This is a genomic window from Vibrio sp. Vf1514 (genome assembly GCF_052076135.1).
Taxonomy (GTDB): Bacteria; Pseudomonadota; Gammaproteobacteria; order Enterobacterales; family Vibrionaceae; genus Vibrio; species Vibrio furnissii.
Window position 1 is genome coordinate 173,015 of sequence record NZ_CP197267.1, and the last position, 57,671, is coordinate 230,685.

Below are 57,671 nucleotides of genomic sequence, written 5' to 3' on the forward strand. Positions count from 1 at the left end.
ACGTGTACAGATTACTGAAATCGCCAGCGGTGTTTTCCTCAATGTAATAGGTGATCATACGCGACAGCGCCGCGCGCAAATCGGTCACACCTTCTTGCGCGCTGAACGGGGTGCTGAGTAAGTCCAGTCCACCGGCCGATTTCGACGTATCGGGCACAAAGCCTTGCGTCGGGAACACCAGATACGCAGCAATGGCCTCATCTTGAATCACCGCAGAGAGCACAAAGCGGCTGTCCTGATAATACTTGATCACATCGCCCGCGCCAGAGCGTTTGATGTAAACCGGCGCGCCGAGATGTTCATCCAACACGCTGGCCGAGGCGCGCACATAAACCGAGTTCAGTTTGTCCTGCGAGGGAATATCCGTGAACTGCGCCAGAGAAAAATCATAGATTTTTTCCAGCGCATCAGTGCTGTCGTTAAAGCTGCCCAGCGCAATGGCAACCAAAGACACCAGCGCAATCAATCGTCCCCATTGCTCTTTGAGCGAACGAGGTGGCGCTGCGGGTTCTAAAGTGTGTTCGATGTCTGACATGATTATTCTTTCAACTCTTCCAATTTGTCTTTCACCCGATCGGTGCCGTCACTGACGGCTTGTTCAATCTGGTCGAGGGCGTCCTGACCGAGCCAGTCGGTGATGGTGTCTTTGTATTGAACGCCGATGTACACGCCAACGACGATCAACAACAGCGGAATTAAACGCAACATATTGATGCTCACTGTGTGGTTTCAGGCTGATAAAGCGCCAAACGTGATGACACTTTTTTCAGGTAAGTTTTGGTTTCATCGTACGGCAGGTTGTTCATCAGCGTCTGATACACTTGGTCGGGCGTGAGCTGATTGATTTCACCGGCTGCTTTACGAATATTGGTCGAACGGTCGGCATTGAACGCTCGTGCCACATTCCCCGCGCCGGTATTGTAGGCGGCGATGGTGCAGTACAAACGGCTTTGCTTATCTTCAATACGTTTCAGGTACTTACTTTGCAAAATATGCAGGTAAGCCGTACCGGTTTCGACGTTGACGGGCGGCTGGTAGAGCTCAGACTCCTTCATTGGCGCGTCAATTTTTCTCATCTGACGGTTCACGTCATGTCCAGCGGTCGTCGGGACGATCTGCATCAAACCAAACGCAGGTACATAAGATTTCGCTTCCGGACGAAAGGCCGATTCACTGTGCATGATGGCCATCACCAGCGCTGGATCCACCGACCATTTCTCGCTTTCTTCTAGGGCGAGCGGTTGGTAGTGGCTGGCACGTTTTGCCAAGCTGTTGTTGGGCAGGCTGATCTTGTAGCTGATGACTTTTTTCGGTGCGGCGGCCGTGTGTGTGGTTGCTTTTTCGGCCGCAGGCGTTGTCACGGGCGCTGTCACAGTCGCCGCCGGTTGGTCGCTGCTGGTGGACGATGCCACCGGTTGCGCCGCTTGATGCTCGTCGGATGGCGCGGTGGTTCCAGGCACCTTGGCCACGACCGGTTCGACAGGTGCTGGTTTTGCCTTGGACGGTACGACAGCCGGGGTGGGTTCCGCTTGGCGCTCGGTGACAGTCGCGACTTCGTTGCTGGCTGGCGTCTGGTCGACGGGCTGCGCTGCGTGGATTGGGTCTGCCGGCAGCGGTTCGGGAATGCCCAATGCTTTGCGCTGTTGACGGTATTGATTGCTGATTAGCTCAATGCGCTGTTTTGCTTCATCGATCAGCGCCATTTTTTTCTGGTAGGCCCGTTGATAAATAAAGTCATCCGGCGCGCCAGTATCGGCGGCGATCAAGCGCTCGGCCTGAATGTCGTATTCATTCATCTGCGCGCGCGTTTGGGCCAGCACGAAGTCTTTTTCTTGGTTTTCTTGCTCGCGTGAATAATTCACGGCGTGCTCGGAGACTTGTGCTTGGTTAAGGTCGGCGACCGTGCCTTCAGGCAGGTTGAGCTGCTGGGCGGCCAACTGCTGCGCGGTGGCATTGCTGACGGAGGCATCCACCAACACCGACACCGTAGCCGTGTTGTTTTCATAATCGACTACTTGTCTCACCGAATCATCCGCGCTGTATTGCACGTCGGTGGTTTGGTCGGAGATTTGCGCGCTGCCCCATTGATTAATTAAGGCTTGGCGCTGTTGATCTAATTCGCGGGTGTAGTTTTCTCGCCATGCTTCGTACTCGTCGAAGCGTCGATTCACGTAGTCGTGAAATTCTTGTTTGATTTCTTCTGGAGAACGTTTGGCGTTGGCCGTGGCTTGATCCAGCTCGGCAAAGGCATCGTGTGTGGCGGCAAAGCTGGTGCAATAGAAAGAGGAGAGAGAAAGGGCAATGAGCGTTTTTTTGAGTCTGCGCATGAACAATTCCTAGCCGAAATAAAGGCAGGGCAATCGGTAGCCCTGCCTTGTCTGAGTTACATGGATTTCAGTGAGTTCAGCGCGTTAGTCAAGTCTTCCGCAGCTTTCTCGTTGTTGAATTGATTCCATAATTTCGCGTCTTTAGATGCGGCATCCACAACTTGATCGACGTTGGCTTGGAATGTGGCTTTGTCCATGCCCACCAGGACGTACAGGCCGCCCGTTGGGCTCACTTGGCTGACGATCAGTTTGCTGTTCGACAGGCTGCGGGTAACCACGTTTTTGGTGACGTTTTCGAATGTTTCCACCACGTTTTCAACGGCGACGTCATTGGTGGTGTTGACCGAGCTTTGAACCGCTTGTTTAAACAGGTTGTTGACGTCGGTTTGGAATTGCGCGGCCAATTGCACACGTGCTTCGTTGATCGCCACTTTACGCATCACGCCCATGCCAGCGGCACTTTTCTTGGCATAGCCCATTGCGCCAGCTTCCAGATCAGTTGGCATTACATCACAGATCCACGCTGGAGCTTCGGTCGTTGGGGCATCCGGGAAAGTACACTGCGCAAATTGCTGCGCCTGTTCAACGGTTTGTGTGCTGTTACAAGCGGCCAGAGAGAGCGCCATCACGCTCATCAGGAGTGTTTTTTTCATCGGTTATAGTCCCATACTTTTCATTGTGGTTTGCGCGTGGCATTCGAGGTCGAGCAGGCTGTTACAATCTTTAGGCACGATTTTCGCCGCATCGCCTTTGCGCAGCTTGAGTGAGGTTTCCTCATCAATGCCGACCCAAGAGTACTTGGCCTTGATGCCGTGGGTTGGAATGTTGACCACGGTGCCTTCACCCACGGCGAATGTTTCTAGCTCGCCTTCGCTGTTTTTGAGGATCTTGGAAAAGGCGATGGTGTCGTTGGGTTTCACGTTTTTCTCAGAACCAATCGCAATCTTGGCCATGATGCCCGCCTCACATTGACGAACTTCAAGCACGGGCGCGCTGGCGGCCATCATCTTTTTCAGATCGGAACTGTATTCCACGGCTTCTGCGGCGGCTTTACTGGCCAAGCCTTGGTATCCGGCATTTGAGATTGGGCAGCTTGAATTGCGTGTTTCGGTGGATGACGAGTCGTCGCCTTTAATTTCGATGCGTTTCACCAGCGCCATGTCTGGCAGAGAGACAATTTTCACAATCGCCGTCACATCCACTTCGTAACGACAGCTGGCTGGAACGTGAATGGTTTCGCCTTTTTTGTTTTTGTAGCTGCGCGCTTCATCAAAAGATTTTGAGAAATCGGTGCTGGTGATTTCAGTCAACACAGCGTAGTCGGCAATCGGCACACCTTTGGTGTTGTAGCGACCACTTTGCTCCGCCAATTTGATTTCTTTTTTCAGCTTGTTAGCCAGTTTACGATCCACCAGTTGCGTGCCGGTTTCAATCACTTGGCTTTCTAGCGCGTTACGAATGACCGATTGCATTTTCTTTTGCGCACTGTCTTTGAAGTCCATGTCGACAGGTAACACGATCACTTTTCGGTCTTCGCTGGACTTGGCTGGCACTTCGGCGTTCGCCAAGTTCACGGCCATATCCGGTGTACAGATGGCGTCTGGGCCAGTCGAAATACAGCCGGAGAGCATCAAAGACACACCCAGCGCCACTGCGGTTTGTTTTAACATAATAGACAACTCCATATTGTTTTTTTATTTAATTCCGAGGGCGTTCCATAGCCCTTGAGCGTCGACGATTTCCGCGAAATGACGCTCGGCTCCCTCCTTGGACAGGGAGTAATTGGACACAGAATTCCCGCTAGAAATAATTTCGTTACTCGCGAGGATATTTCCTTTTCGACCTTGGAGTTTGAGGGTCGTAATTTGAGTTGAGATATAGGCTTCCCCCACCGTGCTTTGCCGTAACTCTGAGGTCAACTTAAGTGTGTGTGTGGCGGCCGCGGTGCGTTTGAAGGTGGTTTTCAAACGTTCATGAGAGAATTTATCGGCCAGCAGTTCAGCGCTTTTCTTGTTTTTGGCTGAAGCGGCAAAGCGAATCACGATCGTCGACTGAACTTCGGCAATGGTGCTGAGCAGCGTATCAACGGCTGGTGCCTTAGGTATGAGGTCCTGATCGAGCGCACGCAGCATGGCTTGGCGCACGGCAACTGCATTGCCTTCCGAGGTGCGCTGGCGGTTATTCAACCACCACACCAGCGGGTCTTGATGTTGGCGTTGGTCGAGTTGACGCTGAGCGTTGCGGTTGCTTTGCTCAATATCGGATTGTAATTGGCGGATGATGGTGTCGCGGCTGACTTTGGCCTGAACGTAGTAGGCGATGTCGTTATGTTCGACTTGTGGGTACTCAATCCCGGTGAACGTGATCGTCGATGTTTTGCTATTGATTTTGTTATCCACAAGCGAGCTGGTGGACGAAAGCTCATTTCGACTTTGATAGACATCGCGTGATGCGAACGATGAATCAATTTGGGTCCAAAGTTGGGCGTTGATTTGGCTGAGCGCAGCTTGTTTGGCCTGATCTAAACTGCGTCCTTCACCGACAGCAGTGATGTATTCCGGTTGATTGGTTGGCGGCGTGCTGTACCAATCGGGTGGTGTGGTTGACTGACAAGCCCATAAAGCCACACTGCATAAGGCGATGATGACTTTGTTATTTATTGATAGCATGGTGTTATTTGATAAGCGCAACTAAACGTAAGTATGAATTTGCATACTATATAGTTATCTATTTAAGATAAATGCGTTTTTTGGGAGAAGATCACATTTATATGAAGGTGATCAGATTTTTGAATGCTTATGCATCCGTGTAAATTACATTTTGCTTAATTAATGTGCGTTTTGACATGCCTCGCAATGTAGGCGACCACGTCTTGTTCAAACCAAGGATTCTTCTTGAGCCACAATGTGTTACGTGGCGATGGGTGGGGGAGCGGCAGGTAATGCGGTGCCCAGCGTTGCCATTGACGCACGGTTTCGGTCAGGGTGGCGGGTTTGTCTTTCAGATAATAGTTTTGTGCATATTGACCGATCAGCAGTGTCATTTGGATGTTCGGCAACTGGGCCAAGACGGATTGATGCCACAGCGGCGCGCACTCTCGACGCGGCGGCAGATCGCCACTTTTGCCTTTGCCCGGATAACACAGCCCCATCGGCATGATGGCGATTTGTTTGGGGTCGTAAAAGGTCTCTTTGTCGATGTCGAGCCAGCGCCGCAAGCGATCGCCGCTCGGATCGTTCCACGGTATCGAGCTTTGGTGCACGCGAATCCCGGGAGCCTGACCAATGATCAAAATCCGCGCCGCTTCGTCCGCTTGAATCACGGGATTGGCACCCAAGGGCAGGGCCGGTTCACACACACGGCACTGGCGAATGTCGCGCAGCAGATCGTGAAGCATCAGTACCCCTTGCTAAAATCAATGCGATGGTTGAGCTGAAAGCCGTCGCGCCACAGTGCGTAGTTGGCAGCGAATATGTCCACCACTTGCTGCGGAAAGCTTAGCGCAGCAATGTGCGGTGTGACGGTGATGGCTGGGTGTGCCCAAAACGGATGTGTGTCGCTGAGTGGCTCGTTGGCAAATACATCCAAAAAGGCATGTTGAATATGGCCCGCTTCAATCAGTGGAATCAGTTCGTCTTCGACCAAGGTTTTGCCGCGGCCGACGTTAAACAGCAGGGCTTGCTGACAGTGACTCAAGGTGGTCTTGCCCAGTAATCCCAGCGTACTTGGCGTATTGGGCAAGGTGTTGACCACGATATTTGCCTGAGCAAGTGCCGCAGGCAACTCATTGATGTGATACGTCTGGCTGAACGCGCCGTGCTTGGGCGGAATGCCAGAGCTGTTGACGCCAATCACCGTGAAGCCAAACGCCGTCGCCACGTTCGCCAAATGAGCACCGATGGAGCCTGTGCCGAGAATCGTCATCACTTGGCCGTTCAAGGATTGATATTGGTGTGGCTGCCACTGCAGGTGGTGTTGCTGCTGTTGATAGCGCGTGAAATGGCGATAGTGACTGATGGTGTAACCGAGCACGTATTCGGCAATCTGTTGGCCAAAAATACCTTTGACGTTGGTCAGTTCATAATCTTGTCGCAAGCCAGGGGCGATCAGTGCATCAACCCCGGCATAGGCCGATTGCAGCCATTCCAAGCGAGGAAACTCATCCAAGCATTGCGCCGCCAGCGGAGGCGCGGCCAGTAGCAAGGTGGCTTGGCTGCGATCGTCGGTGATTGCAAGCTCAGGCAGGTGCAGGGCTTCAATGGCTTCGCGATAGCAGGCGTTGTGCTCCGTTAAAATGTACAGCTGATGAGTGAAATTGTTCATAGATGCGCCTTTTTTCCCCGCTGGTTATCCAGTACACTTCCGCTGTCTTTTTCCGCAACGAATTGAGTGACCATGTTACAGACATCAAATGGGTTACAGAACCCTTTGCAACTTCGCCTTGAGAAGTTTGAACCTTGGCAACAGATTACCTTTATGGCGTGTCTATGTGAACGCATGTATCCGAATTACGCCATGTTCTGTGAACATACCCAATTCGCTGAGCCACGCAGTTACCGTGAAATTCTCGACAGCATTTGGGAATTGATGACGGTGAAAAACGCCAAGATTAACTTTGAGCGTCAATTGGAAAAACTGGAAGAGCTGATCCCGACCTCAGATGAGTTTGACTTGTACGCGGTTTATCCGGCGATTGATGCGTGTGAAGCGCTCGCGACAGCGCTGCATGGCCTGTTGGATCGCGATGATTTGTACGAATCGATGCAGAAAGTCAGCCAGATTTCGGTACAAACCGTCGCGCAATTGGAAGAAGCGCAAACCGGTGAAACCATCACCAATGACAATCAGAAAGAGAACGAAGCCGTGTGCGAAGAGTGGGATGTGCAATGGGCCATCTACCGACCACTGCGTGAAGCGATTGAGCGCGATATCGACTTGATCAAAGATTTGCGTCAAGAGCTACGTGACGACTGCATCAGCAACATTGGTGTGTCACTGTAATTGATGGATGCGGGTGGGAGCACGCCTCCTGCCTGCGACGACCTGCCTGTTTTTCCCCTCTCGGCCTGCCCGCGGCCAATATTGTTATAAATTGTTAGCTGCCACAGCACGATACCCCATAATGCGTTAGGATGCGTATCACGTAGTCCAAAATGCAGGAGTAAAGGATGTTGCAGTCTTTGGAGACTTGGCTGGGCCAGTTTGGCATCGAAATGTCTCAGTTTATGAAGTTGTCAGAAGCGTTAGGTTTGATCGTGCTGATCGCGGTGGCGGTGCACATTGTGCTCCATCGAGGCGTGGTCGCGTGGCTGAAACGCCGCGCAGAAAAATCCGATGCGGTTTGGCGTCACGCGCTGTTTGCGGGCAAATTGTTTAGCCGCATCGCACTGGTGATTCAGGGTCTCTTGATTGGTGTGCAAACCAACCTATGGCTGGCACCGGAGAGCGTGATTCGCGATTGGATTCTGACGCTGGTGGCACTGTGGATTGTGCTGTTTGCGTTGCTCGCCTTGTATTCGCTGCTGGATGTGGCGGACACACTGCTCTCGCGCACGCCATTGGGCCGCAACATGCCGATTCGCGGCATTGTACAGAGCTTGAAAATCGTCTTCTTTGTCATCGCGGCGCTGCTGACCACGTCGATTTTAGTGGGTAAATCGCCGGTGATTCTGCTCAGCGGACTTGGCGCACTGACCGCGGTCATCATGTTGGTGTTTAAAGATCCCATCCTTGGGTTGGTGGCTGGGATTCAGTTGTCAGCCAATAAAATGCTCAGCGTGGGCGATTGGTTGGAAATGCCCAAATATGGCGCCGATGGTGATGTGATTGACATCAGTTTGACCACCGTGAAAGTACAAAACTGGGACAAAACCATCACCACGATTCCAACTTACGCGCTGATTTCCGATTCGTTTAAGAACTGGAAAGGCATGCAAGACTCTGGCGGCCGCCGCATCAAACGCAGTGTGTTGATTGATGCCACCAGTGTGCACTTTTTATCGCAGCAGGATATTGAGTATTTGACGCGCGCGAAACTGTTGGAGCCGTACATCAAAACCAAGTTGGAAGAGATCACGCAGCACAACCACAGTCAGCAGTTTGATGAGGAATGCTTAATCAATGGGCGTCGCCTGACTAATTTGGGCAGCTTCCGCGCTTATCTGGAACGCTACCTGCGTGCACATCCTGATATTCATCAAGGCATGACGTTGATGGTGCGACAGTTAGCGCCGACGCATGAAGGCATTTCATTGGAGTTGTACTGTTTTACCAACACCACCGCATGGGTGGATTATGAGCGCATTCAGTCGGACATTTTTGATCATCTGTATGCGGTGTTGCCGGACTTTGGGCTACGGGCGGCGCAAGCGCCAACCGGGCATGATTTCCGCCATTTGCACGTCACGTCGTAAATACAACAACGCCCCTTATTTTTCGGGGCGTTTTTTTGGCAGCGGGTTATTTGCGGCTATCGAGCGGCGCGTCCTCTTCTTCGTCGCGGCTTTCAATCACGCCGTGCTCGCGTTTCCAGCTTTCCCAGCGTTCGGTCGCGAGCTTTTGCATGTCGGTGGTGCGGTCCGCTTCGTCGATGATCTCTTCGCCAAGCAGATGTTCAAACACATCTTCTAGCGTCAACAATCCTTGCACGGTGCCGTATTCATCCACCACTAAGGACAGCTGCAGGCGGTTTTTCATCATCTGAGCAAAAGCTTTGGGGAGCGTTTGGGTGTTGAGCAACACGTGAATCGGGCGCATCACCATGCCCAGTTGTTTGTCACCAAAGCCGCTTTGTTGCAACTTAAATAGTTCAAGGCGATGGACAAAGCCGATGATGTCGTCGATGTCTTCGCTGTACACCAGCGGGCGCGAGAACGGTGTGTCGCTGTGCTGGGAAAGAAATTCGTTGATAGTTAACGCGGCATTGACGCGAAACAGCACGGTACGCGGCGTCATCACTTGCGTGACTGGCACATCGCTGATGCTCAGCAGGTTGTTGAGAATCTTCGATTCTCCTTCTGCCAGTTCTCCGCTTTCGTTGGCGAGCAGCGCCATGGCCGACAGTTCATCACGCATGCGTGGCACTTCAATGTTGCGCGCCAAGCGTTTGGTGATTTGCTGCGAAAACCAGACAAACGGCGTCAGACACCACACCATCCAATCGAGGATCACCGCACTGGCTGGTGCCAGTTGGCGCCAGTATGCCGCGCCAATGGTTTTGGGCACAATTTCAGATAGCACCAGAATGCCCAGCGTCAACACGGCTGAGAACACGCCGAGCCATTGGCTGCCAAAGACGACGGCGGCTTGTGCGCCTGCGCTCGCCGCACCAATGGTGTGGGCGATGGTATTTAAGGTGAGGATCGACGCCAGTGGGCGGTCAATGTCGCCTTTGAGTCGAGCCAGTTTTTCAGCGGACGGATGCGCTTGTTGGCGCAACTGCGCCAGATAGCTGGGCGTTAGGCTGAGTAAAACGGCTTCAAGCACAGAACAAATAAACGATACGCTAATCGCCACAGTGACGTATATCGTAAGCAAAAGCATGCGGGTTCCTTAATGGTTATACCTATCATGACCCCCGAATGGGGATGTGTGACATTCGGGGGAGGAGCGTGGTCGTGTTTGCAAAACTGCCACGCTGATGGCTGCATTTTAACAGCAAAAAAACGTGCTGTTGATGTTAAGTGTCCGTATTGATTGTGACGTTTCTTAATTCCGAAACACCTTGATACATCAGGCGTAGCGGGGCTTCGCCAACAATCTGGGATGCCATTTTGCGTGATAATTCCGTCAGGCGCTTGGCCCAATCCGTAACAAATTGTGAGTTATTACTCATATTATGGTTAAAAGTACGTCAGAGAGGCACAAGTTACGCGACAAACCTTTGCCAGACGGGGCATTTATGCTTTAGAGTGAACTGAATTCGATAACCTATGAGAAGGGAAACCTAATGAACAAGACCCAATTAATCGACTTTATCGCAGAGAAAGCAGACCTATCTAAAGCTCAGGCTAAAGCTGCTCTTGAAGCTACTCTTGGCGCGGTTGAAGGCGCACTGAAAGAGGGTGACCAAGTTCAACTAATTGGTTTTGGTACATTCAAAGTAAATCACCGTGCAGCGCGTACAGGTCGTAACCCAAAAACTGGCGAAGAGATCAAAATCGCAGCAGCAAACGTACCTGCATTCGTTGCTGGTAAAGCACTGAAAGATTCAGTGAAGTAATTGATGTAACGCCGAGATGTCTGTCTCGGCGTTTTTCCCTCTATGAAAAAAATTCTGTTTCCTTTATTGGCATTGGGCGTACTGGCCGGATGCTCCTCTTCTCTCCCAACACCTAACCTCGAACAAATCAATGACTACACCGGGGGACAAAGTATGGGGGACGCGACCAGTTTCTATTGGTATACCGAACGTCAAAACCAACCCAGCAGTGCGGCAGATTATGTGTCGTCTGAGCGTTTTGGTTGGTACACGTCCAGTTATCGTTGGGATGAAGGCCAAGTGCGTGAAGTTGTGCGCGAAGGCGTTCAACCGAAAAACAAGGTCTTGGTACCTTATCGTGTGCAACTGCGTTTCAACAAAGACGGTGAAGCGGTGTATCAGCAATACCGTGTCGACGGGAAAGTGTTGCCCCTCAACCAAGATCAGTTATCGCACTATCAGCAGCAGGCAAATGCACTCGCCGAGATGACCAAATCTCAGGATGCACAAGGGTTGGAATTGATCCAAGGTGTGTGGGATGGTGAGGTGTTTGAAACCTGTACCGGGCGAGAATATCGCCGGATTGAATTTAATCAGACACTGCCCAATTTTGTGGTCAACCGACTGTCATCGCTCGACAGCTATGTCGCGTTTCTGGGCAAAATCCGCAACGACAAAGTGTATGTCGAAGAGCTGCTGATGCTGGCGGATGATAACCACGACTGCGTGCGGCGTCCGAATCTGATTAGCGATTAATCGCGTGCTCATTTGAGCAGACACCCCGAATAGAAAAAAGGCGCCTTACGGCGCCTTTTTGCGAATCAACGATGGACGTTATTGGTTTTCCTGCTCGCGAGCAATCGCGCGGTAACCGATGTCGTTGCGGTGGAACATGCCATGCCAGCTGATCTGTTTTGCCAGTTCGTACGCACGTTGCTGCGCTTCTGACACGGTATTGCCGAGCGCGGTCGCACACAGCACGCGGCCGCCGTTTGTGACGACGTGGCCATCTTTGTCGGTGGTGCCCGCGTGGAACACTTTCTGACCTTCCACTTCCGTGGTTGGCAGGCCGGAAATGATGTCGCCTTTGGCGTAATCACCCGGGTAGCCACCCGCAGCCAGCACGATACCGATGGACGCGCGTGGATCCCATTTCGATTCCACTTGGTCCAGTTTGCCATCAATCGCTGCCAGACATAGTTCCACCAGATCAGATTGCATGCGCATCATGATCGGCTGGGTTTCTGGGTCACCAAAGCGGCAGTTGTATTCAATCACTTTAGGCGCGCCGGTGCTGTCGATCATCAGGCCGGCATACAAGAAACCTGTGTATGGATTGCCTTCGGCCGCCATGCCACGCACGGTTGGGTAAATCACTTCCTGCATCACGCGATCGTGGATGGCTTGGGTCACGACAGGTGCTGGTGAGTAAGCGCCCATGCCGCCGGTGTTCGGGCCAGTATCTTGGTCGCCGACACGTTTGTGGTCTTGGCTGGTGGCCATTGGCAGCACGTTTTCGCCATCGACCATCACGATGAAGCTGGCTTCTTCGCCATCGAGGAACTCTTCGACCACAACACGGCTGCCTGCATCACCAAACGCGTTGCCCGCCAGCATGTCTTTGATAGCGTCTTCCGCTTCTTCTAGCGTCATGGCGACAATCACGCCTTTGCCCGCAGCGAGGCCGTCGGCTTTGACGACGATCGGCGCACCTTGTTCACGCACATACGCCAGCGCTGGCTCAATTTCAGTGAAGTTGGCATAAGCGGCGGTTGGAATGTTATGGCGCGCCAGAAAATCTTTGGTGAACGCTTTTGAGCCTTCTAATTGCGCGGCAGCTTGCGTTGGGCCAAAGATTGGCAGACCAGCTGCGCGGAATGCATCGACCACGCCAATGACCAGCGGCGCTTCAGGGCCAACGATCGTCAGCTCAATCGCGTTGTTCTGTGCAAAGGCAACCAGGCCCGCGACATCTTCAACTGCGATATCGACGTTTTGCAGCTTCGCTTCCAGCGCGGTGCCCGCGTTCCCCGGAGCGATAAATACGGTTTCAACCGCAGGGTTTTGCGCGACTTTCCAGCCTAGCGCGTGCTCGCGACCGCCAGAACCAATAATTAAAACTCGCATAAATGAATTCCTTAATTTTAAATTCGGATCTTTGCATCATGGGGAGCGCGACCACGCTGGCTGGCTCCCCTGTGACGGCTCGAAGCTTTAGTGACGGAAGTGACGCATGCCGGTGAAGATCATCGCCATGCCGTGCTCGTCCGCAGCGGCAATGACTTCTTCATCACGCATGGAACCACCCGGTTGAATCACGCATTTAATGCCCGCTTCTGCGGCGGCATCGATACCATCGCGGAATGGGAAGAACGCATCGGATGCCATCACGCTGCCAGCCACTTCCAGACCTTCGTCGGCCGCTTTAATACCCGCAATTTTCGCGGAGTAGACACGGCTCATTTGGCCTGCGCCAACACCGATGGTCATGTCGCCTTTGGCGTACACAATCGCGTTTGATTTGACGTATTTCGCGACTTTCCAGCAGAACAGCGCATCTTTCAGCTCTTCTTCGGTCGGTTGACGTTGAGAAACCACTTTCAGGTCGCTCAGTGTCACCATGCCTTGATCGCGGTCTTGAACCAGCAGGCCACCATTGACGCGTTTCACATCAAAACCAGTGGTCTTGCTGTGCCATTCGCCACATTCCAGCAGGCGCACGTTTTTCTTCGCAGCCACTACGTCAATCGCTTCAGCAGAGACGCTTGGGGCGATGATCACTTCAACAAACTGGCGTTCGACAATGGCTGTGGCCGTTGCTGCATCGAGTTCGCGGTTAAACGCGATGATGCCGCCGAATGCGGAGGTTGGATCGGTTTGGTAGGCGCGGTTGTACGCTTCCAGAATGTCGCCGCCCAGTGCCACACCACACGGGTTGGCGTGTTTGACGATCACACATGCTGGTTCAGCGAACTCTTTGACACATTCCAGCGCCGCATCGGTATCGGCGATGTTGTTGTAAGACAGGGCTTTCCCCTGAATCTGACGTGCGGTAGACACCGACGCTTCTTCTGGGTTTGCTTCGACGTAGAACGCGGCATCTTGATGGCTGTTTTCGCCGTAACGCATGTCTTGTTTCTTGATGAACTGTTGGTTGAAGGTGCGTGGGAATTTGGATGCCTCATCGCCTTCTTTGTTCTCGCCGTAGCTCGGAACCATGGTGCCGAAGTAGTTGGCAATCATGCCGTCGTAAGCCGCGGTGTGTTCAAACGCAGCAATGGCGAGGTCAAAACGCGTGTCCAGCGTCAGTGATTTTTCGTTTGCATCCATTTCGGCGATCACGCGGTCGTAATCGTTCGCGTTCACGATGATGGTCACATCTTTGTGGTTTTTCGCCGCAGAGCGCACCATGGTTGGGCCGCCGATATCGATGTTTTCCACCGCGTCAGCCAGTGTGCAGTTCGGGTTCGCTACAGTTTGCGCGAATGGGTAAAGGTTCACTACCACCATGTCGATTGGGTTAATGGCGTGCGTGTTCATGACCTCGTCGTCCTGACCACGACGGCCAAGAATGCCACCATGAACTTTCGGGTGCAGCGTTTTCACGCGCCCGTCCATCATTTCTGGGAAACCGGTGTAGTCAGAGACTTCAGTTACTGCAATGCCTTGCTCGGCAAGTAGGCGAGCGGTACCACCAGTAGACAGGATGTCGACACCGCGCTCAGAGAGCGCTTTTGCAAACTCAACAATGCCAGTTTTATCTGATACGCTGATGAGTGCACGGCGAATTGGACGAGCGTTATTCATGCTTCCATTTTCCTTAAATTCACGGAGTTAATGACGAAAGATGTTTGCCAAAATTGTTCATGAGGGATAGCGCTGCATCACCCCTTGGTCAGTTTTGGTAAAGACCTTTTTCTCCAAGAGTTCGGATGGCGCGTATTCTAACCAATTTATTACAAAAGATCTCGCGCAATCGTTTGGCGTTGGGAAAATAATAGCTAAAAACAGGTTTTTCAAGCGAAAAAAGTAACCAAAGAGTAAATAGGTACAGTTATGTTTCAGATAGGTGAATTGGCGAAACGGTGTGGAGTTTCCACCGATACGCTGCGTTTTTACGAGAAAAATGCGCTGATCTCGCCAGCCGGTCGCAGCGATTCGGGTTACCGATTGTATGATGAAGAGAATCAGAAACAGGTAAGTTTTATCCTCAAAGCCAAAGAGCTGGGGTTGAGTCTGGAAGAAATTAAGGAACTCCTTGAGATTCGGTTGGAAGCGACCGAGCACAGCTGCGCTGAGGTCAAATCTATTACCTCGGCCAAGCTGATGTTGATCGATGAGAAAATTGCCGACTTGATGCGCATTCGCAGCGCCCTGAAAAAAATCAATGACGCCTGCTGCGGCCATCGGGATGACGACGCCAGCCATTGCTCCATTTTGGCGGCGCTGGAAAGCTTATAGGCCGAGCCAAGCCGCGCCACGGATGCCGCTGCTGTCGCCATATTTCGCTTGTGCAAAGCGTACCTGCGCAGTATCCGAAAACACGTAGCGGGCTGTGGCGTCTGGTAAATCGCGATATAACTGGCGCACGTTGGATAAGCCGCCGCCCAAGACGATGACATCGGGATCAAGGATGTTGACTAGCGCGGCAAAGCTGCGCGCCATGTGATCAATGAGCTGATGATAGCAGTCGACGGCCGCCGGTTGTGCTTGTTCATACGCTTGAATGATTTGTTCTGCGCTCAGGGTTTGGCCGGTTTTTAACTGGTAGCTGTGTTGTAACCCTGTTCCGGAAATATAACTTTCAATGCAATTATGGCGTCCGCAATAACATGCGCGAGCTGGGCCGTCTTGCGGCTCATGGTATCCCGGCAACGGATTGTGTCCCCACTCCCCACACACGGCGTTGGGGCCAACCAGCAACTGCTGGTGAATGACGAGACCACCACCACATCCAGTACCGAGGATGGCGCCAAACACCACGGGGGCATCTTTGCCCGCACCATCGATGGCTTCAGACAAAGCAAAACAGTTGGCATCATTGGCCAAGTTCACCGCTCTACCGAGTTGACTGGTTAAGTCGTGTTGTAGATCGCGTCCGTTTAAAAATGCGCAATTGGCATTTTTGATGAGGCCGGTGGCCGGGCTGATCGCTCCGGGCAACCCCAGCCCAATGGCGTCGGCTTGACCATGGTGTTGCTCGGCAAGGTTGACGAGCTCTAGGATCGCAGTGACGAAATCTTCGTAGCGTTTCGGGGTTGAAATTCGATGATTCCAAATCAAGTCACCGGATGAGCTGAGTACGCAGATTTCTGTTTTTGTGCCGCCGATGTCAAAACCAATTCTCATCTTTCATCCTTCTCTGAACAGACGGCCAAATCAGGCCGCCTTCGTTCGTGTCTACAGGGACTACCATGGGCATGTGGCGGTGATCAGTTATAAGCGCGCGCCACGCGACCAGCCGAGCTGAGCTGGTAATGAGCAGTATAAGCCGGAATAAACACGGATTGCCCTTTGTGAATGGTGACTTCGATACCTTCGTCACTGATGAGCGTGGCATCGCTATCAATTGGGAAAATAATTTCGGCACTGTTCATGGTGACGTCGCTTTGTTGTGGCGCGGTGTATAACGCGAACTTGAAATCGTCGACTGGGACGGGGAACAGCAAGGCGCCATCTTGCTCGATAGGTTCCAGCAGCAGTGCGTTGGCTGGTTTTTCCGCAAAGCGAGTGCACTTTGTCAATTCCTCGACGTCCATGTGTTTCGGGGTGAGGCCTGCTCTCAGTACGTTGTCTGAGTTCGCCATAATTTCTAGTCCAGTGCCTTTTAAATAGGCATGTGGTGTCCGTGCGTCCAAGTACATTGCTTCACCCGGTTGCAAGGTCAGCACGTTGAGCATCAGTGGTGCAAATAAGCCAATGTCATTTGGGTACTGCGTTGCCAATTCAAGGATTAAAGCGAAGACGTCTTGAGATTGATGCGACTGCGCATACACAAGCAGCGCGGCGACGGCTTGTTGTTTGAGGTCTCCGGTCAAAGAGAGCAACTGGGTGAAGAATTGCTGCAGGCCTTGTTCAGTCTGCTGGTGGCGCAGTGCATCGATCAAAGGTTGGATCGGAGCGATATTCAGCGGCTCGAAGTGCGCCACAATCGCTGGGATGCCACGGAAGCCATTCATGGCTTGATACGCGGTGAGGGCGTAAACCAGTTCGGGTTTATGGTTTGGGTCTTTGTAATTACGATGCGCGGCAGCGCGGTCGAGGCCCGCTGCGTTTTCTGCGGCATAACCCGCTTGGGCTTCTTCTTTGCTGGGATGCACTTGAATCGACAGTGCTTGAGCTGCGGCCAGCACTTTAAACAGATAAGGCAGTTCGCCAAACTGAGCTGCGGTTTGTTGGGATAAAAAACGTGCTTTGTCTTGCGCGATGAGTTCGCTCAGCAAGCAAGGTTGACCGTTCAGTTCAACTTCGGAACATCCATTTGGGTGTGCCCCCATCCAAATTTCAGCCTGCGGTTGTTGCTCAGGATTGGCAATGCCAAATAACTGACTGATGGAGTCAATGCTTCCCCAAGCGTAGTTTTGGATTTGGTTCTTCATGACAAAGAACGGCGTCGTGATGGTATTCATTCTTGATCCCCGAAAAATTACATCGCCTTGATGGCAAAAAACTCCTGCGACAAGCAGGAGTACAACAAAACCTAACAATTAGGAGCATGATTGTTGTCAAACTCCGTCCGAATCGTCGGACGGAGGAGGGTGAATTGTGCAGTTAAGCGGCGACGTGTTGCTGTTTCGCCTGACGCATCTTCTTCAATGTCACACACAATAGCGCAGTGACCACTGAACCTGCAATCATACACACAATTGCAAGCAAGGGTTTGTTCATCGCTCCGAGCAGAGCCACAACGGGTCCGCCATGTGCCACGCTGTTGGTGATGCCAAAGGAGAATGCCATCACGGCCGCCACCATGGAACCCACCACGTTTGCAGGAATCACAGACATTGGATCTTGCGCCGCAAATGGAATGGCGCCTTCAGAAATGCCCACCAAGCCCATGGCGCCCGCCGCTTTACCTGCTTCAATTTCTGACGCTTCAAACAGGTTCAGTTTGCGGCCAAGAATGGTGGCAAGGCCCATGCCTAGTGGTGCCACGGGAATGGCACACGCCATTGCACCCATAAATTGAGTTTGACCGCTGGCAATCATACCGACCGAGAACAAGAAAGCGACTTTATTGAAGGGGCCGCCCATATCAAAGCCGGCCATCCCACCAAGCACAATCCCCAGTAGCACCAAGTTACCTGAACTCATCGAAGTCAGCAGTGCGGTCATGTTATCCATCAAACTGGCAATCGGTGCTCCGATGACAAAGATAAACAAGCTCGAAATGAACAGTGAACCGACAATCGGTGCGATCATGATAGGCACCAATGGTTGGATAAATTTATGGTAGTGAATGCTGGTGAGCCATTTGACAAAGTAACCGACTAACAACCCGGCGATGATGGCACCGATAAAGCCTGTCCCCGCATCGGCGCCGTAGAATGACCCGTTGTTAGCAATCCAGCCGCCAATTAATCCTGGAGTGAGCGCAGGCCGATCAGCAATCGCATATGCAATGTAGCCTGCCAGAATTGGAATCATCAGCGTGAACGCGACCACACCGACATCCAGCACTTTATTCCACATGCTGCCTGGAGGAATTGCCATACCGGCTTCCGTCGGTTGTCCGCCAATCGCCAGTGCCAAGGCAATCAATAGACCGCCCGTCACAACAAACGGAATCATGTGTGAGACGCCATTCATCAAGTAGCGATATAGATCAGAACGGGTCTGCGAAGCTTTTCCTTTCGCGTCGGCACTCGCTTGTGTGCGAGCATCCGGTTGATAGATCGGTGCTTGCAGCGCTCGTTGAATCAGGCCTTTTGCGTCACGGATCGGTTCTTTCACCCCTGTTTCAATCAGTCGTTTACCGGCAAATCGTGCCATGTCCACTTGTTTGTCACTGGTGACCATAATGGCGGCCGCTTCGGCAATCTCTGCTGCGCTTGGGGAGTTTTTTACTCCGATTGAGCCATTGGTTTCGACTTTGATGCGATACCCCAGCTCTGCCGCGCCTTTTTCTAGTGCTTCCGCCGCCAGGTATGTATGCGCAACTCCCGTTGGGCAACCTGTTACGCCGATCAAAAAGCCGTTTTCACCACGACTTTCTGTGCGAGTTTCTGATTGGGCCAGCAGTAATTCCAGCGCTTGGTGTTCGTTTTGTGCGGCAAGAAATTGGGCAATAAAGCCCTCTTCGATGAGTTTGGAAGAGAGTTCGGCCAACACTTCGATATGATGATTCGCGCCGCCGTCAGGTGACGCAATCATGAAAAATAATTGAGATGGCAACCCATCTTCTGCGCCGTATTCGATCCCGTTGCGGCTGATACCGATGACCACGGCTGGTGCTTTCACCGCGCGACTCTTCGCGTGTGGAATGGCCACGCCGTCTTCAAAGCCGGTATTGCCTAATTCTTCACGTGCATAAATGTCTGCCAAAAATTGTTGTTTGTCGTGAAGGCGGCCTTCCTGATCCAATACATCAACCAGTTCAGACAGCACGCCGTCTTTGTCCTGTGCACTTAGATTGAGCCGAATTAATCGCTCATTAATCAGTTCGGTGATCATTGTCGTTCCCTTGGTGTCTTGTTTTCTAATGCTTTCATTGTGAGCATGATGGCTAGTAGGGGGTAGTGTACAAACAATGCATTTACTGGATTATTGTAACCTCTATACTTAAACGTGATCTTGCTCTCTTTTGATGGATTCGGATTTACATCTAGAATTTTAAGTAAAATAACAATAAAAACATGTTGTTATGTTTATATTGGTGGCTGTTTTCTTGATGGCTTCATCTGGTTCTATGTGGTGATAATCCATAGAATTGGACTATTGGTGCGTAGTTTGGAGGCGTGATGAGCCAAGTTTTTACTCACATTATTGAAGCGTTAGTGGATGAACGAGACCGTTGCCATCGGATTTGGTTTGCGGGTGACAAGCATACGCCCCCACCGTTCAGTTATCAGGTCAACTTCCCTCGTTTAGAGCTCGTACTTAAAGGGTGCTATCGCAATCAAATGGAGGATGACGAGCACGGTGTACAGACGATTGACATCATGGCGGGGGATGCATTGTACATTCCACCGAACTGCTGGAATAAGCCAGATTGGGAGGGAGATTGCTCGGTACTGAGCTTGTTGTTTGGCCGTCGTCAATTGGGGTTTAGTTTTGTCGCCAAGCGAAAAGGTGAGGTCGGGTTTTACGACGTGCAAAAGCACAGTATTCAAACGCGTACGGGGTATGCGATCGACAACATTCTGGAGAGCTTGAGTGCGTTGGCGCGTGAACCGCGCAAAACACCAATGGATGAGCACCTGCTGTGTGCGCTGCTTAACTACACATTGATGATCTTGGAACAACCCACACAGTCCTCAAAAAAACGCAGTGAAGATTTGTATCAAGGGATCTGTATTTACATTCAGGAGAATTTTCATCGTGCGATTACGCGCGATAGCATTGCGCACCGCTTCAACATTTCTGCGAATCATTTATCGCGTCTGTTTCGTCAACAGGGGCATATGACGCTGGCGGATTACATTACTTGGGTCAGGATGGAGCGAGCCAAGTTTATGCTGAAAAAATATCGTTTTCGATTGGCTGAAGTGGCCACACGTTGCGGGTTTCAGGATGTGAATTATTTCTTTCGCGTGTTTAAGCAGCGCACGGGGATGACGCCGTCCCAGTACCGAGTTCAGGTGCAGTAGGGCGGTTTAGCTCGGTTGATAATGCGCCATGACGTGCAACACGATACTCTCAATGGTCTCCTCTCGCCGAGCCGACCGTAATAGATGTGTGCTGGTATCGGCAATGAACCAGCGTGTCAGCCGAGTGACGGCAATCAGCCATTCCCGATGCAACGCGGCGGGTAGAAGAACTGCGCATACCAAATGAACGGGCTCATGAGCCGATTGCCAATCCAGCCCCTCGTCCAGTGAAAATACAATGAAACAGGGGCGCTGGATGTGCTCGCTGACCACATGGGGGAGTGCGATGCCACCTGCCATGGCCGTTGAAGAGATGCATTCACGCGCCAGTAATTGTGTCAGTAGGTCGGATGTAGCATTTGGGTTTGCGAGCGCCGCAATGTGTGTTAGCGCTGAGCGCTTGTCTGGCAGGTTTTGCGAGCGCTGATAGTGCCAGTCGTAAACAAAAGGCAGTTGAAACGCGGGATGTTCAGTCAACAGGCGCTTCGCGTGATGATTGGGTTTATGTGAGGTGGAGACTAACGTCGCGTGTTCTCGCAAATATTCAGTGAATACGATACAAGCGAGTTCGGCGTCGAGCCCTTCGATGGCAAGCTGACAGAGATCGTGCCGACAGCTACCTAAACTCATGATACGCAGTGATTCGTTGAGAGTCGCTTGCTTACCCCGAGTAATATTGTAGAGCACAAAAAGGGAATGAAAATAGTCGGTTAGCTGCTTGAGTTCTTGCAATTGCCAACCTGCGAGGCCATCGTGCTCAAGGACGAAGGTGATGCGTGATGTGATCATCAGTCAGATAAGCATTGGTCGAGGACTTGATGCACATTGACCAGAACCGCTTCAATGCTGAAGGTGAAGGTTTTATAGCCGCGAAAGCGCTCTTTTTCTTCGATGTCGATGTCAGACACAATCAGACGAATGTCGGCTGACAGGATGTCAGCTCCCGTTAATGCGTTCTCGATTCCCATCGCGCCTTGTGTTTCCACCTGAATGCTGATGTTGCGCTTGTGCGCTTCTTTTCTGAGCACATCTGCAGCCATGTAGGTGTGGGCGATACCTGTTGGGCAGGCCGTGACAGCGACGATTTTCACTCTAAATGTTCCTTATTGATGTCGGCGATGATCAGAATTGGGCTCGTTGAGCGTACGCACGTACTATAACATTAAGCCTTCGTTGGCTGAACGGACTTACATCAACAAGAGGGCCGAAGCCCTCGATTGATTTTGGAATGGGGTTACACCTTAAACGTTGAGAAGCTGTGGATCAGCTGCTGGCCGTTTTCCATCAAGAGCTCGCTGGCGGCGGCAACTTGTTGGGCTTGTGCGGCGGATTGGGTGCTGTGATCGGCAATCTGCGTCAGGTTGCGACTGATTTCATCGGTCGCGAGTGATTGTTGGTTACTCGCCTCTGCAATGTGCTGGTTGAGGGTCAAAATCGTGCTGACCTGCTGATCAATCGCATTGAGCACCTGCTGCGCTAAGTCGGCCTGCTCTTGCGTGGCTTTGGATTGCTGCTGTGTTTGTTCCATCGATGCGCTGACATCGCGAGTGCGTTGCTGCAGGCTGGCAATGATCTGTTCGATTTCATTGGTGCTGCTTTGCGTGCGCGTCGCGAGTGTGCGTACTTCATCGGCGACCACGGCAAAGCCGCGTCCTTGCTCTCCGGCGCGCGCGGCTTCAATCGCAGCATTGAGTGCCAGTAAGTTGGTTTGCTCAGCGACGCCACGAATCACTTCTAAAACTGCGCCGACATCTTCGGTTTCTTTGGCCAGCGCTTGCGTGTCGCGATCGGTTTTACTCAATAGCTCCGACAGTGAGCTCATGTAGCCCGATGCTGTGGCGATGACATTGCTGCCTTCCTGACCTTTGGTGCTGGCGGTGTGCGCGGCGACGGCAGCTTCCTGCGCCGCATTGGCCACTTCTTGGTTACTGGCGTGCAATTGGTTCATGGCTGAGGCGACGGTATCGACCGATTGTTGCTGCTCCATGGCTTTGCCGGAGGCGCTTTGTGCCACTTGGGTCAGCTCTTGCGCGCTGCCCGTGACGCTTTCGGTGATTGGTGCGATGTCCTGCACGATGTGGCGAATCTTGCCAGTAAACTGGTTGAAGGCGCGTGCGATGCGCGACAGTTCGTCATTGCCGCTGGTATCGAGCTGGCGCGTAAGGTCACCTTCGCCTTTGGCAATGTCTTCCATCGCATATAGGGTGGCCAGACAGGGTTTTGTGATGCTGCGACCGATGGTGTAGGCGAGGGCTAACATCACCGCAATCGCGATCGCCAGTTGTAGCAACACGGTTTGCAGGCGTGTTGCGACCAGCGCCTGCACATCATCAATGTACACGCCCGAGCCGACGATCCATCCCCAAGGCTTGAACAGTTTGACGTAGGAGACTTTCTCGACCGCTTCTTGTGCGCCCGGTTTCGGCCATAAGTAATAGACCACGCCTTCACCTTGGTCTCGTGCACGATGGGCCATCTCGACAAATAATGCCTTGCCGTTCGGATCTTTAACTTCCGACAGGGCTTTGCCGTCGAGCTGTGGCTTAAATGGGTGCATGACCATGGTGGGCGTCAGATCGTGAATCCAAAAGTAGTCTTCGTCGCCGTAGCGGGCGGCGGCGATGGCTTGTTTGGCTTGCTGCTGGGCTTGCTGCTCGGTAAGTGCGCCGCTGGTTTGTTGCTGATAAAAGTAATTGAGCAAAGAGGTGGTGCTTTCAACCAGATGACGGGTTTGATTTTGTTTGGCCAGCATCAGGTCATCCTGATAGTCCTGAACCAATAACGTGAGGGGGATCAGCAGAAGCAATGTGATGGTGCCGCCGAGTAAATAGAGGCGGGCACGAATGCTCATCTGACGCAGACTAGAAAAATTCATAAGCATCACTCCTTGTAATGCGGGCTGTTGAACAGAGGCGATATTGTTTTGATGAATTGTGAATCGCACTTGGCACTGTAACAAATGCAGGAAATGAGCGTAAATGCGACGAAGGACGAATCCTCAATAACTTGCAACTGAGCTCTAGTTTTCAACGAAATTGTGGGGTGTTTGCAGTCAAAGGCGTGCGGTTTTCGGGCAATAAAAAACCGAGCCTCAGCTCGGTTTTTTCAAAAAGGGTCAGAACGAATTAGTTCATGCCGTATTTTTTCAGTTTTTTGCGAAGAGTACCGCGGTTGATACCCATCATGGTTGCTGCGCGAGTTTGGTTACCGCGAGTGTACTGCATGATGGTGTCTAGTAGTGGTTGTTCAACTTCAGCGAGAACTAATTCGTATAGTTCTGTCACTTCCTGACCGTTCAGTTGTGCCAAGTAGTTTTTAAGAGACGCTTTAACTGAATCACGTAGTGGTTTTTGCGTGATTTGATCTTGTGAAGTTACGGTAGTTACTGTTAAAGCTTCTGAAGTCAGATTTTGTTCGAACATATTCGGTCTAGCTCTTCTCTTAATTATGATGCAACGTTATCAAAATAACCTTCTAATGCTTCGAGTTGCAGCGGGGCTGCCTCTATGGCATTGAAGGTACGGCGAAACTCACTCGCCTGTTCATGTTCTTTGAGATACCACCCAACGTGCTTGCGCACGATGCGAGGGCCTAAATACGCTCCATAAAATTGATGCAGAGCGTTCACATGACCAAGCAGGATGTCTTTCACTTCCGAAATCGGAAGCTCAGGCATCGTGGTGCCGTTTTCCAAATAGTGTTGGATTTCCTGAAAAATCCACGGACGTCCTTGGGCAGGTCGTCCAATCATTAAAGCGTCAGCGCCGGTGTACTCCAGCACATGTTTGGCTTTCTCCGGAGAATCGATATCACCGTTAGCGATAACCGGAATCTGAATAGCCGCTTTGACCGCTTTAATGCTGTCATATTCCGCCTCACCTTTGTACATGCAGGTCCGGGTTCGCCCATGGAGCGCCAGTGCCTGAATGCCGCAGTCTTCGGCAAGTTTAGCGATTTGGACGCAGTTTTTATTGTCTGTGTCCCAGCCAGTTCGGGTTTTGAGTGTTACAGGAACATTCACTGCATTCACTACGGCTTTCAGGATGTCTTCAATGACATTCGGATAGCGTAGCAGCGCAGAACCGGCCAGCTTTTTATTCACTTTTTTCGCTGGGCAGCCCATGTTGATGTCGATGATTTGCGCACCGTTTTCAACGCTGAACTGGGCCGCATCGGCCATCAGCTGTGGATCGGAACCCGCAATTTGTACAGAGCGAATGCCCGATTCGCCTTCATGCACCATGCGGTTTCTGGACTTGTCTGTTTTCCACAGCGCTGGGTTCGAGGACATCATTTCACTGACGGCCATTCCCGCGCCATAGCGGAGGCACAACTCTCGAAACGGTCTGTCGGTGACACCAGCCATCGGTGCAACGATGAGATTGTTCTTAAGTTGATAATTTCCGATTTTCAAAACGTCTTCACAGCTTCATACCAGCAAGGGCGCGCATTTTACGCATTTTTTCGATGCGTGAAAAGACTAATATTTGAGCATTTACAAAAACATTTTGTAAATGGCCTATTTTTCAGTCAATTAGCGCGCAAAGTCTTATCTAGCCTTGTTTGCGACCCGTGATGCGGCACCATTCTTCCTTCTCAACGATCGGATCAACGTGCAGTTCGTCACGGTAATAATTGGCGACGTCTTCGGCTTGAGTGTTCAGTACGCCGGACATGGCCAGCAGGCCATTCGGCTTCATCAAGCTCTTGATGACAGGGGAGAGTTCGCGCAGTGGGCCAGCGAGAATGTTGGCGACCACGACGTCAGCCACGAGGCCTTCGGGCTGGTCTTTGGGTAGGTATACTTCAATCAGATCTTCAACGCCGTTGCGGGACGCATTGTCTTTGGATGCCAGCAGCGCTTGTGGGTCGATGTCGATACCAATCACTTTTGCAGCGCCCAGTTTGATGGCGGCAATGGCCAAAATGCCCGAGCCACACCCAAAGTCGATCACGGTTTTGCCGGACAGATCGAGTGAGTCAAGCCATTCCAAGCACAGCGCGGTGGTTGGGTGTGTGCCAGTACCAAAGGCCAAGCCAGGGTCGAGCATGACGTTGACGGCGTCTGGGTCTGGCACGTCACGCCAGCTTGGGCAGATCCACAAGCGTTTGCCAAACTGCATTGGGTGGAAGTTATCCATCCATTCACGTTCCCAGTCTTTGTCTTCAATTTGCTCAACTTTGTAGGCAAAATCGTCCGCCAGTAGGTGACTGGCGCGAATTTGGCTCAGCACCCATGAGGTATCGGCTTCGGCATCGTAGAGGGCAAGAACATCGGTATCGCCCCATAAACGTGTTTCTCCCGGCAGGGGTTCAAACACGGGCGTATCCTTCGCATCCAGGAAAGTGATCGATAACGCGCCCGTGTCGTCCATCAACATATCGCTGATGCGCTCAGCGTTTTCGTTGGTCGCGTTCAGTTTAATTTGAATCCAAGGCATTGCTCTTGCTCTCTTCAGTTCGTTCAATTGGCGCAAAGTGTAGCAGATTTGGCCCGTTTTTATAGAGGCAGTCCATTCACTCCGCGCCGCCCACAAAAATGCCCACCGAAGTGGGCATTTTCAAGGCCAAAAAGCGGGTTATTGCAGACCCAGCTTTTTCTCCAGATAGTGGATGTTGGTGCCACCGTGCTGGAAGTTCTCATCTTTCATGATCACTTGCTGCAGTGGAATGTTGGTTTTGATACCTTCCACAATCATCTCATCGAGCGCGTTACGCATCCGTGCAATCGCGACGTCACGGTTCTCACCAAAGGTGATCAGTTTGCCGATCATCGAGTCGTAGTACGCCGGTACGGTGTAGCCTGAGTAGATGTGTGATTCCCAACGCACGCCCATGCCACCTGGTGAGTGGAAACGGGTGATCTTGCCTGGGCAAGGTAGGAAGCGTTCTGGGTCTTCCGCGTTGATACGGCATTCCATCGCATGGCCACGAATTTTGATGTCGTCTTGTGTGAACGACAGCGGTTGGCCTGCTGCGATGCGCAGCTGTTCTTTGATCAAATCAACGCCTGTGACCATTTCAGTCACTGGGTGTTCAACCTGAATACGTGTGTTCATTTCGATGAAGTAGAATTCGCCGTTTTCGTACAGGAACTCAAACGTACCTGCGCCGCGGTAACCGATTTCGATACACGCACGGGTACAGCGTTCACCGATGTACTTACGCATCTCTTCAGTAATGCCTGGTGCTGGTGCTTCTTCCACTACTTTCTGGTGACGACGCTGCATTGAACAGTCGCGTTCACCCAAGTGGATCGCGCTGCCCTGACCATCGGCCAGAACTTGGACTTCAACGTGACGTGGGTTTTCGAGGTATTTCTCCATGTAAACCATGTCGTTGTTGAACGCCGCTTTCGCTTCTGCACGGGTCATGCTGATGGCATTGACCAGTTCCGCTTCGCTGCGAACCACACGCATACCACGACCGCCGCCGCCACCAGAGGCTTTGATGATCACTGGGTAACCAATGCGTTTCGCGTGTGCACGGTTTTTCACTTCATCGTTGTCCAGCGGCCCGTCAGAACCCGGTACACAAGGAACACCGGCTTTCTTCATCGCGGTGATGGCTGACACTTTATCGCCCATCAGGCGAATGGTGTCGGCTTTCGGGCCTACGAAGATAAAGCCGCTGCGCTCTACTTGTTCAGCAAAGTCCGCATTTTCAGACAGGAAGCCGTAACCCGGGTGGATGGCCACTGCGCCGGTCACTTCAGCGGCTGAAATGATGCGTGGAATGTTCAAGTAGCTATCGATGCCTTTTGCAGGGCCGATACATACGGTTTCATCCGCCAGCAGGACGTGTTTTAGATCGCGGTCTGCTGTGGAGTGAACGGCAACAGTTTTGATGCCCAACTCTTTACATGCACGAAGAATACGAAGCGCAATTTCGCCTCGGTTCGCGATGACTAACTTATCTAGCATAACTACGCGCCTCGATTATTCGATGACAACAAGTGGCTGGTCGAATTCTACGGCCTGACCGTCTTCAACAAGGATCTCGGTCACTACACCAGACTTGTCTGCTTCGATTTGGTTCATCATTTTCATCGCTTCAACGATGCACAATGTGTCACCCGCTTTCACAGTTTGACCCACTTCGATGAATGATTTTGCATCTGGACTTGGTGAACGGTAGAACGTACCCACCATTGGAGAAAGAACCATGTGGCCCGCAGGCGTTTTGGCTGCTGCTGGTGCTTCAGCGACTGGCGCTGCTGCAGGGGCTGCTACTGGCGCTGCCATTGGTGCAGGTGCAGCATACTGGATAGGTGCAACTGGAGCGACACCGTGACGACTGATGCGTACCGATTCTTCACCTTCAGAAATTTCTAGCTCAGCAATGCCTGACTCTTCAACCAATTCGATAAGCTTCTTGATTTTACGAATATCCATTGTTTCTTTCTCTTTTATCTTGTGAATAAGACAGCTCAATTGAGCTGCAGAGTGTTTGGGTTTACTTTGCTTGCAGCGCGCGAACGGCTGCCGACAAAGCGAATTCATAGCCTTGTGCCCCAAGACCGCAAATCACCCCGTGTGCCTTATCAGACAGGTAGGAGTGATGACGGAACGGTTCACGAGCATGTACATTCGATAGATGTACTTCGATAAATGGAATAGCAACCCCCAGCAATGCATCACGCAACGCCACGCTGGTGTGAGTGAATGCGGCCGGATTAATAATAATGAAGTCCACTTTGCCGTATGACTGGTGGATGGCTTCGATCAGTTCGTATTCGCGATTTGACTGAAGATGGTCCAACTCAATGCCAGCGCTTTCTGCTTGTTCTTGTAGATTCGCTACAATTTGCTCCAAAGTTTGTGAGCCGTAGTGTGCCGGTTCACGTAAACCTAATAAGTTTAAGTTTGGACCATTTAAAACCAGAATGCGTAATTTTGCTGCCATTGTGTTGCTATCTCCCTTTATTATGTAGTTATTGCGAATATTCCCATATTATCGCTTATTCGACACAACTTTTTTGTCAAAAGTTCGCGCTTTTTATTAAATTGACCAAGATTATAGCTAATTCATCGCAAATGGCAGCAATTTACTGGTCTTATCACTTTGATTGACCTTTTGCAGCATCGCATCGACTTTTTGTTAACGAATGTGAATGGATCAGGGCGCGCGGGCCGTCTGTACTGGGAGGGGCGCGGTTTTGTGCGGGGAAGGATACTGATGAAATGCTTACTAATGAGTGGCTTATCGCACGTAAAAACCAAAGCACCTTCCATCGGAAGGTGCTTGGTATGTGTGCAAATTCGCGCGAGGGTTACACCAATTGTGCTTTCTCGGCGATCAGTTTATCGACCACACTTGGATCGGCGAGGGTCGATGTGTCACCCAAGTTTCCGGTATCGCCCGTGGCAATCTTGCGCAGAATGCGGCGCATGATCTTGCCTGAACGTGTTTTTGGCAGTGCATCCGTCCAGTGCAGCACATCCGGTGTGGCGATCGGGCCAATTTCTTTGCGTACCCAATCTTTGACTTCTTTGTGCAGCTCCGCGCTGGGGTAAACACCATCGTTGAGTGTGATGTAGGCGTATATCGCTTGACCTTTAATGTCGTGCGGCACGCCCACCACGGCGGCTTCGGCGATCTTATCGAAGGCCACCAATGCCGATTCAATTTCAGCGGTGCCCATGCGGTGCCCGGACACGTTGAGGACGTCATCCACGCGGCCGGTGATCCAGTAGTAGCCATCCTCATCACGGCGCGCGCCGTCACCGGTAAAGTACATGCCTTTAAAGGTGGAGAAGTAGGTTTGCTCGAAGCGTTCATGGTCGCCATACACGGTACGCATCTGACCGGGCCATGAATCGAGGATCACGAGGTTCCCTTCTGCAGCGCCGTCAATCACTTCACCCATGTTGTCGACCAATGCCGGTTGCACGCCAAAGAATGGGCGAGTCGCAGAACCAGGTTTCAATGCCGTTGCGCCAGGCAGTGGCGTGATCAAAATGCCGCCTGTTTCGGTTTGCCACCAAGTATCAACGATAGGCGATTTTTCATTGCCGATGGTTTTGTAGTACCACTCCCACGCTTCTGGGTTAATTGGTTCGCCCACCGAGCCCATGATGCGCAGGCTGCTGCGCGAGGTGCCTTTCACCGCTTCATCGCCTTTCGCCATCAGGGCTCGAATCGCAGTGGGTGCCGTGTACAGAATGTTGACTTGGTGTTTGTCGACCACTTCACTCATGCGCGCGGTGCTTGGATAGTTAGGAACGCCTTCAAACAAAATGGTTTTCGCGCCGTTCGATAGCGGCCCGTAAATCAGATAGGTGTGGCCGGTGATCCAGCCCACATCAGCAGTACACCAGAACGTTTCTCCCGGCTGGTAATCAAAGACGTATTTGAAGGTCATGGTCGCGTAAACCAAGTAACCGCCTGTGGTGTGCAAGACGCCTTTGGGTTTACCGGTTGAGCCTGAGGTGTAGAGAATGAATAGTGGATCTTCTGCGTTCATCTCTTCTGGCGGACACACATCGGAAGCTGCTGCGACCGCATCGTGCCACCACACATCGCGGTGTTCGTGCCACGCAACCTCACCGCCGGTGCGTTTGAATACGATCACTTTGCTGATGGTTTTCACTTCTGGGTTGGTCAGCGCTTCATCGACGTTTTTCTTCAATGGTACTGCGCGGCCGCCTCGCACGCCTTCATCGGCAGTGATCACGACTTTGGAGTCGGAATCGATAATGCGTCCGGCCAGCGCTTCGGGAGAGAAGCCGCCAAATACCACGGTGTGTACCGCGCCAATGCGAGTACACGCCAGCATCGCCACGGCAGCTTCCGGCACCATCGGCATGTACAAACACACCACGTCGCCTTTGCGAACGCCTTGGGCTTTCAATGCATTGGAGAAACGGCACACGTCGCGGTGCAGTTCGTTAAATGTCAAGGTCTTATCATCGGCTGGATCATCGCCTTCCCAAATGATGGCCACGTCGTCACCGCGTTCCGCCAAGTGGCGGTCAATGCAGTTGGCGGAGACGTTGAGCGTGCCATCTTCAAACCAGCGGATATCCACATGGCCGGTATCAAACGAGGTGTGCTTCACTTGGGTGAATGGCTTCATCCAATCCACAATCTTCCCGTGCTCGCTCCAGAAACCTTCCGGATCGGAGACCGACTGTTGGTACATCGCTAAATAGGTTTCGTCGTCGGCATGGGTGTGCGCTTTGATGTTTTCTTTGACTGGATAAATGTGGGCTTCACTCATTGCATGTTCTCCTTGTGAATACAGCAAATTTCCTTTTCACACAGCGTTTCAAACACGCGGGCGGAAATTCGATATGCCTATAACTCTTAGTCAGCGGCGGTTTTTACACAATTAGACTTTAGGATGAATGGTCGATTTGTTTCGAGAAAATAGGCAGTTAAGCCGGTTTTTGAGAAGTGGATCTAAGCTTGTGCACGGTGAGGTTTGCCCACGTGTTACGAGGAATGGTGAGTCGAGGAAGTAAACGCGGGCAATTCCCCTTTGGTTAAACGCACGTAAACCAACGCCGCGGTGATGGCATCTTGCAAGGCGTCGTGTTTGTCTTGCAGCGGCAAATCAAGATGACGGCAGATCGCATCCAAGCTCAGGTCGAAATAGGCGTTGGGCAGATGTTTTTCTAGTTTGTCGTGATAGATATGACTGACTTCAATCAAGCTGTTGGGCAGCGGAAACCCCAAGTGGCGGCGGCATGCGATGTCGAGAATCTTTTTGTCGTAGCGAATGTGGTAGCCAACCAGCGGACGATTGCCGATAAACGCAATCAAGCGCGTTAAGGCGTCTTGTTCACTGATGCCATCGACTAAATCTTGATGGCGAATGCGATGAATGCGCACCGAGCCGGAATCAAGCGATTGTGGCGCACGTAGCCGCACTTCAAACGGTTGGCTGGTCAGAATGCGGTTGCCGATGATTTTCGTCGCGGCGATGGTGACCAACTCGGCCCGATTTGGATCCAAGCTGGTGGTTTCACAATCCAGCGAGACAAATTCTTGCTCGGTCGGCGCTTCAAACAGCGTTTGGTAACGGGAGCCGCGCAGCTTGTAGTGCCAGTATCGGCGGGCAATCCAATTCATGGCTTAGTCCCGAATTTGATAATGGTAGCCCAGCCATTGCTTGAACTTTTTGACCACATGCAGGCTGTGGCGCAGCAGATCGCGTTCGGCTCGGTCGAGTTGTTTTAAATCCAGCGTATTGGCACTGTGCTGGTTGCTAAGCTGTTGCGCGAGGCGCAATTTGAAGAACTGCTTCAATGCTTCACTCAGGTTGTCTCCGGTCTCTTGCTCCAACACCTTCTGTTTAACCAAGGCTTCAATGCGTTCAAAGGTGTTGTTGACGGCAATGTGGTGTTCGAGGCTCAAGGCGCGAATGCCGTGCACCAGCGGGAAGATGCCCCCTTGTTTGATATCGAGGCCGGACTTGGAGTGTTTGACATTCCCCAATAGTGTCAGCGGTACCGAGAAGTTGAGCGCCGGTCGCGTAAATTCGGTCAAAATCAGCTCCTGATCGGCCATCAATTGATGCAGGTGCGCTTTCACTGGAGCAAGTAGGTCTGTGTTGCCCGCCACCGCGTGAGCGTCGGCCATGATGGCAATATCCATCACGCGTTCGGGGCTGGCGGCTTTCACCCATTCCGTCAGTGTGTGTTTCCAAGCGGTTTGCGACTTGACCCATTTCGGATTGTTGACCATCACTTTGCCTGGGCAAAGTGGATAACCCAACTGCAATAACGTATGCGACAACTGGTTCATGACGGGCTGGCATTGATGCCACTCCAACCCATCTTTGATGATCAAGGCATTGTCCTGATCGGTTTTAAGAATTTGTTCGCCGCGCCCTTCCGAGCCCAGCACAATGAGGCAACAGTGATCGTGCAGCGCGGGAGGAACCACCAATTCAAACGCTTTTTCGATGATTTGTTCGTTGACTGCCGAAATCAGCTCCATCACAAAGCGGGTGCGTACGCCGCGGCTGAGCAGGCTTTCCACCAGTTGGCGCTGTTTATTGGAGGCCAGCGCCAGCTCATCGATGCTGGACGCGCGGGCTATCGCCAAGGTCAGCACGTGTGAATGGGTCGAAAACGCACTGAGGATTTGAATCATGTCCAGCATACCGACCGCTTGATGGCCTTCGCATACCATCAGGCGTTTGACCCGCTGGCGAGTCATCATCACCATGGCATTGAACAGAAAATCCCCTTCATCGACGTGCAGCACGGGAAAGGTGGCAATGTCGCCGACGGGGGCATCGAGTGCCACGCCGTCGAGCATCACTGCGTGCAGCATGTTGGTGCGCGTGACGATGGCATACGGATGGGCAGGGCTGTCTTGCAGCCGCGGGTCGTTTGCGTCGAGTTGCACCAAAGCGGCATCGACCCCATGGTCTTTCATTAGTTGCGTGACCGCTTGCAGCGGCTGCTCGGGTGTCAGCAGCATCGGCGCGAGATAAATCGAATGGTCAACTTTGGTCAGAATGAATTCGGCGATGTTCTTTTGCTGCTGAGCCGCTTCAATCAGCGCTTGGCGTTTCGCGAGGTTATTATCGAAGTACGCCGCAAATTGACCATTTTCATGGTACAACGCCATAAATACACTTTGGGGAAGCAGGTAACTCAGCGTATCTTCCAAAGCCACGTAATGGTGCTTGGTGCTGCCTTCAAAGATGGCTCGAACATCAAATAGATCATCGTTGGCGTAATGGGCGTAAATCTCTTTGCCGTCGGCCGCGCGCTCTTCCACGGTGCCTTTGATGAGCACATGCAGATGTGTGCAGGGTTGACCGCTGTGCAGAATCACTTCACGTTCACGAAAATAAGCCACGTCTAACGCGGCGCGTAGAGACTGTTGTTGACTGGCCGTCAGACGGTCGAACGGCGGGGACTGCATGTTGAATTTATCCGGCATGGCGCGAGCTCACCTTAGGGAATGACCTCAGGTAAGTGTGACAAATTTCTTTCGTGCCTCCAGACGACTTTGGTCTAATGGCTGCGCGCTCAACGGGATGCATGCGAATATGGAAACTTTGTGTTGCGCAAAGCCCCCTTTTTAAACCAAGGAACTCATTGCATAATACCCGCGTTTTTTTGACGGTTTCATTGTAGGATCACAAATGCTAAACCCTTCTCCTTTTGGCTGGATCTCCCAGTATTTCATCGGTTTCTTCTTTGCCTACGGTGTGTATTTGCCGTTTTGGTCGCTGTGGTTTGCGGATCAAGGCGTCTCAGCAACGGACATTGGTTTGTTGGTGGGCATTGGTTTTGCCACGCGTTGTGTGGCTAATATCGTGATTACGCCGCGTGTGCACAAAGCCGAGCATCTTTTGCCGGCCTTGCGCTGGCTGACCCTCGCAGGGTTGCTGTTTGTTGCGTTCCACTTCTTTACCGGCGGCAGTTTCTGGCTGATGGCGTTAGCGACCATTCTATTTAACCTCTGCTGTGGTCCCATCATTCCGCTGTCAGATGCGACGGCCAACTATTACGCCAAGCGCAACATGCTTGATTATGGTCGTGCGCGTTTGTGGGGCTCGGTCGCCTTCATTGGCGGCTCGACCGTGGTGGGATTTCTTGTCGCGCAGTACGGCGCGAGCATGATTCTCTACACCGCACTGTTTGGCCTGCTGGTGTGCTGGCTTATCAGCTTGAGAAACACCAAACCGATGCCGGTGACTGAGCACCATGAAGCGGCAGAACGCTTGAAACTGACGGCCTTGCTGCGTGAATGGCCAGTGGTGAAATTTCTGCTGTTGATGGCACTGATTCAGGGTAGTCACGCCGCATACTACAGCTTTAGCTCGATTTATTGGAAAGAATCTGGCCACTCAGAAGATGTGATCGGCTATTTGTGGAGCTTGGGGGTGGTGGCTGAAGTGCTGGTGTTTGCACTGAGCAAACGTCTGTTCTCCGGTTGGAGCCTGCGCACTCTGTTTGTTATCGCGTCACTGGGCGTGATGGCGCGTTGGGGATTGACGGCATCGACCACTGCGATTGTGGCGTTGGTGGCGATTCAACTGCTGCACGGCGTAACCTTTGCGATGTCTCACATTGCTGCAATTCAATACATTCAGCATGCGCCGCAGAATAAGATGGTGGCGTTGCAAGCGTTGTACAACGCCATTCCACTGGGCGCGGTGATTGCTTTGATGACCACATTGAGCGGTTGGGGCTACGAACATTGGGGCGCGTACGTGTTTTGGGCGATGGCGGCCATGGGTCTACTGGCGCTGTTGGTGAAAGTGGATGAGCCCGAATCGAACGTGGCCCTGCCGAAAGCGGAGCCTGAAGCACAGATTTAATGCTGCTTGATTGAGCAATCCGCTCATCCTCTGTTTAATAAAAGTCTCTTCACGGCGCCTTAGGCGAGGAAGGGACTTTTTTATAACTGCGGAGCAGCCACAAGGATAAGTCATGCAAGGATGGTTAGTGATACCGGTGTCGCTCGTGTATCTGGGCGTATTGTTTTTAATTGCTTGGTATGGCGATCGGCAGACGCGTTGGTTGGCGAAATGGCGGCCGTGGATCTACAGCTTGTCGATTGCGGTGTATTGTACGTCGTGGACCTTTTACGGCACGGTGGGACAAGCGAGTGCCAACCCGTGGTCGTTCCTACCGATTTATATTGCGCCGATTCTGGTCTTTGCCTTTGGCTGGCGCATCCTTGCGCGTTTGATTCTCATCGCCAAACGCGAACACATCACATCGATTGCTGATTTTATCGGGGCACGCTATGGCAAGTCACAAGGCTTGGCGGTGGCGGTCACGCTGATCGCGGTTGCGGGGATTCTGCCTTACATCGCTTTGCAGCTACGCGGTATTACCATGGGGCTGAACATCGTCGCCCCGGATCTGCGTGAGCAGTTCGGCTACCAGGACGATCACGTGTCTTGGTTTGTGGTGCTGGCGTTGGCACTGTTTACCATGCTGTTTGGTACGCGGCACATTGATAATACCGAACATCACCGCGGCATGATGATGGCGATTGCGTTTGAGTCCATCGTCAAGCTGGTGGCGTTTTTGGTGGTCGGGCTGTTTATTCTGTTTCTCGCGTTGAGTCACGACAGTGTGAATCTGATGGAAACTGTTCGCGCCACTTATGAGGCGCCTAATTGGCCGACGCTGTTTGTACACACGGTGCTGACGATGATTGCCATCATCTGTCTGCCACGTCAGTTTCATACCATGGTGGTGGAGAATGAACGCGCGCAGGATCTGCATACCGCGCGTTGGCTGTTCCCGATGTACCTGATTTTGATGGGGCTGTTCGTGCTGCCGATCGCTTGGGTCGGGCAAAGCTTGCTGAGTGGCACATCGCCCGATACGTTTGTCATCAGTGTGCCGATGTCGGTTGGCGCCGAAGACATTGCGTTGCTGGCTTTTCTTGGTGGCACCTCAGCCGCGTCAGGCATGGTGATTGTCTCCACCATTGCACTGGCGATCATGGTGTCGAACGACTTGGTGATGCCTTTGCTGTTGCGCCGTATGCGTTTGTCGCAGCGCAACCATCGTCATTTCTCGGGGCTTTTGGTGATCATTCGCCGTACGCTGATTTTGTTGCTGTTACTGGGGGCGTGGGGATTTTATCTCGCCCTCGATACCATTCCGTCGCTGTCGGCGATTGGTTTCCTCTCGTTTTCGGCCATCACGCAGTTTGCTCCGGCGCTGATCGGGGGCATGTATTGGCGTGAAGGGAACCGCAAAGGGGTGTATGTGGGCCTCGCGGTAGGGTTTACGCTGTGGCTGATCACCTTGATGACCACCACCAACATGTTGGCTGGCGATGAGCAAAGCAACGTTTTGTTATGGCTCGTCACGCCGCCGGATGTGCTTGCCAACTGGGGGCTGAAAAATTCCGACTGGGGCATGATCCTCAGCGTGTCACTCAATGCGCTGTGTTATGTGCTGGTGTCGTGGGGGACGCGTTCAAGTTTAAGCGAACGGTTGCAATCGGCCGCGTTTGTCGGTACGCCGCTGCCTGAAAACGAAAACATGAGCCTGTATCAAAGCCGAGTGACAGTGGGTGAGTTGGAGATGTTGGCATCGCGCTTTGTCGGTCGCACGCGAGTACGCGCAGCGTTTACGCAGTATTGGGGCCAGCAACGCGAAATGTTGATGCCCAACCAACAAGCGCCATCGACCTTAATTCGCCACACCGAGCGGGTGCTGGCGGGGGTGTTTGGCGCCTCGTCGGCCAAGTTGGTGCTGACCTCGGCGTTGCAAGGGCGCAACATGCAGCTTGAAGAGGTGGCGACCATTGTCGATGAAGCCTCGGAGCTGTACGACTTTAGTCGCGGTCTGCTGCAAGGTGCCATTGAACACATTGGTCAAGGCATTGCTGTGGTGGACAAGCAGTTGCGTCTGGTGGCATGGAACCAGCGCTATTTGGAGCTGTTTGATTTTCCGCCGGGCTTGATTCAGGTCGGGCGACCGATTGCTGATGTGATTCGTCACAACGCCGAGCAAGGGTTATGTGGCCCCGGTGAACCGGAAGATCATGTGCGCCGCCGCGTGTATCACTTGGAACAAGGAACGCGTCATACGTCTTCGCGGGTTCGCCCGGATGGCCGCGTGATTGAAGTGCAGGGCAATCCGATGCCCGGCGGCGGGTTTGTGATGAGCTTTACCGACATCACCGTGTTCCGCGATGCCGAGCAGACGCTCAAAGAAGCCAACGAGAATCTGGAAGAGCGCGTCCTTGAGCGTACTCGTGAACTAGAAAAACTCAACAAACAGTTGGTTGCCGCCACGCAGCGTTCAGAACGTGAATCGCAATCTAAATCCCGTTTTCTGGCCGCGGTCAGCCATGACTTGATGCAACCGCTCAATGCCGCGCGTCTGTTTGCGTCGTCTTTGGCGGAAGTGGCGCAAGAGGATGAAGTCAAGCGCCTGTCGCACCATATCGAAAGTGCCTTGAGTGCGGCGGAAGACTTAATTGGTGATTTGCTGGATATCTCGCGCCTCGAGTCCGGCAAGCTTGAAATTCATCCGCAGAGTTTTGCGATCAAAGATGTTCTGACCAACCTTAATGCGGAATTCAGCGCGCTGGCGCGCCAGCAAGGGGTGGATTTCAGTATGGTGCCGTCGTCATTATTTGTCCGCTCGGATCCCAAATTGCTGCGCCGCGTGGTGCAGAACTTTTTGACCAATGCGTTTCGCTACAATCCCAAAGGCAAAGTGCTGCTTGGCGTGCGCCACTTACAAGGCAAAGTGCGAATTGATGTGTGGGACAATGGCATTGGCATTGAGGAAGATAAGCAGCAGGAAATTTTTGAAGAGTTCAACCGTGGGGGACAAGTGCGTTCTGACCAAGGTCTGGGACTTGGACTGGCGATCTCCAAAGGGATTGCGCATGTGCTGGGACATGAGATCGCCATGCGTTCTTGGCCGGGACGCGGCAGCGTGTTTTCGCTGACGCTGGAACAAGCACAGCCGGTGGTGCACGATGCACCGATTGTGACGACGGAGGCGGTGTCTGACCTCAGTTATTTGCGGGTGCTGTGTGTCGACAACGAAGAGGACATTTTGGTTGGCATGTGCGATCTGCTCGAACGCTGGGGGTGTGAAGTTAAAACGGCAACCGATCTCGTGAGCAGTTTGAAAGCGCTCGACAATCAGTGGATTCCGGATGTGATTCTATCGGACTATCGACTCGACAATGGCCGTACCGGGTTAGAGGTGTTGCAGCAATGCCGTTTGCGTTTGGGCGACTGTTTTGAAGGTATCATCATCAGCGCGGATCGCAGCGCAGATATTCTCGATGGCATTAAATCTAATGGTTTTGGTTTTATTGCTAAACCGGTGAAGCCCATTAAACTGCGCGCCATGCTCAATCGGGTGGGGTGAGTGGTATTCCCCGTTGGCAATAAAAAACGCCCTTGAACGGGCGTTTTTTTACAGGGTTTGAATCGTCAGTGGCCAGCCGATGTCGGTTTGGCGGTTGGCTTCCAATTCGAGCTCTGCGTGCGTGAGTGGATTTTGCGCCAGCCACGTTGCATCGAGATTGACCGTTAGTTTGTCGCCATCGGCGTGCAAGGTCACTTGCGGCTCGAGCGCCACATTGCGGCGATGGCTAAGCAGTACGGCAAGACGGAACAAGCGCAACACACGTTTGCCACTGGTGCCGGAGAGCGCATATTGCTCTGGCAGCGAGGTCAACTGCTCGCGGTAGCGGCGTGCCAGCTCTGCCAGAAAATGCTTTTGCGCGCGCGTGTAACCCGGTAATTCAAGGTGATGAAGTAGATAGGCGCTGTGCTCGCCACCTTTTTTATAATCGATCGACAGCCCGATTTCGTGCAACTGTGCCACGCTGCGTAGCAGCATTTCGGCTTGTGGTTCGGTGATCCACGCTTCGCCACCGCATTGCATCAGCAACTTACTGGCTAACGTCGCCACTTGTTCCCCGTAGGCGGTGTCAATTTGGTAACGATGTTGAATGCTGGCGATGGTGCGGGCACGAATATCGTCCTGACGCAGACCTTCAACCATTTCGTACACCAAGCCTTCGCGCAGGGCGCCGCCAGCCAGTGTCATCGCATCGATGTCGAGTGATTCGAAAATCGCGATCAAAATGGATAATCCGCTTGGAAATACCAGCGCACGTTCCAGCGTTAAGCCTTCAATGTCCAGTTCTTCCAAGTGATCAGCCAGCATCGCTTGCTTTTGCAGGCGTTTGAGTTTGGCCAGCGTAATCACTTCATCCATGCCTTGCGCCAACATGATTTCTTGCAGCGCTTGCACAGTGCCGCTGGCACCGACACACACATTCCACCCCAATTGCGTGTACTGTTCCAAAATCGGATTCAGCATCTGCTTGGCGGCGTGAATGGCATTGTTGAAGTTGGTGGCGTTCAACTGACGATCTTTAAAGTGGCGCTCCAACCACGTCACGCAGCCCATTTTCAGGCTGGTCAGTGCTTTGGCTTCAAACCCTTCTCCGATGATCATTTCGGTACTGGCACCACCGATATCCACCACCAGTCGGCGGCCCATGCCACCAGACGTGTGTGCGACCCCTTTGTAGATCGTGGCCGCTTCTTCTTCGCCGGAGATCACCTCAATGGGATGACCGAGAATGGCGTTGGCTTTGGCCAGAAACACCTCGACATTCGTGGCGGTACGCAGCGTTGCGGTGCCCACAATACGAATATTCTCATCAGGAATATCTTGCAGGCGTTCGGCAAACAGGCTGAGACAATCCCAGCCTCGTTGCATCGCTTCTAAACTTAACGCATTGTGTTCATCCAAACCGGCAGCTAAACGCACTTTGCGTTTGATTTTCGCCATGGTTTGAACGCTGCCATCAATATGGCGCACAACCAACATGTGAAAGCTGTTCGACCCCAGGTCGATCGCAGCATACAGCGGTGAAGAAACGGCTTGACTCATAGACGGCTTACGAATCCTTGTTCTGACGCGGACGAGGTGCGCGCGGGCGGCGTTGAGATTTACGGTTGCCGTTGTTGCGTTGGCCGCCAGTATTGGTACGGCGTTGTTGCGATGAACGCATGGTCAGCGCTTTTGGCAGATCCGTCAGCAGAGCGGATGGGTCATATTCAGATGTCGGGATTGCATGTTCGATGTACTCTTCGATGCCCGGCAGGTTGATTGCGTACTCTTCACACGCAAAGCTGATCGAATGACCGCTGGCACCAGCACGACCGGTTCGGCCGATACGGTGAACGTAGTCTTCACAATCGTCTGGCAAATCGTAGTTAAACACGTGCGTGACCTGAGGAATGTGCAGTCCGCGCGCGGCTACGTCGGTGGCAACCAATACGTCTAGCTCACCTTTGGTAAATTGCTCAAGAATGCGTTCACGTTTTTTCTGCGGCACGTCACCGTTCAGCAGACCCACGCGGTGACCATCGGCAGCCAAGTGGCCCCAGATTTGCTCACAACGGTGCTTGGTGTTGGCAAAGACGATCGCGCGATCCGGCCATTCTTCTTCAAGCAGCGTTTGCAGCAATGCCATCTTGTGTTCGTTCGATGGGTAGAACAGCTCTTCTTTAATACGGTGACCGGTTTTTTGGGTTGGCTCGACCACCACGTGCTCAGGATTGTGCATGTGTTCGAACGCCAGCTCTTGCACGCGGTAAGACAGCGTTGCTGAGAACAGCATGTTGAGACGGTCTTTCGGCTCCGGCATACGACGGAACAAGAAGCGGATGTCTTTAATAAAGCCAAGATCGAACATACGGTCGGCTTCATCCAGCACCACAGCTTGAATGTTGTTAAGGTTAAAGACGCGCTGTTTGTAGAAATCGATAATGCGCCCAGTTGTGCCGATCAGCACATCCACGCCGTCTTGCAGTTTTGCCAACTGTTTGTCGTAGCTTTCACCGCCGTAGGCAAGGGCTGCTTTAATACCGGTGCTGGCAATCAGAGGCTCGGCATCGTTATAGATCTGAATCGCCAATTCACGGGTCGGCGCCATAATGATCGCACGAGGTTGCGTTGGCTGACGACCTTCAATTTCTGGCGTAGTCAATAAATGGTGGAAAGTAGCAGTAAGAAACGCGAGCGTTTTACCAGTCCCCGTTTGGGCCTGGCCTGCGATGTCTTGGCCGGTGAGCAGTACCGGCAACGCCAAGGCTTGGATAGGGGTGCAGTATTCGAACCCTTTTTTCTCCAATCCTTCAACAACTTGCGGATGTAAACCGAAGTCGGCGAACTTTTGCTCTGTGATATGCGTCTTTTTCATAGGTATAGAATATCAGCTTAGGCTTGCAATACGGAAGTAAATACATTCCAATAGAGCATCTATTTACTGGTTAGTATGCAACCAGTTCAGAAAAACACATTGGAGTGGAAGATGAGTGATAAAATTTTGCAGCTTTCTGATGAAGGTTTTGAGAACGATGTGATCAAAGCTGCAGGCCCAGTTCTTGTTGATTTTTGGGCAGAATGGTGTGGTCCTTGTAAAATGATTGCGCCAATTCTTGATGAAATCGCAGACGAGTACGAAGGCAAACTCACTATCGGTAAACTGAATATCGACCACAATGCGGGAACACCGCCTAAGTTTGGTATTCGTGGCATTCCAACGCTTCTTCTGTTTAAAGATGGTAGCGTTGCAGCAACCAAAGTTGGTGCGCTATCTAAGACTCAACTGAAAGAATTCTTAGACGCGAACCTATAAGGGAACGCCTTGAAACCGTACATAGCAATATGTGCGGTTTTGTTTTTGGTAAAAAACATTTTCTAGACTAGGCTAATATTTAGTGCTAGTTTATCGCACGTTAATTAGACAAATGTTCACTTCTTGGTCAATCCTGCGACCAAATCCATCTTAACTAGAAAACAGATCCTATTTTGACTAAACAAGTATCCACCACAATGAATCTAACAGAATTGAAGAACAGACCTGTGTCTGATCTTGTGAAGCTTGGTGAGAGCCTGGGCCTTGAAAACCTTGCGCGTCTGAGAAAACAAGACATTATCTTCTCCATCCTCAAAGCACATGCGAAAAGTGGTGAAGACATATTTGGTGACGGGGTCTTGGAAATTCTTCAAGACGGTTTTGGTTTCCTACGCAGTGCAGACAGTTCATACTTAGCAGGTCCTGACGACATCTACGTGTCACCGAGCCAAATTCGTCGCTTTAACCTGCGCACGGGTGACTCGATTGCCGGGAAAATCCGTCCGCCTAAAGAAGGTGAGCGTTACTTTGCACTGTTAAAAGTGAACACAGTTAACGACGACAAACCTGACAACGCCCGCAACAAAATCCTTTTCGAAAACTTAACACCTCTACATGCTAACGAACGTATGGTGATGGAACGTGGTAATGGCTCGACAGAAGACATTACAGCGCGAGTTCTCGATCTGGCAGCACCAATTGGTAAAGGTCAGCGTGGTCTGATCGTTGCTCCGCCAAAAGCGGGTAAAACCATGCTGCTGCAAAACATTGCCCAAAGCATTGCCAGCAATCACCCAGAATGTGTCCTGATGGTTCTTCTGATCGACGAACGTCCAGAAGAAGTGACCGAGATGCAACGTTTGGTGAAAGGTGAAGTGGTTGCTTCAACTTTCGATGAGCCAGCATCACGTCACGTACAAGTGGCAGAAATGGTGATTGAGAAAGCAAAACGTCTGGTTGAACACAAGAAAGACGTTGTGATTCTGCTGGATTCGATCACCCGTTTGGCGCGTGCATACAACACCGTTGTGCCTTCATCAGGTAAAGTATTGACCGGTGGTGTGGATGCAAACGCATTGCATCGTCCAAAACGTTTCTTCGGTGCGGCGCGTAATGTTGAGGAAGGCGGTAGCCTAACCATCATCGCTACTGCGCTGGTGGATACCGGTTCGAAGATGGACGAAGTGATCTACGAAGAGTTCAAAGGTACAGGTAACATGGAACTGCACTTGAACCGTAAGATTGCTGAAAAACGTGTTTTCCCTGCGATCGATTTCAACCGCAGTGGTACGCGTCGTGAAGAGTTGTTGACGAAGACCGACGAGCTTCAGAAGATGTGGATTCTGCGTAAGATCGTTCACCCAATGGGCGAGACCGACGCGATGGAATTCCTCATCGACAAATTAGCGATGACCAAAACCAACGACGAATTCTTTGACGCCATGCGTCGTCAGTAAGAGTTCAACGAATAAAAAAACACCACCCATTGGGTGGTGTTTTTGTTTGCATTCTCGCCACGAACCGCCCACAATGGCTAAGAATGTTAACAGGAGGTTAATATGCAACACGGAATGTTGTTTACACTTCTCCTCTCTCTTTCACTCTGGGTGGTGCCCGTGTCGGCGGTAGAAATGGTGCCGACAGTGCGTCAACAATTGTTGCACGATCATCAGTTGCAACAAAAAGTGGCGGAACTGGTCGAAATGGCCGTGAAAGACGATACCGATGCGTTAAGCTTTGCCTTGCAACGGCTGGCTTTGCCACAGCAGGAAGCCGTGCGCTATCTGTTGCTGCAACATCTCGAGCAAAGTCGACTGATTTTGTCCCCCCGGATGGTGAATTTCGTCGACGCTCAGCGCCATGTCGCACCGGTGTATCAAGTGCTGGAAAAAGGCGAAGGCTATGAATTTTCTGTCCCGGCGTTTGATTATCCGGGGATTGCGAATCGCTTGATTAAACGCTGGAATCAAGATCAGAGCGTGCTCGACTTTGTGTTGAAAGCCGAGCGCTACGAACTGAACTTGCGTCAATGGTTGTCGGGCAATGAACATCAAGTGCAAGCGCGAGAAGCGCTATTGATGCGCGAATTCAACAGCCTTTCTCCAGAGGCCGTCAAAGCGTTAACCGATCAACTGACGCAGGCTGCAGTCACCAGTTGGTTGCCTTCTTCGACGGTGATGGTACGCATGGCGCAAGTCAGTGAAGATCCTCAAGTGTATAAGTTGTTGTGGCTCATGCGCGCCGACTTCCATGTCGAACAAGAGTTGGATCGCCTGGCAAAGCAGGGCGATACGTTTGCCTTGCAACAAATCATGGCGGCCGTCGATAACCCCCGTTTGAAAACGAAAGCGCTCAAAGAACTGACGCGCACCAAACCGATGACTGATGAGGTGAAAACGTTTCTGGTCGATCGACTCGGAAATTCGGACGAGGCACCGATCGTCGCCCAAGCGCTGGCCGATCAGGGGTATCAGTCGTGGTTGAAAGAAATTCTGCTCAACAATCGACAAGTGAAAAGCCATGCCATTTTGCAGGTCCTCACACAATAAGCGCGCATCACTCAAGCAAAACCGTAAAAGAGGAACCGAGAGTTCCTCTTTTTGTTATACTGCGCGCAGATTAATCAATGAGCAGAAGCCCTATGAGTTTTAAGGATTTACGCGATTTTCTTGATCATCTGGACAAGCATGGTCAGCTGAAACGCATTACTCACCCGATCGACCCACATTATGAAATGACGGAGATTAGCGACCGTACGTTACGCGCGGGCGGCCCTGCTTTGTTGTTTGAAAATCCGATTGGATCTGAGATTCCGGTATTGACTAACTTGTTTGGTACACCTGAACGTGTCGCCATGGGCATGGGGCGTGAACAGGTTCAAGACTTGCGTGAGGTCGGCAAATTATTGGCTTACCTGAAAGAGCCGGAGCCACCGCGCGGTTTTAAAGATGCGCTCGACAAACTGCCGGTATTTAAGCAAGTTCTCAATATGCCGGCGAAGCGACTACGCCGCGCGCCGTGCCAAGATATCGTGTGGCAAGGCGACGCAGTCGATCTCGATAAAGTGCCTGTGATGAGCTGCTGGCCGGACGATGTCGCCCCACTATTAACTTGGGGATTGACCGTGACGCGTGGCCCCAATAAGAAACGCCAAAACTTAGGGATCTACCGCCAGCAAAAAATTGGCAAGAATAAAATCATCATGCGTTGGTTGGCGCATCGTGGTGGTGCACTTGATTTCCGTGACTGGATGGAAACGCATCCGGGCAAACCTTTCCCAGTTTCTGTTGCGTTTGGCGCTGATCCAGCCACCATTTTGGGGGCGGTGACGCCGGTGCCGGACACGTTGTCAGAATACGCTTTTGCTGGGTTGCTGCGTGGCAGTAAAACCGAAGTGGTGAAGTCCATCAGCAATGATTTGGAAGTCCCCGCCAGTGCTGAAATTGTGTTGGAAGGGTACATCGACCCGAACGAGTACGCAGACGAAGGGCCGTATGGCGATCACACCGGCTACTACAATGAAGTCGAACGCCATCATGTGTTTACCGTGACGCATGTGACGATGCGCAATCAACCGATTTATCACAGCACATACACTGGGCGTCCGCCTGATGAACCGGCGGTGCTCGGTGTGGCACTCAACGAAGTCTTTGTCCCGATTCTACAAAAACAATTTCCTGAAATTACTGATTTCTATCTGCCACCCGAGGGGTGTTCCTATCGAATGGCGGTTGTGACCATGAAGAAACAATACCCCGGGCACGCGAAGCGCGTCATGATGGGCGTGTGGTCGTTCTTGCGTCAGTTCATGTACACCAAATACGTGATTGTGTGCGATGAATCCGTCAATGCTCGCGATTGGAACAGTGTTATTGCGGCCATGACGGAGCACATGGAGCCGATGCGTGATACCTTGATGATTGAACATACGCCCATAGATTCGCTGGACTTCGCTTCGCCAGTGGCTGGGCTGGGCTCAAAAATGGGCATGGATGCAACCCGAAAATGGCCAGCAGAGCTGGCGATGTCGGATGCTGAACAACAGCGCGCGCATGTCGCGATCACTGGCGCTGAGATTGACGCGTTTAAATTGCAGCAACCACTGGTGCGTGAGGTGTATCTACCTTGTGCCGCGAATAACCGTTTTGCATTGATTGACATAAACAAAACACAAGTTGGTGAAACGCAAGCGGTGATGGCGTCAGTATTGGCCTTCCTTGAGCCGTATGCTGATGTGAAATTTGTGGTGCTGTGTGACGGTGATGTCAATATCCGCGACTGGCATGACATTATCTGGGCCATCACTACCCGAATGGATCCGGCCCGTGATACTGTGCGTATACCTGCTCAAAACGGACGAGTGTCAAAACTTGTTCTGGATGCCACCAACAAGCTTGAAAGTGAAGTCCAACGAGAGTGGGGGACGCCGATTAAGAAAGATCCTCAACTGGTCGCGAAAATCGATGCGATTTGGGACGAGTTAAGTATTCTATGACTTACACTGTACGTTTGCTTCCGAGCAATATTCAGTTTGAAGTCGAAGAAGGGCAAACGGTGCTGGATGCTGCGCTCAACCAGCAGATTTCATTTCCTCATCGTTGCCAAGTCGGTGCGTGTGCCGCGTGCCTGTGCCGCAAAGTCGAAGGTAAGGTCAGTTACCAGCTTGAACCTATGCTCACAGAGAAAGAGCAAGCTCAAGGATGGATCTTTCCCTGCCAAGCCTTCGCAGAAAGTCATTTAGTACTTACTTTTGCAGAGTAAGTAAGAAGGAAGCTCATGACCATTAATTGTAAAGTAAAGTCCATTCAGCCATTAGCCAGCAATACATTTCAGATCCTGCTGCACCCGGAACAGCCGGTTGCCTTTAAAGCCGGTCAGTATCTGATGGTCGTAATGGGCGAAAAAGATAAACGTCCTTTTTCCATTGCCAGCAGCCCATGTCGCCATGAAGGCGAGTTGGAGCTGCACATCGGTGCGGCGGAACACAACGCTTACGCACTGGAAGTGGTACAGGCTATGCGCCAAGCGCTCGAGCAGGGCAGCAATATCATCATCGATGCACCGCATGGTGATGCATGGGTACAAGAAGATAGCGAACGTTCGTTATTATTGATTGCTGGTGGGACGGGCTTCAGTTATGTCCGCTCAATTCTGGATCATTGTGTGGCTCAACAGATGCCTCATGCTATTTATCTCTACTGGGGTGGACGTGATGAAGACCAACTGTATGCAAAAGAAGAGTTGGAGGCTATTTCTGCCCAAAATGAGAATATCCACTTTATTCCCGTGGTAGAAAATGCCAGTGAGCGCTGGACAGGTAAAGTGGGGAATGTACTTCAGGCGATTGACCAAGATTTCGATTCACTGGCAGATTTCGATATTTATATCGCGGGCCGTTTTGAAATGGCGGGCGCTGCACGTGAACTATTTACGCAAAAGAAACAAGCGAGTAGAGAACGAATGTTCGCAGATGCGTACGCTTTTATCTAATGTATAAATCGTAGTAAATCAGTCAAAGAGGGTAAAAATGCCCTCTTTTTAGTCTTTTTGTTGCTTTATTCATCGAACGGTCTTTTTTTTAAAGTTTTTTTTAAAAAGCGCTTGCGCTGTTTTAAATCCTCCCTATAATGCCGCCTCACTGACACGGTAGACGCCACAAGGCTTCAGCGGTTGTCATCGAGGTGAAAGCTTCTAAAAAAGAAAATTGAAAAAAGTGTTTGACACGCTCAGTTATCTCGCTAGAATTCACCTCCGCTTTGAGAAGAAAGTTTCGAAAAAGCAACGCTCTTTAACAATATAAACCTATCAATCTGTGTGGGCACTCGTTGATGATAATCGAAGATGATTCTAAAGAATCAACTTAGGTATCAATGAACTGAGTGACCAATCGATACTTCGGTATCGGCACAGTCAATTCATTATCGTTCTGTTGGAACGATAATAGCTTTGAATTACTAAGGTAATTTGAAGTCAGTATTCATTGAGCCACAAAATCTTAAATTGAAGAGTTTGATCATGGCTCAGATTGAACGCTGGCGGCAGGCCTAACACATGCAAGTCGAGCGGCAGCGACAACATTGAACCTTCGGGGGATTTGTTGGGCGGCGAGCGGCGGACGGGTGAGTAATGCCTGGGAAATTGCCCTGATGTGGGGGATAACCATTGGAAACGATGGCTAATACCGCATGATAGCTTCGGCTCAAAGAGGGGGACCTTCGGGCCTCTCGCGTCAGGATATGCCCAGGTGGGATTAGCTAGTTGGTGAGGTAAGGGCTCACCAAGGCGACGATCCCTAGCTGGTCTGAGAGGATGATCAGCCACACTGGAACTGAGACACGGTCCAGACTCCTACGGGAGGCAGCAGTGGGGAATATTGCACAATGGGCGCAAGCCTGATGCAGCCATGCCGCGTGTATGAAGAAGGCCTTCGGGTTGTAAAGTACTTTCAGCAGTGAGGAAGGGGGTATCGTTAATAGCGGTATTCTTTGACGTTAGCTGCAGAAGAAGCACCGGCTAACTCCGTGCCAGCAGCCGCGGTAATACGGAGGGTGCGAGCGTTAATCGGAATTACTGGGCGTAAAGCGCATGCAGGTGGTTTGTTAAGTCAGATGTGAAAGCCCGGGGCTCAACCTCGGAATTGCATTTGAAACTGGCAGGCTAGAGTACTGTAGAGGGGGGTAGAATTTCAGGTGTAGCGGTGAAATGCGTAGAGATCTGAAGGAATACCGGTGGCGAAGGCGGCCCCCTGGACAGATACTGACACTCAGATGCGAAAGCGTGGGGAGCAAACAGGATTAGATACCCTGGTAGTCCACGCCGTAAACGATGTCTACTTGGAGGTTGTGGCCTTGAGCCGTGGCTTTCGGAGCTAACGCGTTAAGTAGACCGCCTGGGGAGTACGGTCGCAAGATTAAAACTCAAATGAATTGACGGGGGCCCGCACAAGCGGTGGAGCATGTGGTTTAATTCGATGCAACGCGAAGAACCTTACCTACTCTTGACATCCAGAGAACTTAGCAGAGATGCTTTGGTGCCTTCGGGAACTCTGAGACAGGTGCTGCATGGCTGTCGTCAGCTCGTGTTGTGAAATGTTGGGTTAAGTCCCGCAACGAGCGCAACCCTTATCCTTGTTTGCCAGCGAGTAATGTCGGGAACTCCAGGGAGACTGCCGGTGATAAACCGGAGGAAGGTGGGGACGACGTCAAGTCATCATGGCCCTTACGAGTAGGGCTACACACGTGCTACAATGGCGCATACAGAGGGCAGCCAACTTGCGAAAGTGAGCGAATCCCAAAAAGTGCGTCGTAGTCCGGATTGGAGTCTGCAACTCGACTCCATGAAGTCGGAATCGCTAGTAATCGTGGATCAGAATGCCACGGTGAATACGTTCCCGGGCCTTGTACACACCGCCCGTCACACCATGGGAGTGGGCTGCAAAAGAAGCAGGTAGTTTAACCTTCGGGAGGACGCTTGCCACTTTGTGGTTCATGACTGGGGTGAAGTCGTAACAAGGTAGCGCTAGGGGAACCTGGCGCTGGATCACCTCCTTATACGAATGATTATTGCGATGAGTGTTCACACAGATTGATGGTTTATACGTTTTAGAGACGATACTGGGTCTGTAGCTCAGGTGGTTAGAGCGTTCGCCTGATAAGCGAGAGGTCGGTGGTTCGAGTCCACTCAGACCCACCAATCTTCCTCCCAGAGGATTGGCACACAGTATCAACACCTGATGGGGCTATAGCTCAGCTGGGAGAGCGCCTGCCTTGCACGCAGGAGGTCAGCAGTTCGATCCTGCTTAGCTCCACCATCTTTAAGCACATTTGCTTAAGTGTTCTTAAACATGGTTTTCATTAGAAAATCTGCTCTTTAACAATTTGGAAAGCTGACAAAACAACAATTTATTGTTGTTTGTAAAGTTCTCAATGTATTCCTTAATGGAATACACCAACAAACACATTCAAGTGTGCTTGGTATCGAAGCTTACTGATTCAGTAAGTCTTCAAATTGAGTCCGGCAAAATCAGTCACACACTCATGTAAATTAAATGTGTGACACCTAGGTTGTTTAACAACAACCCGAAACTCCTTCGGGTTGTATGGTTAAGTGACTAAGCGTACACGGTGGATGCCTTGGCAGTCAGAGGCGATGAAGGACGTAGTAACTTGCGATAAGCTCAGATTAGGCAGTAACAGCCACTTGAGTCTGAGATTTCCGAATGGGGAAACCCAACTGCATAAGCAGTTACTGTTAACTGAATACATAGGTTAACAGAGCGAACCGGGGGAACTGAAACATCTAAGTACCCCGAGGAGAAGAAATCAACCGAGATTCCGATAGTAGCGGCGAGCGAAATTGGATTAGCCCTTAAGCTTTACATGCGTCAGGTGAAGGTTCTGGAAAGGACCGCGAAACAGGGTGATAGCCCCGTAGCCGACAGCGCATGTTCAGTGAAATCGAGTAGGGCGGGACACGTGTTATCCTGTCTGAATATGGGGGGGACCATCCTCCAAGGCTAAATACTCCTGACTGACCGATAGTGAACCAGTACCGTGAGGGAAAGGCGAAAAGAACCCCTGTGAGGGGAGTGAAATAGAACCTGAAACCGTGTACGTACAAGCAGTAGGAGCCTCCTTTGTGGGGTGACTGCGTACCTTTTGTATAATGGGTCAGCGACTTATATTCAGTGGCAAGGTTAACCATATAGGGGAGCCGTAGGGAAACCGAGTCTTAACTGGGCGTTCAGTCTCTGGATATAGACCCGAAACCGGGTGATCTAGCCATGGGCAGGTTGAAGGTTGAGTAACATCAACTGGAGGACCGAACCGACTAATGTTGAAAAATTAGCGGATGACTTGTGGCTAGGGGTGAAAGGCCAATCAAACTCGGAGATAGCTGGTTCTCCCCGAAAGCTATTTAGGTAGCGCCTCGGACGAATACTACTGGGGGTAGAGCACTGTTAAGGCTAGGGGGTCATCCCGACTTACCAACCCTTTGCAAACTCCGAATACCAGTAAGTAATATCCGGGAGACACACGGCGGGTGCTAACGTCCGTCGTGGAGAGGGAAACAACCCAGACCGCCAGCTAAGGTCCCAAATTACAGCTAAGTGGGAAACGATGTGGGAAGGCTCAGACAGCTAGGATGTTGGCTTAGAAGCAGCCATCATTTAAAGAAAGCGTAATAGCTCACTAGTCGAGTCGGCCTGCGCGGAAGATGTAACGGGGCTAAGCTGTAAACCGAAGCTGCGGCAATGCGATTTATCGTATTGGGTAGGGGAGCGTTCTGTAAGCCGTTGAAGGTGTGTTGTAAAGCATGCTGGAGGTATCAGAAGTGCGAATGCTGACATGAGTAACGACAAGGGGGGTGAAAAACCTCCCCGCCGGAAGACCAAGGGTTCCTGTCCAACGTTAATCGGGGCAGGGTAAGTCGACCCCTAAGGCGAGGCTGAAAAGCGTAGTCGATGGGAAACGGGTTAATATTCCCGTACTTCTTACAATTGCGATGGGGGGACGGAGAAGGCTAGGTGGGCCTGGCGACGGTTGTCCAGGTTCAAGTGCGTAGGCTTGAGAGTTAGGTAAATCCGGCTCTCTTTAAGGCTGAGACACGACGTCGAGCACCTACGGGTGTGAAGTCATTGATGCCATGCTTCCAGGAAAAGCCTCTAAGCTTCAGATTGTAAGGAATCGTACCCCAAACCGACACAGGTGGTCGGGTAGAGAATACCAAGGCGCTTGAGAGAACTCGGGTGAAGGAACTAGGCAAAATGGTACCGTAACTTCGGGAGAAGGTACGCTCTTGATGGTGAAGTCCCTCGCGGATGGAGCTGATGAGAGTCGCAGATACCAGGTGGCTGCAACTGTTTATTAAAAACACAGCACTGTGCAAAATCGTAAGATGACGTATACGGTGTGACGCCTGCCCGGTGCCGGAAGGTTAATTGATGGGGTTAGACTTCGGTCGAAGCTCTTGATCGAAGCCCCGGTAAACGGCGGCCGTAACTATAACGGTCCTAAGGTAGCGAAATTCCTTGTCGGGTAAGTTCCGACCTGCACGAATGGCGTAATGATGGCCACGCTGTCTCCACCCGAGACTCAGTGAAATTGAAATCGCTGTGAAGATGCAGTGTACCCGCGGCTAGACGGAAAGACCCCGTGAACCTTTACTACAGCTTGGCACTGAACATTGAACCTACATGTGTAGGATAGGTGGGAGGCTTTGAAGACGTGACGCCAGTTGCGTTGGAGCCGACCTTGAAATACCACCCTTGTATGTTTGATGTTCTAACTTAGACCCGTTATCCGGGTTGAGGACAGTGCCTGGTGGGTAGTTTGACTGGGGCGGTCTCCTCCCAAAGAGTAACGGAGGAGCACGAAGGTGGGCTAATCACGGTTGGACATCGTGAGGTTAGTGCAATGGCATAAGCCCGCTTAACTGCGAGAATGACGGTTCGAGCAGGTGCGAAAGCAGGTCATAGTGATCCGGTGGTTCTGAATGGAAGGGCCATCGCTCAACGGATAAAAGGTACTCCGGGGATAACAGGCTGATACCGCCCAAGAGTTCATATCGACGGCGGTGTTTGGCACCTCGATGTCGGCTCATCACATCCTGGGGCTGAAGTCGGTCCCAAGGGTATGGCTGTTCGCCATTTAAAGTGGTACGCGAGCTGGGTTTAGAACGTCGTGAGACAGTTCGGTCCCTATCTGCCGTGGGCGTTGGAAGATTGAAGGGGGCTGCTCCTAGTACGAGAGGACCGGAGTGGACGAACCTCTGGTGTTCGGGTTGTGTCGCCAGACGCATTGCCCGGTAGCTAAGTTCGGAATCGATAACCGCTGAAAGCATCTAAGCGGGAAGCGAGCCCTGAGATGAGTCTTCCCTGACAGTTTAACTGTCCTAAAGGGTTGTTCGAGACTAGAACGTTGATAGGCAGGGTGTGTAAGCGTTGTGAGGCGTTGAGCTAACCTGTACTAATTGCCCGTGAGGCTTAACCATACAACACCCAAGGGGTTTTGTACTGGACTCAAAGCTAAGCGCATAAGAATGTGTTGAGAGAATAGAAAACAGCTTTCCGAATTTTAAGAATTTGCTTGGCGACCATAGCGTTTTGGACCCACCTGATTCCATTCCGAACTCAGAAGTGAAACGAAACAGCGTCGATGGTAGTGTGGGGTCTCCCCATGTGAGAGTAGAACATCGCCAGGCTTTAAATTTAGACTCTTGAGTCTAACCAGTGCGGAGCGGTAGTTCAGTTGGTTAGAATACCGGCCTGTCACGCCGGGGGTCGCGGGTTCGAGTCCCGTCCGCTCCGCCACTTATTTTGAAAACCCAGTCTTTGACTGGGTTTTTTGCTATCTGGCGTTTAGAAAACGCACCGAATCTCTATCCTTTATCTCAGCGCGATTGCTCATTCAGCTCCCCTTCCCCTTCTCACGTTATGTTTATCTGGCTTGATGAGGTTACCTACACAGCATCGTGCCACCTCCGCTCCTATCCTTTTATGAATTGCACATCATGATTAGATTCCACACCAATGACCCCATTACTGGTTGACCCCATTGCTGATGGTGCGATTCTGAGGTCTATAGGGAGTCTCTCAAGGGCGGTATCGTCTGAGCAGCATGACAAACCGATGAGACAGCATGTGATTTGAGGAAGTGCTCGATGATGTATTGAGACGTTGAGATAGAAGAGCGGGGGAGTCGAGACAAAAAAGCCGATGCACAGGCATCGGCTCAAAGAGGAGGGAGTCGCTCAGAGGATTTGTTTCAGCACTCGGTCGGCTTTGACGCGGGTGATTTTACGAATTAAACGCTGAACATTCTCTGGGTAGTTTTCTAACTTCTCGATTTGGCGGTAGGTACACACCAATTGAGTGTGTTGAAGAATGTTTTCGACTTCTTGCTCAAAACGTTCCGTCAGGTGGTGGTAATGATCGGTGATCAGGATAGCATTCTCAAGATCCAGCTTCCAAGCGCGTGGATTGAGGTTGTTGCCAGTGATGAGCATATAGCGCTTATCTACCCAGATTCCTTTTAAGTGGAAGCTGTTGTCACCGTCTTTCCACAGGTGGATAGAGAGTTTGCGACTGGCGATATTCGCTTCGTTGATTTTAGCGAAGCGGCGCAGGTTGAGTTCATACAGATACGGCAAGCCACCAATGGTTTTAAATTCCTGTGTTGGTGGAATGTAGAAATCGTTTGCCGTTTTGTCACCCACCACAATATGGACTTTCACGCCGCGTCGGATTGCCTTACGGACTTCCTTCGCAACGCCTTTCGGAAAGTTAAAGTAAGGTGTGCAGATGAAGACTTCGTCTTTCGCTTGAGCAATCAACTGAACAATGTATTGGTTTAGGCGGTTGCGACGTTTTCCGATCCCCACCAAGGGTGTGATACCCACTTGATCGGGGCCGACGTCTTGGGATTCAAAATGATAATCCGCTTGCGATAATGTCGCACGGAATTGACGAATGTCCGTTTTGATCTCTTTCGTGGTTGGCTTGCTGTGGCATGCGAGATCGTTCACCGCAGGGTGAGCCAGCATTTGTTGTTGGATAAACTCAACCATGCTGTCGGCCAACACTTGGTTTTCGATCGTATGGTAGCGGTCAAAGCGATAACGTTCTTTGTAATGCAGATAGACGTTATTGAGACTGGCACCACTGTAGATGACTTGGTCGTCGATGATAAAGCCTTTGAGGTGTAAGACACCAAAGACTTCTTTACCACGAACGGGAATGCCGTAAACCGGAATGCAGTGGTCGTACTGCTCTTTGAAGGACTTATACATTGCTGCGTTGCCTTCTGACGAAGCTGCACCGATCAGCCCCCGTTGCGCGCGATGCCAGTCAACACAAATGTTGATGTCTAGGCCGGGATTACGCTGTTTCGCTTCATACAGCTCAGTGAGAATTTCTCGACCAGCATCATCATTCTCTAAATAGAGCGCCACTATGTAGATACGCTTACTTGCCTGACGAATCGACTCAATCAGATGAGTGCGAAAGTCTTTGGCAGAGAACAAAACACCAAACTTATTCGGATCTTGCGCAATAGTTGGTAGCTGTTCGAATGGGTTTCTACGAGCAATCATAGGGATGCTTTACCTTACGTACGTGCAAAATTGCGAGCAGAGCATATTACCAAAACTCAGCAAAGAAAGGCTAGGAAAGTGCACAATTCTTAGCATATCTCGGGTATGAATTGCATCGGAATGAGATCTTTACCGCTTGATGAATAACGCTTAAACAGCGTCTGTAGCTCTGCGGGCAATGTTTCGGCCGCGATGGGGATGAAGCACGCTTTGCGATAAAACTCAGTCAGGTGGGTATAGGCGAAACAATAGTCATGTTGCTGAAGAATGTGTGCCTGGCAGTAATGGAGTAGTGCATGACCAATTCCCGTGCCGCGTTGTGCGCTCTCAACCGCCATGCCCGTCAGCAGGCGATATTGCGCCACCGTGCGAAATCGCACGATGCCACACAGCCCTTGATTGCCATAAGCGCCGATCATCAACTCGTCACGCTTGGGTTTGGTGCTCGCATAATGTTGCTTATAAAAACGTTTCACTAGGGGCAACTTTATCGGGTCTATGGGTTCAAATTGCAGAGTCGGCATTTGTATCTGTCTTCAAAGTACATCTGTTGTAGAATGATCCCAGTTTAGTTTATTCAAAGAATCTCATGCAATTACATCTCGACGCGAACTTAAAGCCTTACCATACGTTTGGTATTGAACAATCTTGCAAGGCGCTGGCTATCATTGAGTCGGCTGATGATCTGATACAACTGCATCAGGACGAACACTGGCAGGGGCTTCCCAAGCTGATGTTGGGCAAGGGGAGCAATATGCTGTTCACCGAGCCGTTTCAAGGGTTGGTGATGGTCAATCGCATGACGGGAATTACGTATCGTGACGACGCCCAACATCACTATTTGCATGTCAATGGTGGCGAAGATTGGCCAGCCTTAGTGACTTGGTGTATGAAGCAGCAGTTTTATGGTTTGGAGAATCTCGCACTCATTCCCGGTTGCGCGGGCTCTGCACCGATTCAGAATATCGGTGCATACGGAGTTGAGTTCCAAGATATCTGCCAGTACGTGGATTACCTGTGCCTCGAGAGCTTCACCATCAAACGTCTCAGCGCGCAAGAGTGTTTGTTTGGTTACCGAGATTCCATTTTCAAACATCAATTGTACGGCAAAGCGATTGTCGTTGCCGTGGGATTAATCTTGAATAAAGATTGGCAGCCCGTCGCGTCTTACGGCCCGTTACAAGCGTTGGGAGATGATTGTTCGCCAGAAGCGGTTTATCAAACCGTCTGCCGCACGCGAATGGACAAGCTACCCGACCCAGCGGTGACCGGAAATGCCGGCAGCTTTTTTAAAAACCCCGTGATTCGGCAGGCTGAATACGACCGTTTGAAACAATCATTCCCTGACATGGTGGCGTATCCCACTCAGGATGGGGTGAAAGTTGCGGCGGGTTGGCTGATTGATAGCGCGGGCTTGAAGGGCGTCTGTGTTGGCGGTGCACAAGTGCATCCGAAACAAGCCTTGGTCTTGATCAATACAGGCACAGCCACCGCGCAGGATGTGGTTGAGCTGGCTGCGTTGGTACGCCGTCGCGTTGAAGCACAATACGAGATTTGTCTCGAACATGAAGTGCGTTTTATGGGCGCGACCCAAGAAACATATTTAACCCATTTAATGGAGAATGCAGAGTGAAAGAGCATAGTGTAAAACTGACATTATTGAAGACCCTGTCGGATGGTGCTTTTCATTCTGGTGAATCACTTGGTGCCCAGTTAGGCATGACCCGTGCCGCGATCAGCAAACACATTCAAGGAATTCAGGAATGGGGTGTGGATGTCTTTCGCGTTCAAGGGAAAGGTTACCAGCTGGCTCAGCCGCTACATATGTTGGATGAAGCGCTGATTCAAGCTCAGGTGAGTAACCCAGTTGAGCTGCATCCGATTATTGGTTCAACCAACCAGTATCTGCTGGATAACGTCGATACGTTGACATCTGGCACCGTGTGTTTGGCGGAGTACCAAGCCAAAGGACGAGGACGTCGTGGTCGTCATTGGGTGTCACCTTTCGGCGCGAACCTCTATTTTTCCATGTATTGGCGACTAGACGCTGGTATCGCTGCGGCAATGGGACTGAGTTTGGTCGTGGGTGTCGCGATTGTGGAAGCCTTGGAAAACATGGGGCTGGAAGGCGTCAAATTGAAATGGCCAAACGACTTGTATTATCAAGACCGCAAACTGGCTGGGATTCTGGTGGAGTTATCGGGTCAAGCCGGTGCCGCGGCGCACTTGGTGATTGGTATGGGGATGAACCTTATTATGCAGGATCGCGAGTCGAACATTGATCAACCGTGGTCAAGCTTGTCACAAGTGATCGGCCAAGATCATGTGGATCGCAATCAGCTGGCGGTCGCCTTCATCCAAGCGCTGGATCAGGCGCTGCGTGATTATGAGCTGTATGGCATGCAAGATTTCGTTGGGCGTTGGAATCGGTTGGATAACTTTATTGACCGAAAAGTCCGATTGATCATGGGGGACAACGAGATCACCGGTATTGAGCGTGGTATCGATGCGCATGGTGGCGTGTTGCTCGAAATGGACGACGGCATTAAGAGCTTTATCGGCGGCGAAATTTCGCTTCGCAAGGGTGAATAAGTGAACCCCAACAAAAAAGAGGCGAATCGCCTCTTTTTTGTTGCTCAACGGTTACTTCCGGAGCAGTACTTCTTCGACCGTATGGTTGTGGCTCTTGCGCAGAATCAGTTGGGCGCGCTCTTTGGTCGGCAAAATGTTTTGCTGCAGATTTTTTCCATTGATGGTGTGCCAAATGTCTTTGGCTTTGGCTATCGCTTCATCTTCCGTAAGCTGGGTGTAGTGGCTGAAGTAAGAGCCCGGCTTCATAAACGCACCTTGGCGGAATTTCATAAAGCGTTCGACATACCATTTTTCAATCATGGAGCTGTCCGCATCGACATAAATCGAGAAATCGAGGAAGTCAGAGATAAAAACACGATGCGGATCGTGCGGATAATCCATGCCACTTTGCAAGACATTCAAGCCTTCGATAATCAACACGTCTGGACGATCAACGACCTTCATCTCCGGCGTAATGTCGTAAGTTAGATGCGAGTAGATTGGGGCTTCCACATGGGGTTCGCCTGCTTTCACGTCCGAGAC

At 51.5% G+C, this 57,671-nt stretch carries 48 protein-coding genes, 3 tRNA genes and 3 rRNA genes (2 of these 54 running past the window's edge); 22 read left to right on the forward strand and 32 right to left on the reverse strand.

The window, feature by feature from the left end; translation table 11 throughout:
* From ACS18Q_RS00790 to ACS18Q_RS00825, 8 genes are all read right to left on the reverse strand, one after another.
* On the reverse strand, window positions 1-535 hold the 5' portion of the coding sequence (locus ACS18Q_RS00790; protein WP_158141217.1) for an ETEC_3214 domain-containing protein. The gene continues 224 nt to the left of window position 1, outside the view; 535 of the gene's 759 nt are visible here — the first part of the coding sequence; it begins with the start codon at window positions 533-535; its stop codon lies beyond the left edge, outside the window.
* Between the two features lie 2 nt (window positions 536-537).
* On the reverse strand, window positions 538-708 hold the full coding sequence (locus ACS18Q_RS00795; RefSeq protein WP_014204012.1) for a hypothetical protein: 171 nt from the start codon (window positions 706-708) through the stop codon (window positions 538-540).
* A gap of 8 nt (window positions 709-716) precedes the next feature.
* A complete protein-coding gene (locus tag ACS18Q_RS00800; protein WP_441257268.1) occupies window positions 717-2,327 on the reverse strand; it encodes a transglycosylase SLT domain-containing protein in 1,611 nt (536 codons plus the stop codon).
* Window positions 2,328-2,383: 56 nt separating this feature from the next.
* Window positions 2,384-2,980 (reverse strand): LPP20 family lipoprotein, encoded by a 597-nt coding sequence (locus ACS18Q_RS00805; protein ID WP_004728316.1) that lies wholly within the window; start codon window positions 2,978-2,980, stop codon window positions 2,384-2,386.
* A 3-nt stretch (window positions 2,981-2,983) separates the two neighbouring features.
* Entirely contained in the window at window positions 2,984-3,997 is a 1,014-nt protein-coding gene (locus tag ACS18Q_RS00810) for a hypothetical protein (protein ID WP_055467193.1), read from the reverse strand.
* Between the two features lie 24 nt (window positions 3,998-4,021).
* Window positions 4,022-4,996, reverse strand: a complete 975-nt coding sequence (locus ACS18Q_RS00815; protein ID WP_014204008.1) for an LPP20 family lipoprotein — start codon at window positions 4,994-4,996, stop codon at window positions 4,022-4,024.
* A gap of 155 nt (window positions 4,997-5,151) precedes the next feature.
* Window positions 5,152-5,724 (reverse strand): uracil-DNA glycosylase family protein, encoded by a 573-nt coding sequence (locus ACS18Q_RS00820; protein WP_441257269.1) that lies wholly within the window; start codon window positions 5,722-5,724, stop codon window positions 5,152-5,154.
* On the reverse strand, window positions 5,724-6,650 hold the full coding sequence (locus tag ACS18Q_RS00825) for a D-2-hydroxyacid dehydrogenase (RefSeq protein WP_286279779.1): 927 nt from the start codon (window positions 6,648-6,650) through the stop codon (window positions 5,724-5,726). Before ACS18Q_RS00825 ends, ACS18Q_RS00820 begins: the two co-directional genes overlap by 1 nt.
* Before the next feature lie 72 nt (window positions 6,651-6,722).
* On the opposite strand from ACS18Q_RS00825, the gene ACS18Q_RS00830 reads away from it, so the two are divergent.
* On the forward strand, window positions 6,723-7,328 hold the full coding sequence (locus ACS18Q_RS00830; RefSeq protein ID WP_038152521.1) for a YjaG family protein: 606 nt from the start codon (window positions 6,723-6,725) through the stop codon (window positions 7,326-7,328).
* Between the two features lie 167 nt (window positions 7,329-7,495).
* Entirely contained in the window at window positions 7,496-8,740 is a 1,245-nt protein-coding gene (locus ACS18Q_RS00835) for a mechanosensitive ion channel family protein (RefSeq protein ID WP_441257270.1), read from the forward strand.
* A gap of 46 nt (window positions 8,741-8,786) precedes the next feature.
* On the opposite strand, the gene ACS18Q_RS00840 is transcribed toward ACS18Q_RS00835, so the two are convergent.
* Window positions 8,787-9,869 (reverse strand): CNNM domain-containing protein, encoded by a 1,083-nt coding sequence (locus tag ACS18Q_RS00840; RefSeq protein ID WP_004728323.1) that lies wholly within the window; start codon window positions 9,867-9,869, stop codon window positions 8,787-8,789.
* Between the two features lie 406 nt (window positions 9,870-10,275).
* On the opposite strand from ACS18Q_RS00840, the gene hupA reads away from it, so the two are divergent.
* Both hupA and ACS18Q_RS00850 read left to right on the forward strand, forming a co-directional pair.
* Entirely contained in the window at window positions 10,276-10,548 is a 273-nt protein-coding gene (gene hupA, locus ACS18Q_RS00845; protein WP_004728324.1) for a nucleoid-associated protein HU-alpha, read from the forward strand.
* 42 nt (window positions 10,549-10,590) lie between these two features.
* Window positions 10,591-11,283, forward strand: a complete 693-nt coding sequence (locus tag ACS18Q_RS00850; protein ID WP_172561841.1) for a DUF1481 domain-containing protein — start codon at window positions 10,591-10,593, stop codon at window positions 11,281-11,283.
* Window positions 11,284-11,361: 78 nt separating this feature from the next.
* Here ACS18Q_RS00850 and purD read toward each other — a convergent pair whose 3' ends face one another.
* The 3 genes from purD to ACS18Q_RS00865 form a co-directional block, all read right to left on the reverse strand.
* On the reverse strand, window positions 11,362-12,654 hold the full coding sequence (gene purD / locus ACS18Q_RS00855; RefSeq protein WP_004728326.1) for a phosphoribosylamine--glycine ligase: 1,293 nt from the start codon (window positions 12,652-12,654) through the stop codon (window positions 11,362-11,364).
* An 87-nt stretch (window positions 12,655-12,741) separates the two neighbouring features.
* Window positions 12,742-14,334: a bifunctional phosphoribosylaminoimidazolecarboxamide formyltransferase/IMP cyclohydrolase gene (purH, locus tag ACS18Q_RS00860; RefSeq protein WP_441257271.1), complete on the reverse strand. Its 1,593-nt coding sequence runs from the start codon at window positions 14,332-14,334 to the stop codon at window positions 12,742-12,744.
* Window positions 14,335-14,422: 88 nt separating this feature from the next.
* Window positions 14,423-14,581 (reverse strand): phosphoribosylamine--glycine ligase, encoded by a 159-nt coding sequence (locus tag ACS18Q_RS00865; protein WP_412499192.1) that lies wholly within the window; start codon window positions 14,579-14,581, stop codon window positions 14,423-14,425.
* 2 nt (window positions 14,582-14,583) lie between these two features.
* Between ACS18Q_RS00865 and zntR the strand changes: the two genes are divergently transcribed.
* Window positions 14,584-14,988 (forward strand): Zn(2+)-responsive transcriptional regulator, encoded by a 405-nt coding sequence (gene zntR / locus ACS18Q_RS00870; protein ID WP_014204003.1) that lies wholly within the window; start codon window positions 14,584-14,586, stop codon window positions 14,986-14,988.
* On the opposite strand, the gene ACS18Q_RS00875 is transcribed toward zntR, so the two are convergent.
* The 3 genes from ACS18Q_RS00875 to ACS18Q_RS00885 form a co-directional block, all read right to left on the reverse strand.
* On the reverse strand, window positions 14,983-15,876 hold the full coding sequence (locus tag ACS18Q_RS00875; protein ID WP_014204002.1) for an ROK family protein: 894 nt from the start codon (window positions 15,874-15,876) through the stop codon (window positions 14,983-14,985). The two genes, zntR and ACS18Q_RS00875, sit on opposite strands and share 6 nt — an antisense overlap.
* An 83-nt stretch (window positions 15,877-15,959) precedes the next feature.
* Entirely contained in the window at window positions 15,960-17,156 is a 1,197-nt protein-coding gene (gene manA / locus ACS18Q_RS00880; protein WP_441257272.1) for a mannose-6-phosphate isomerase, class I, read from the reverse strand.
* A gap of 142 nt (window positions 17,157-17,298) precedes the next feature.
* Window positions 17,299-19,200, reverse strand: a complete 1,902-nt coding sequence (locus ACS18Q_RS00885) for a PTS fructose transporter subunit IIABC (RefSeq protein WP_014204000.1) — start codon at window positions 19,198-19,200, stop codon at window positions 17,299-17,301.
* Between the two features lie 287 nt (window positions 19,201-19,487).
* On the opposite strand from ACS18Q_RS00885, the gene ACS18Q_RS00890 reads away from it, so the two are divergent.
* Complete coding sequence (locus ACS18Q_RS00890; RefSeq protein ID WP_014203999.1) at window positions 19,488-20,336, forward strand: helix-turn-helix domain-containing protein; 849 nt, start codon at window positions 19,488-19,490, stop codon at window positions 20,334-20,336.
* Between the two features lie 6 nt (window positions 20,337-20,342).
* Here the strand turns inward: ACS18Q_RS00890 and ACS18Q_RS00895 are convergent, their stop codons facing one another.
* The 12 genes from ACS18Q_RS00895 to ACS18Q_RS00950 form a co-directional block, all read right to left on the reverse strand.
* Window positions 20,343-21,125: a PTS sugar transporter subunit IIA gene (locus ACS18Q_RS00895; protein ID WP_441257273.1), complete on the reverse strand. Its 783-nt coding sequence runs from the start codon at window positions 21,123-21,125 to the stop codon at window positions 20,343-20,345.
* Window positions 21,125-21,427, reverse strand: a complete 303-nt coding sequence (locus ACS18Q_RS00900; protein WP_014203997.1) for a PTS fructose transporter subunit IIB — start codon at window positions 21,425-21,427, stop codon at window positions 21,125-21,127. Before ACS18Q_RS00900 ends, ACS18Q_RS00895 begins: the two co-directional genes overlap by 1 nt.
* A 143-nt stretch (window positions 21,428-21,570) precedes the next feature.
* Window positions 21,571-23,211 carry a methyl-accepting chemotaxis protein gene (locus ACS18Q_RS00905; protein WP_441257274.1) on the reverse strand — a complete coding sequence of 547 codons (1,641 nt, stop codon included), beginning with the start codon at window positions 23,209-23,211 and terminating at the stop codon, window positions 21,571-21,573.
* 250 nt (window positions 23,212-23,461) lie between these two features.
* Window positions 23,462-23,758, reverse strand: a complete 297-nt coding sequence (gene fis, locus ACS18Q_RS00910; protein WP_000462885.1) for a DNA-binding transcriptional regulator Fis — start codon at window positions 23,756-23,758, stop codon at window positions 23,462-23,464.
* 23 nt (window positions 23,759-23,781) lie between these two features.
* On the reverse strand, window positions 23,782-24,750 hold the full coding sequence (gene dusB, locus ACS18Q_RS00915; protein ID WP_038152525.1) for a tRNA dihydrouridine synthase DusB: 969 nt from the start codon (window positions 24,748-24,750) through the stop codon (window positions 23,782-23,784).
* Window positions 24,751-24,889: 139 nt separating this feature from the next.
* Window positions 24,890-25,777, reverse strand: coding sequence for a 50S ribosomal protein L11 methyltransferase (gene prmA, locus ACS18Q_RS00920; RefSeq protein ID WP_014203994.1), 888 nt, complete (start codon window positions 25,775-25,777; stop codon window positions 24,890-24,892).
* A 138-nt stretch (window positions 25,778-25,915) separates the two neighbouring features.
* Window positions 25,916-27,259: an acetyl-CoA carboxylase biotin carboxylase subunit gene (accC, locus tag ACS18Q_RS00925; RefSeq protein ID WP_004728332.1), complete on the reverse strand. Its 1,344-nt coding sequence runs from the start codon at window positions 27,257-27,259 to the stop codon at window positions 25,916-25,918.
* Window positions 27,260-27,274: 15 nt separating this feature from the next.
* Entirely contained in the window at window positions 27,275-27,730 is a 456-nt protein-coding gene (gene accB / locus ACS18Q_RS00930) for an acetyl-CoA carboxylase biotin carboxyl carrier protein (protein WP_004728333.1), read from the reverse strand.
* Between the two features lie 61 nt (window positions 27,731-27,791).
* On the reverse strand, window positions 27,792-28,241 hold the full coding sequence (aroQ, locus tag ACS18Q_RS00935) for a type II 3-dehydroquinate dehydratase (protein WP_004728334.1): 450 nt from the start codon (window positions 28,239-28,241) through the stop codon (window positions 27,792-27,794).
* 367 nt (window positions 28,242-28,608) lie between these two features.
* Window positions 28,609-30,558, reverse strand: coding sequence for an acetate--CoA ligase (gene acs, locus ACS18Q_RS00940; protein ID WP_004728335.1), 1,950 nt, complete (start codon window positions 30,556-30,558; stop codon window positions 28,609-28,611).
* Window positions 30,559-30,773: 215 nt separating this feature from the next.
* Window positions 30,774-31,412 (reverse strand): 3'-5' exonuclease, encoded by a 639-nt coding sequence (locus ACS18Q_RS00945; protein ID WP_441257275.1) that lies wholly within the window; start codon window positions 31,410-31,412, stop codon window positions 30,774-30,776.
* Window positions 31,413-31,415: 3 nt separating this feature from the next.
* Window positions 31,416-33,239 (reverse strand): DUF294 nucleotidyltransferase-like domain-containing protein, encoded by a 1,824-nt coding sequence (locus ACS18Q_RS00950; protein WP_441257276.1) that lies wholly within the window; start codon window positions 33,237-33,239, stop codon window positions 31,416-31,418.
* Between the two features lie 205 nt (window positions 33,240-33,444).
* Here ACS18Q_RS00950 and ACS18Q_RS00955 point away from each other — a divergent pair, with 205 nt between their 5' ends.
* Together ACS18Q_RS00955 and ACS18Q_RS00960 are read left to right on the forward strand one after the other, a co-directional pair.
* Window positions 33,445-34,626, forward strand: coding sequence for a 3-phenylpropionate MFS transporter (locus ACS18Q_RS00955; RefSeq protein ID WP_055466812.1), 1,182 nt, complete (start codon window positions 33,445-33,447; stop codon window positions 34,624-34,626).
* A 112-nt stretch (window positions 34,627-34,738) separates the two neighbouring features.
* Entirely contained in the window at window positions 34,739-38,170 is a 3,432-nt protein-coding gene (locus ACS18Q_RS00960) for a hybrid sensor histidine kinase/response regulator (protein WP_441257277.1), read from the forward strand.
* Window positions 38,171-38,218: 48 nt separating this feature from the next.
* Here the strand turns inward: ACS18Q_RS00960 and gppA are convergent, their stop codons facing one another.
* Window positions 38,219-39,712 (reverse strand): guanosine-5'-triphosphate,3'-diphosphate diphosphatase, encoded by a 1,494-nt coding sequence (gene gppA, locus ACS18Q_RS00965; protein WP_014203989.1) that lies wholly within the window; start codon window positions 39,710-39,712, stop codon window positions 38,219-38,221.
* A 7-nt stretch (window positions 39,713-39,719) separates the two neighbouring features.
* Entirely contained in the window at window positions 39,720-41,027 is a 1,308-nt protein-coding gene (rhlB, locus tag ACS18Q_RS00970; protein ID WP_004728343.1) for an ATP-dependent RNA helicase RhlB, read from the reverse strand.
* A 111-nt stretch (window positions 41,028-41,138) separates the two neighbouring features.
* Between rhlB and trxA the strand changes: the two genes are divergently transcribed.
* The 12 genes from trxA to ACS18Q_RS01030 all read left to right on the forward strand — a co-directional run bounded on the left by trxA (window position 41,139) and on the right by ACS18Q_RS01030 (window position 52,776).
* Window positions 41,139-41,465, forward strand: a complete 327-nt coding sequence (gene trxA / locus ACS18Q_RS00975; protein ID WP_004728344.1) for a thioredoxin TrxA — start codon at window positions 41,139-41,141, stop codon at window positions 41,463-41,465.
* Window positions 41,466-41,662: 197 nt separating this feature from the next.
* Window positions 41,663-42,922, forward strand: a complete 1,260-nt coding sequence (gene rho / locus ACS18Q_RS00980) for a transcription termination factor Rho (protein WP_038152528.1) — start codon at window positions 41,663-41,665, stop codon at window positions 42,920-42,922.
* 102 nt (window positions 42,923-43,024) lie between these two features.
* Window positions 43,025-44,014: a hypothetical protein gene (locus tag ACS18Q_RS00985; protein WP_441257278.1), complete on the forward strand. Its 990-nt coding sequence runs from the start codon at window positions 43,025-43,027 to the stop codon at window positions 44,012-44,014.
* 92 nt (window positions 44,015-44,106) lie between these two features.
* Window positions 44,107-45,960: a 4-hydroxy-3-polyprenylbenzoate decarboxylase gene (gene ubiD / locus ACS18Q_RS00990; protein WP_441257279.1), complete on the forward strand. Its 1,854-nt coding sequence runs from the start codon at window positions 44,107-44,109 to the stop codon at window positions 45,958-45,960.
* Window positions 45,957-46,226: a 2Fe-2S iron-sulfur cluster-binding protein gene (locus tag ACS18Q_RS00995; RefSeq protein ID WP_441257280.1), complete on the forward strand. Its 270-nt coding sequence runs from the start codon at window positions 45,957-45,959 to the stop codon at window positions 46,224-46,226. Before ubiD ends, ACS18Q_RS00995 begins: the two co-directional genes overlap by 4 nt.
* Before the next feature lie 15 nt (window positions 46,227-46,241).
* Window positions 46,242-46,955: an NAD(P)H-flavin reductase gene (gene fre, locus ACS18Q_RS01000; protein WP_055466816.1), complete on the forward strand. Its 714-nt coding sequence runs from the start codon at window positions 46,242-46,244 to the stop codon at window positions 46,953-46,955.
* A 507-nt stretch (window positions 46,956-47,462) separates the two neighbouring features.
* Window positions 47,463-49,015 (forward strand): 16S ribosomal RNA (locus ACS18Q_RS01005).
* 65 nt (window positions 49,016-49,080) lie between these two features.
* A tRNA-Ile gene (locus tag ACS18Q_RS01010) sits at window positions 49,081-49,157 on the forward strand.
* Between the two features lie 42 nt (window positions 49,158-49,199).
* A tRNA-Ala gene (locus tag ACS18Q_RS01015) sits at window positions 49,200-49,275 on the forward strand.
* 290 nt (window positions 49,276-49,565) lie between these two features.
* A 23S ribosomal RNA gene (locus tag ACS18Q_RS01020) occupies window positions 49,566-52,457 on the forward strand.
* A gap of 94 nt (window positions 52,458-52,551) precedes the next feature.
* Window positions 52,552-52,667, forward strand: a 5S ribosomal RNA gene (gene rrf / locus ACS18Q_RS01025).
* The 16S, 23S and 5S rRNA genes sit together here with 3 tRNA genes alongside, the layout of an rRNA operon.
* A gap of 32 nt (window positions 52,668-52,699) precedes the next feature.
* Window positions 52,700-52,776, forward strand: a tRNA-Asp gene (locus tag ACS18Q_RS01030).
* A gap of 440 nt (window positions 52,777-53,216) precedes the next feature.
* On the opposite strand, the gene pssA is transcribed toward ACS18Q_RS01030, so the two are convergent.
* Window positions 53,217-54,557, reverse strand: a complete 1,341-nt coding sequence (gene pssA / locus ACS18Q_RS01035) for a CDP-diacylglycerol--serine O-phosphatidyltransferase (RefSeq protein ID WP_004728247.1) — start codon at window positions 54,555-54,557, stop codon at window positions 53,217-53,219.
* An 89-nt stretch (window positions 54,558-54,646) separates the two neighbouring features.
* Complete coding sequence (locus ACS18Q_RS01040) at window positions 54,647-55,081, reverse strand: GNAT family N-acetyltransferase (protein ID WP_055467301.1); 435 nt, start codon at window positions 55,079-55,081, stop codon at window positions 54,647-54,649.
* A 65-nt stretch (window positions 55,082-55,146) separates the two neighbouring features.
* Between ACS18Q_RS01040 and murB the strand changes: the two genes are divergently transcribed.
* Both murB and birA read left to right on the forward strand, forming a co-directional pair.
* Window positions 55,147-56,190, forward strand: a complete 1,044-nt coding sequence (murB, locus tag ACS18Q_RS01045) for a UDP-N-acetylmuramate dehydrogenase (protein ID WP_441257281.1) — start codon at window positions 55,147-55,149, stop codon at window positions 56,188-56,190.
* Window positions 56,187-57,149 carry a bifunctional biotin--[acetyl-CoA-carboxylase] ligase/biotin operon repressor BirA gene (gene birA / locus ACS18Q_RS01050; protein ID WP_004728250.1) on the forward strand — a complete coding sequence of 321 codons (963 nt, stop codon included), beginning with the start codon at window positions 56,187-56,189 and terminating at the stop codon, window positions 57,147-57,149. The genes murB and birA overlap by 4 nt, the downstream gene beginning before the upstream one ends.
* Window positions 57,150-57,200: 51 nt before the next feature.
* Here birA and coaA read toward each other — a convergent pair whose 3' ends face one another.
* On the reverse strand, window positions 57,201-57,671 hold the 3' portion of the coding sequence (coaA, locus tag ACS18Q_RS01055) for a type I pantothenate kinase (protein WP_004728251.1). 453 nt of this gene lie beyond the right edge of the window; only the last 471 of its 924 coding nucleotides appear in the window; its start codon lies off the right edge, out of view; its stop codon occupies window positions 57,201-57,203.

What these genes read in the sequence shown, in the direction of transcription:
- ACS18Q_RS00800 (WP_441257268.1), bottom strand. Translation starts at nt 2,327, where the DNA reads ATGCGCAGACTCAAAAAAACGCTCATTGCCCTTTCTCTCTCCTCTTTC.
- ACS18Q_RS00825 (WP_286279779.1), bottom strand. Translation starts at nt 6,650, where the DNA reads ATGAACAATTTCACTCATCAGCTGTACATTTTAACGGAGCACAACGCC.
- purD (WP_004728326.1), bottom strand. Translation starts at nt 12,654, where the DNA reads ATGCGAGTTTTAATTATTGGTTCTGGCGGTCGCGAGCACGCGCTAGGC.
- ACS18Q_RS00955 (WP_055466812.1), top strand. Translation starts at nt 33,445, where the DNA reads ATGCTAAACCCTTCTCCTTTTGGCTGGATCTCCCAGTATTTCATCGGT.
- ACS18Q_RS00810 (WP_055467193.1), bottom strand. Translation starts at nt 3,997, where the DNA reads ATGTTAAAACAAACCGCAGTGGCGCTGGGTGTGTCTTTGATGCTCTCC.
- trxA (WP_004728344.1), top strand. Translation starts at nt 41,139, where the DNA reads ATGAGTGATAAAATTTTGCAGCTTTCTGATGAAGGTTTTGAGAACGAT.
- aroQ (WP_004728334.1), bottom strand. Translation starts at nt 28,241, where the DNA reads ATGGCAGCAAAATTACGCATTCTGGTTTTAAATGGTCCAAACTTAAAC.
- ACS18Q_RS00945 (WP_441257275.1), bottom strand. Translation starts at nt 31,412, where the DNA reads ATGAATTGGATTGCCCGCCGATACTGGCACTACAAGCTGCGCGGCTCC.
- ACS18Q_RS00885 (WP_014204000.1), bottom strand. Translation starts at nt 19,200, where the DNA reads ATGATCACCGAACTGATTAATGAGCGATTAATTCGGCTCAATCTAAGT.
- fis (WP_000462885.1), bottom strand. Translation starts at nt 23,758, where the DNA reads ATGTTCGAACAAAATCTGACTTCAGAAGCTTTAACAGTAACTACCGTA.
- rho (WP_038152528.1), top strand. Translation starts at nt 41,663, where the DNA reads ATGAATCTAACAGAATTGAAGAACAGACCTGTGTCTGATCTTGTGAAG.
- ACS18Q_RS00850 (WP_172561841.1), top strand. Translation starts at nt 10,591, where the DNA reads ATGAAAAAAATTCTGTTTCCTTTATTGGCATTGGGCGTACTGGCCGGA.
- ACS18Q_RS00950 (WP_441257276.1), bottom strand. Translation starts at nt 33,239, where the DNA reads ATGCCGGATAAATTCAACATGCAGTCCCCGCCGTTCGACCGTCTGACG.
- accC (WP_004728332.1), bottom strand. Translation starts at nt 27,259, where the DNA reads ATGCTAGATAAGTTAGTCATCGCGAACCGAGGCGAAATTGCGCTTCGT.
- ACS18Q_RS00960 (WP_441257277.1), top strand. Translation starts at nt 34,739, where the DNA reads ATGCAAGGATGGTTAGTGATACCGGTGTCGCTCGTGTATCTGGGCGTA.
- ACS18Q_RS00995 (WP_441257280.1), top strand. Translation starts at nt 45,957, where the DNA reads ATGACTTACACTGTACGTTTGCTTCCGAGCAATATTCAGTTTGAAGTC.
- pssA (WP_004728247.1), bottom strand. Translation starts at nt 54,557, where the DNA reads ATGATTGCTCGTAGAAACCCATTCGAACAGCTACCAACTATTGCGCAA.
- ubiD (WP_441257279.1), top strand. Translation starts at nt 44,107, where the DNA reads ATGAGTTTTAAGGATTTACGCGATTTTCTTGATCATCTGGACAAGCAT.
- rhlB (WP_004728343.1), bottom strand. Translation starts at nt 41,027, where the DNA reads ATGAAAAAGACGCATATCACAGAGCAAAAGTTCGCCGACTTCGGTTTA.
- murB (WP_441257281.1), top strand. Translation starts at nt 55,147, where the DNA reads ATGCAATTACATCTCGACGCGAACTTAAAGCCTTACCATACGTTTGGT.
- ACS18Q_RS00815 (WP_014204008.1), bottom strand. Translation starts at nt 4,996, where the DNA reads ATGCTATCAATAAATAACAAAGTCATCATCGCCTTATGCAGTGTGGCT.
- ACS18Q_RS01040 (WP_055467301.1), bottom strand. Translation starts at nt 55,081, where the DNA reads ATGCCGACTCTGCAATTTGAACCCATAGACCCGATAAAGTTGCCCCTA.
- ACS18Q_RS00830 (WP_038152521.1), top strand. Translation starts at nt 6,723, where the DNA reads ATGTTACAGACATCAAATGGGTTACAGAACCCTTTGCAACTTCGCCTT.
- ACS18Q_RS00795 (WP_014204012.1), bottom strand. Translation starts at nt 708, where the DNA reads ATGTTGCGTTTAATTCCGCTGTTGTTGATCGTCGTTGGCGTGTACATC.
- ACS18Q_RS00895 (WP_441257273.1), bottom strand. Translation starts at nt 21,125, where the DNA reads ATGATCACATCACGCATCACCTTCGTCCTTGAGCACGATGGCCTCGCA.
- zntR (WP_014204003.1), top strand. Translation starts at nt 14,584, where the DNA reads ATGTTTCAGATAGGTGAATTGGCGAAACGGTGTGGAGTTTCCACCGAT.
- ACS18Q_RS00905 (WP_441257274.1), bottom strand. Translation starts at nt 23,211, where the DNA reads ATGAATTTTTCTAGTCTGCGTCAGATGAGCATTCGTGCCCGCCTCTAT.
- prmA (WP_014203994.1), bottom strand. Translation starts at nt 25,777, where the DNA reads ATGCCTTGGATTCAAATTAAACTGAACGCGACCAACGAAAACGCTGAG.
- ACS18Q_RS00890 (WP_014203999.1), top strand. Translation starts at nt 19,488, where the DNA reads ATGAGCCAAGTTTTTACTCACATTATTGAAGCGTTAGTGGATGAACGA.
- ACS18Q_RS00840 (WP_004728323.1), bottom strand. Translation starts at nt 9,869, where the DNA reads ATGCTTTTGCTTACGATATACGTCACTGTGGCGATTAGCGTATCGTTT.
- manA (WP_441257272.1), bottom strand. Translation starts at nt 17,156, where the DNA reads ATGAATACCATCACGACGCCGTTCTTTGTCATGAAGAACCAAATCCAA.
- fre (WP_055466816.1), top strand. Translation starts at nt 46,242, where the DNA reads ATGACCATTAATTGTAAAGTAAAGTCCATTCAGCCATTAGCCAGCAAT.
- accB (WP_004728333.1), bottom strand. Translation starts at nt 27,730, where the DNA reads ATGGATATTCGTAAAATCAAGAAGCTTATCGAATTGGTTGAAGAGTCA.
- acs (WP_004728335.1), bottom strand. Translation starts at nt 30,558, where the DNA reads ATGAGTGAAGCCCACATTTATCCAGTCAAAGAAAACATCAAAGCGCAC.
- ACS18Q_RS00805 (WP_004728316.1), bottom strand. Translation starts at nt 2,980, where the DNA reads ATGAAAAAAACACTCCTGATGAGCGTGATGGCGCTCTCTCTGGCCGCT.
- purH (WP_441257271.1), bottom strand. Translation starts at nt 14,334, where the DNA reads ATGAATAACGCTCGTCCAATTCGCCGTGCACTCATCAGCGTATCAGAT.
- gppA (WP_014203989.1), bottom strand. Translation starts at nt 39,712, where the DNA reads ATGAGTCAAGCCGTTTCTTCACCGCTGTATGCTGCGATCGACCTGGGG.
- ACS18Q_RS00835 (WP_441257270.1), top strand. Translation starts at nt 7,496, where the DNA reads ATGTTGCAGTCTTTGGAGACTTGGCTGGGCCAGTTTGGCATCGAAATG.
- ACS18Q_RS00875 (WP_014204002.1), bottom strand. Translation starts at nt 15,876, where the DNA reads ATGAGAATTGGTTTTGACATCGGCGGCACAAAAACAGAAATCTGCGTA.
- ACS18Q_RS00820 (WP_441257269.1), bottom strand. Translation starts at nt 5,724, where the DNA reads ATGCTTCACGATCTGCTGCGCGACATTCGCCAGTGCCGTGTGTGTGAA.
- hupA (WP_004728324.1), top strand. Translation starts at nt 10,276, where the DNA reads ATGAACAAGACCCAATTAATCGACTTTATCGCAGAGAAAGCAGACCTA.
- ACS18Q_RS00985 (WP_441257278.1), top strand. Translation starts at nt 43,025, where the DNA reads ATGCAACACGGAATGTTGTTTACACTTCTCCTCTCTCTTTCACTCTGG.